We start from the raw sequence: 57,671 nt of genomic DNA, 5'->3' as shown, positions 1-57,671 counted from the left end.
GCGATCCGTACCACGTCCTCAAGCTGCATTTCCCGGCCTTCGATGGCGGCTTTCACCACGGCGCGGGTTGACGAGGCGCCCAGCACACCGGCGAGCAGGCGTTCGGTGTGGGCGATCCATTCGCCGTCGGCGTTCTGGTTGGGATTGAAGCCTTTACCCTGGCGATAAGCGAAGCGGATAAAGCTCTGGCGTGCCCGTTCTTCACCGACAAACCGTGCCGCCAATTGCAGCAAGTCGTCGATTTGCACCGCCAGCATTGAGCGGGCGCTCGGTCGGGCGCTGATTTCCTGGCCAATGAATCGCCCGGCCTGCCAGTGCTCCGAGACCCGCGTACGCGACAGCACCGAGACCCAGGCGAACAGCGTGAAGTTGCCGGCCAGCGACAGCACTACGCCTTGGGTCAGCGGGGTGATCGGCAGGTTCAGCGGGTTGCTGTGCAACCATGCCAGCCCCGGAAAACTGCTGAGGGGCCAGCCGAGGCTATGGGCGGCAATCGGCAGAATCAAGGTGTAAAACCACAGGAAGGTCCCGGCGGCGAGGCCGGCAAACACGCCACGGCGGTTGGCCTGTTTCCAGTACAGCGCGCCGAGCATGGCGGGTGCCAGTTGGGTCACGGCGGCGAAGGCGATCTGGCCGATGGTCGCCAGGCTGGCGGTTGAGCCGAGCAGGCGATAGGCGACATAGGCCAGCAGCAGAATCACCACGATGCTCACGCGGCGCACCGAAAGCATCCAGTAGCGGAACACTTCGAACGGCCGCTCGGCGTTTTTGCGCCGCAGCAGCCAGGGCAGCAGCATGTCGTTGGAGACCATGGTCGACAACGCCACGCTGGCCACGATCACCATGCCGGTGGCGGCCGACGCGCCGCCGATGAACGCCAGCAGCGCCAGTGCCGGGTGGGCCTGTGCCAGCGGCAGGCTGATCACGAACGAGTCTGGCAGCACGGAGCTGGGCAGCAGCATTTGCCCGGCGAGGGCAATCGGCACCACGAACAGCGCAGCCAGGGCCAGATAGGCCGGAAACACCCATTTGGCCAGGCGCAGGTCCTGGGGTTCGATGTTCTCCACCACGGTCACATGGAACTGCCGGGGCAGGCAGATGATCGCCATCATCGCCACGCCGGTCTGCACCACCATCGATGGCCAGTTGATGGTTTCTTTCCAGTATTGCTCCAGGCGCGGCGCGAGCATGGCCTGATCGAACAAGTCGTCGAACCCGTCGTACAGGCCATAAGTGACGAACGCACCGACCGCGAGGAACGCGAACAGCTTGACCAGCGACTCGAATGCAATCGCCAGCACCATGCCCCGGTGGTGTTCGGTGGCGTCGAGGTTGCGGGTACCGAAGACAATGGTGAACAACGCCAGAATCAGCGACACGATCAGCGCCGTGTCCTGGGCGCGGGTGCCCATGGCGTCGGCGCCCGCGCCGATCAGCAGGTTGACGCCGAGCACGATGCCCTTGAGCTGCAAGGCGATGTAAGGCAGCACGCCGACCAGGCAGATCAGCGCCACCACCACGGCCAGGGATTGGGATTTGCCGTAGCGGGCGGCGATGAAGTCGGCAATCGAGGTGATGTTCTCCTGCTTGCTGATCATCACCATTTTTTGCAGGACCCACGGTGCGCACACCAGCAACAGGATCGGCCCCAGGTAAATCGGCAGGAACGACCAAAGCTGTTCGGCGGCCTGGCCCACGGCGCCAAAAAAGGTCCAACTGGTGCAATAGACGGCCAGCGACAGGCTATAGACCCACGCACGCATGCGCGGCGGCAACGGGGTGCTGCGACGGTCGCCGTAGAAGGCGATGGCGAACATGATGGCCATATAGGCCAGGGCGACGGCGGCGATCAGCCCGCTGGAAAGCGACATGGAAACTCCAGACAAAAGACACCCGGACCTGCGACCGGCCTGACAGTCTCGCACGATGCCCGGGGTTCGTCAGTGTCGACCAAGGTCGTGGGGTGGCGGGGTGTCGCAGGCTATGGGAATTGCTCATTGATGGCATAGAGTCTGTTACTTACCATGACGGCGCCAGCGGTGCCCGGTAGGCCCCGACCTGAATAATTAAAGGAACTCGGAATGAACCCGCTCGGACGCTCGATAAGTGATTTTGGAGAGTTGAGTATTGCGGAGAAGTGTTTGCTGACGGGGTGCAGGAGTGGAGGGGCCGCCAACGTCAGTGAGGAGCTGCCAGCGTCGGCAACTGACGCAGACACCGTTAGAGCAGAGTTCATCCGGTTTTTGCTGTTGGAAGACTCTTCAAGAGTCCTTGGCTATGGACGGGGGCTCCACCTGCGAGGAGCATTTATCCAAGGCACTCTCGATTTATCACAGGCAATTATCAAGTCTGCATTGCTGTTCGAAAGTTGTCGGTTTGAGAGCCCACTCAAGTTTTGGGAGTCACGATTTGAGCATTCTGTTGCTTTTAAAGACTGTGCACTGACCTCGTTTTTTGGCCAGTCAATGGTCGTTGACGGAAACCTGGCATTTATTCGTGTGCGTACTCAAGGAGTCATCAATATTGGGGCTGCACGTATTTCGGACCAACTGAATTGTGAGGGTACGAAGCTCGAAGGCGAAGGTAAGGCAGCCCTTTTGGCAGAGGCTGTCGAAGTAAGAGCCGGTATTTTTTTGACTCGCGGGTTTTCGGCAATTGGGCTGGTGAGCTTCGCGTCTGCAACGGTTGGGGGAAACTTTAATTGTGCAAACAGCCGTTTTACGGTTGAAGAGGGTGTTGCTCTGACCCTTGATAGCGCTGTCATTAATGGCTCGGTGTTTCTTCGAATGGGGTTTTGCGCTGTTGGCACCGTAAATTTGTTAGGTGTGAAAATTCTCAATCAGTTGAGTTGCTTGGGAGCTCAGTTCAGCCATGTTGGAAAAGACCCTGCATTAACGCTTGAACGAGGATTTGTCCGTAACAATGTGCTTTTGAATAAGGGGTTCAAAGTCATTGGACGCCTGAACTTGTTGGGGCTGGAAGTCGACGGCAATGTTGAGCTCGACGGCGCTAGCGTCGAGGAAATCATGGCCGCTGAAATGCATGTCAAGGGCACGCTGTATTTGCGAAACTTTGAGGTGCCCCCCAAGGCTATTTCACTTGTCGGAGCCAAGGTGTCAATCCTCAATGATGACGCCAAGTCCTGGGGAGAGCATCCAGTCCTCAATGGTTTTGTTTACGACTTCATTGATGTTTACAAGTCCATGGCCGTTGGGGAACGGATGGACTGGTTGAAAAAACAAAAGGCTAGCTTCAAGCGAGACGAGGCAGAGCCCGAATCCTCGGCGCAATCCTTTCGGCCACAACCCTGGCGGCATCTGCAGCGGGTATTGGAGAACATGGGCCGTACTGAGGAAGCGCGTGAAATCGGTATTGAGTACGAAAACTGTCTGCGCGAGTACGGCTTGATTGGCCAGACACCAGAAAATTGGAAGCCTTGGCGCCGCTTTTTTTACTCCAAGGGCTCGAGGTTTCTGCACGCCGCGTATGGCCACCTGACCGGGTTCGGCTACCGACCGATGTTATTACTGCAATGGTTCCTGCTGGTTTGGGTTTTTTGCACTGCTATCTACTGGACGGCGGCCAGTTTCGGCGGCGTCTTTGCGCCGAGCAATCCATTGGTGTTTCAGAATGAAGCCTATGAAACCTGCCGTCCCGACCGGGAGCAAGTGTGGCTGGCCAAGCGTCATGATCGACGGCCAGCGGAGCTGCCTGTCGAGTACCGGGAGGAGGGTAATTGGTATCTATGCGAGGCCTTGCGTGAGGAATACACCGGCTTCAGTCCTATCGCGTTTTCTCTGGATTTACTGTTACCGCTGGTCGACTTGCACCAAGAGAACGATTGGGCGCCGCTGATCGAGACCCCGAAAGCCAACCTTTTGGATAAGTTAAAGGCCGTCGTCAGCGTCAAGCGAATCGTACGGTTTGTCATGTGGTGCGAAATTCTTGCAGGATGGGGGTTCAGTCTATTGTTTGTGGCCATTGTTTCCGGTCTGGCGCGTCGCAAGGAGTAGTATCCGGCAGATGTTTTGATCCACGGCCCATGGCAGAAATCATGGGCCAATCCATGGGGTTTTTCATGCGCATCATCCGCAGTAAAAGCTTCACCGGCGAGCGCGCCTGGGCAGCGCTGGATATCGCCAACATGAACGGCATCACCACCCGGTTGCACTGGACCGATCAGCCCTACAAATGGCACACCAACGATGGCCAGGAAGTGTTCGTGGTGCTCGATGGCCAAGTGCAGATGCGCTACCGGGAAAACGGTGTCGAGCACGCGGCTATGCTTGAGGTGGGCGACATCTTTTACGCGCAGGTCGGCACTGAGCATGTGGCTCATCCTCAAGGCGCGGCGCGGGTGCTGGTGATCGAAAGCGAAGGCAGCGTTTGATCGGTATATCTATAAAGTAGATAACAGATAGAGATATTACCCGTTATATAGATATTCGATTCAGTTCTACCATAGGCGCTACCTCACCAGAGGAGAGGAGTTCGCCATGTCATGCCCCAACAGCGTCAAACCCGGCCTTCGGCCATTGAGCCATTTGCAGCACCCCCGTGAAGTCGTCCGCCAGTTCACCCCCAACTGGTTTGCCGCCACCATGGGCACCGGGGTGCTGGCCCTGGCGCTCGCCCAACTGCCGGTGTCGATTCCCGGCCTGCATGCCTTCGCCGAAGGTTTGTGGATGTTCAATATCTTCCTGTTTCTGCTGTTCAGCTCGCTGTATGCGGCGCGCTGGGCGTTTTTCTTTGATGAGGCGCGGCGGATTTTCGGTCACTCCACGGTGTCGATGTTCTTCGGCACGATTCCCATGGGGCTGGCGACCATCATCAATGGCTTTTTGCTGTTTGGCCTGCCGCGCTGGGGTGAGGGCGTGGTGCACGTGGCCGAGGTGCTCTGGTGGCTGGATGTCGCCCTGTCGCTGGCCTGCGGCGTGTTGATTCCCTACCTGATGTTCACCCGCCAGGAACACAGCATCGACCAGATGACCGCCGTTTGGCTGTTGCCGGTGGTGGCGGCGGAAGTTGCCGCGGCCAGTGGTGGTTTGCTGGCGCCGCACCTGACCGACGCGCATGCCCAACTGGTGGTGCTGACAACCAGTTACGTACTCTGGGCGTTCTCGCTACCGGTGGCCTTCAGCATCCTGACCATCCTCCTGTTGCGCATGGCCCTGCATAAACTGCCTCACGAAAACATGGCCGCGTCGAGTTGGTTGGCGTTGGGGCCGATTGGCACCGGGGCGTTGGGCATGTTGCTGCTGGGCAGTGACGCGCCGGCGATCTTCGCAGCCAATGGCTTGCCGGGTGTTGGCGAAATCGCCGCTGGCCTGGGGTTGGTGGCCGGGATCACCCTGTGGGGTTTTGGCTTGTGGTGGATGTTGATGGCCGTGCTGATCACCTTGCGTTATCTGCGCGCCGGGATCCCGTTCAACCTCGGCTGGTGGGGCTTTACCTTCCCGCTGGGTGTGTATTCCCTGGCGACGCTGAAGCTCGCCAGTACCTTGAACCTGACGTTTTTCAGTATTTTTGGCAGCGTGTTGGTGGTGGCGCTGGCGCTGATGTGGCTGCTTGTGTCCGTGCGTACGGTGCAGGGCGCCTGGCGCGGTGAGTTGTTTGTTTCGCCGTGCATCGCAGGATTAAAGAAATAATCGGCAAAGATTAGGTAAGCTTTTGTCCCTGGATGGTCTTTCGACATTTCAATAACAACCTCCAGGCCACTCAGGGACATGGACGATGAGTCACCCTTCGCAATTCACCTTGCTTCGCACACGGCGTTTCCTGCCGTTTTTTGTCACGCAGTCCCTCGGGGCGTTCAACGACAACCTCTTCAAGCAGTCGCTGATCCTCGCCATCCTCTACAAGCTGGCCATCGAGGGCGACCGTTCGATTTGGGTCAATCTGTGCTCGATGTTGTTCATCCTGCCGTTCTTTCTGTTCTCGGCGCTGGCCGGGCAGTTTGGCGAGAAGTTCGCCAAGGATTCGTTGATCCGCCTGATCAAGCTGTGTGAAATCGCCATTATGGCGGTGGGCGCTGTCGGGTTTGTCTTCGATCACCTGTCGCTGATGCTGGTGACGCTGTTCGCCATGGGCACCCACTCGGCGCTGTTCGGCCCGGTCAAGTATTCGATCCTGCCCCAGACCTTGCACGAAGACGAGTTGGTCGGCGGCAACGGTCTGGTGGAGATGGGCACGTTCCTGGCGATTCTCGCGGGGACCATTGGCGCCGGGGTCATGATGTCCTCGACGCATTACGCGCCCATTGTCTCGGTGGCGATCGTGGCGGTGGCCGTGCTCGGTTACCTGGCCAGTCGCAGCATTCCCCGCGCTGCCGCCTCGACTCCTGAACTGCGGTTGAACTGGAACATCTTCACCCAGTCCTGGGCCACCTTGCAGTTGGGGCTCAAGCAAACGCCTGCGGTGTCGCGCTCGATTGTCGGTAACTCGTGGTTCTGGTTCATGGGCGGCATCTACCTGACGCAGATTCCGGCCTACGCCAAAGACTGGATGCACGGTGACGAAACCGTGGTGACGCTGATCCTCACGGTGTTTTCGGTGGGCATCGCCCTGGGTTCGATGCTGTGCGAAAAGCTCTCCGGGCGTAAGGTCGAGATCGGTCTGGTGCCGTTCGGCTCTTTCGGCCTGACGGTGTTCGGGCTGCTGCTGTGGTGGCATTCGGGGGCGGTGCCGCAAAACGTCCTGGCGAACGACTGGCTGGTGGTGCTCGGTTACCACGAAGCCTGGTGGGTGCTGATCGATATTCTCGGGCTGGGGATCTTCGGTGGTTTCTACATCGTGCCGTTGTATGCGCTGATCCAGTCGCGCACGCCCGTGCATGAGCGCGCCCGGGTGATTGCGGCGAACAACATTCTCAATGCGTTGTTCATGGTGATCTCGGCAGTGTTCTCCATTGTGCTGCTGAGCGTTGCCAAGCTGTCGATCCCGCAGCTGTTCCTGGTGATCTCGCTGCTGAACATTGGCGTCAACGCCTACATCTTCAAAATCGTTCCTGAATTCAGCATGCGTTTCATGATCTGGCTGCTCAGCCATTCCATGTACCGCGTGCAGCACCGCAACCTGGAGGCGATCCCGGACGAAGGTGCCGCGTTGCTGGTCTGCAACCATGTGTCGTTTGTGGATGCGCTGTTGATTGGCGGTGCGGTGCGTCGGCCGATTCGCTTTGTGATGTATTACAAAATCTACAACCTGCCGGTGCTCAACTTCATCTTCCGCACGGCCGGGACGATTCCGATTGCCGGGCGCCAGGAGGACATTCAGATTTATGAAAAAGCCTTCAAGCGTATCGCCCAGTACCTGAAGGACGGTGAGCTGGTGTGCATTTTCCCTGAGGGCAAGTTGACCGCCGACGGTGAGATCAATGAATTCAAGGGCGGGCTGACGCGGATTCTCGAAGAAACCCCGGTGCCGGTGATTCCGTTGGCGTTGCAGGGGTTGTGGGGGAGCTTCTTCAGTCGCGACCCGAACAAGGGCCTGTTCCATCGGCTGTGGTCGCGGGTGACCTTGGTCGCTGGCGCGGCGGTGCCGGTCGAGGCGGCTCAGCCGGCGCAGTTGCAAGCGTTGGTAGGCGAGTTGCGCGGGACCGTCAGATAGTCGGTGAGTATGCGGGCCTCTTCGCCGGATCAAGCCCGCCCCCACAGGGAACCACGGTCACATGTGGGAGCGAGCTTGCTCGCGAAGACGGTATAGGCCTAAGTGCTGACCTTAAGCCCGATCAACCCGGCAATGATCAGCGCAACGCTGGCCAGCCGGAACAGCGCCATGGACTCGCCAAACAGGATGATCCCGGCGATGACCGTGCCGACCGCGCCGACACCGGTCCAGATCGCGTAGGCTGTGCCCAGCGGCAGTTCCTTCATCGCCAGGCCCAGCAAGCCGAGGCTGATGGCCATGGCAATGATGGTCAGGGCGGTGGGGAGAGGGCGGCTGAAACCGTCGGTGTATTTCAGGCCGACAGCCCAGCCCACTTCAAACAGGCCGGCGAAAAACAGAATGATCCAGGACATGAAAAACCTCCATCGATTGACGGGGCCGTCCCCTGATTGATAACTCGATCGAGCCGCGAGGTCGTCCCCGCGTTGGCTCGTAGAGTGCCCATTATCAATTCGCGGATCAAGTTTTCGCTCATGCAGTAAAAGAACGTCGAGAGCGACGCCCCCGAAATAGTGTGCCAAACGCTGAACAGCGCGCTCGGTGCAGCCACAAAACAACTGTGGGAGCAAGCCTGCTCCCACAGTAGATGTCACCTTTAGATACCTTGCGGTATCTCTTCCCCGCCCAGTGCTTCAACCAGCGCCGGGAGGAACTCGCCGAAGGTCAGCATCATCAGGGTGAAGCTGGCGTCGAGTTGGCCCAAGGCTTCGTCGCCACCGTCCTGTTCCGCCTGATCCTGCAACAGGTCTTCGAACTTCAGGCGTTTGACGGTCATCTTGTCGTCGAGCATGAACGACAACTTGTCCTGCCAGGCCAGCGACAACTGAGTGACGACTTTGCCGGTGCTCAGGTGCAACTGGATTTCTTCGCTGGTCAGGTCCTGGCGCTTGCAGCGCACGATGCCGCCGTCTTCGTGGGTGTCGCGCAGCTCGCACTCGTCCAGTACAAAGAAGTCGTCCGCAGCTTTCTGGGTGGTGACCCATTCAGTCATGGTCGCGGTCGGGGCCATTTTTACGGTCAGTGGGCGTACCGGCAACGAACCGACCACTTCACGCAGGGTGGAGAGCAGGTCTTCGGCGCGTTTCGGGCTGGCCGAGTTCACCAGAATCAGGCCCTGTTTTGGCGCGATGGCGGCGAAGGTGGCCGAGCGGCGGATAAAGGCACGCGGCAGGAACGCCTGGATGATTTCATCCTTGAGCTGATCACGCTCCTTCTTGTAGACCTTGCGCATTTGCTCGGCTTCGATCTCTTCGACCTTTTCCTTGAGCGCGTCACGCACAACGCTGCCCGGCAGAATGCGTTCTTCTTTACGGGCAGCGATCAGCAGGAAGTCCTGGCTGATGTGCACCAGCGGAGCGTCTTCGCCTTTGCCGAACGGCGCGACGAAACCGTAGGTGGTCAACTCCTGGCTTGCACAGGCACGCGCCGGTTTGGTCGCCAGTGCGGTTTCCAACGCCTCAGCATCAAAAGGCAGATCTTGGGTCAGGCGATAGATAAGCAGGTTTTTGAACCACATGGGGTGAGTCTCTCCTTTATACAAAGGAGCGCATTATTCTCCGCGAAGCGTCATAGGCCAACCCTCAGCTAAGCCTTTGGAAGGCTTGTAAAAATTATTTAAAAAAGTGCTTGCCAGAGGTGGGGTCGCTCCGTAGAATGCGCGCCACACCGAAGCGAAGGGTGATTAGCTCAGCTGGGAGAGCGTCTGCCTTACAAGCAGAATGTCGGCGGTTCGATCCCGTCATCACCCACCATTCGTTTCAAGTGTTACGCGCAGCGGTAGTTCAGTCGGTTAGAATACCGGCCTGTCACGCCGGGGGTCGCGGGTTCGAGTCCCGTCCGCTGCGCCATATTCGGTAACCTGGAACGCTGAACGCCAGGTCACCACGGAAAGCCCGCTAACGCGGGCTTTTTGCTGTAAAGAGTTCCATGCGAAGTGCACGGTTTCATCGAAATTCAGTTTTTTTAATTATTTTTCAATTAAATCAACACCTTACGAATTTCTGTGGCATAATGCGCCCCGCAACGAAGGTAAAGGGTGATTAGCTCAGCTGGGAGAGCGTCTGCCTTACAAGCAGAATGTCGGCGGTTCGATCCCGTCATCACCCACCATTTACGTTCAACGCTACGCGCAGCGGTAGTTCAGTCGGTTAGAATACCGGCCTGTCACGCCGGGGGTCGCGGGTTCGAGTCCCGTCCGCTGCGCCATATTCGGTAACCTGGAACGCTGAACGCCAGGTCACCACAGAAAGCCCGCTTAATGCGGGCTTTTTGCTGTCCGGGATTTGATAAACCCCCGGTAGCTTTCCCTTCTGTCCGGTTGTCGATAGCCGCCTCTGTATCTCCCGAATCCCTCCCTCCGAGCGCCTCGTCTGCGCAACTGAACCTCTCCTGATTCACGTCAACGACCGCCCAAGCCAATTCCTTTACAACGAAGGTGGGACCTGAGTGGCCCAATTTTCTGCCTGATGAACCTATAAAAACGAAAAGGGACCTGGCCAACGGGACCACCCGGCGCCAGTCCCGAAAAGGGATATTTCAATGGATTTGACTCTGCCGCGGCTGGCCATTCTGGCCTCGTCGTTGTTGTTCGTGCATCAACTCCACGCCAGTGAGCCGACCCCGGCAACGGCTTCTGTCACCCCTGGCAGTTCACTCATCGAGCAGGGCAAGTACGTTGCCCAGCTCGGTGATTGCATCGCGTGCCACACCGCCAAGGGCGGCGCGGTCATGGCCGGGGGGCTGGAGCTGAAAACGCCGATGGGCACCCTGTACTCCAGCAACATCACGCCGGACCCCGACACTGGAATTGGCCGCTACACCTTCGAGCAATTTGATCGTGCGATGCGCGAAGGCGTGAACCCGGCGGGCGACAACCTGTACCCGGCGATGCCTTATCCGTCTTACGCGAACATGAGCGAGACGGACATGCGTGCCCTCTATGCCTATTTGCTGCAAGGGGTGACGCCAGTCAGCCAGGTCAACCTGGAAGCGGACATGAGCTGGCCGTTCAATCAGCGCTGGGGGTTGTGGTTCTGGAACCAGATGTTTGTCGACAGCCAGCCTTTTGTACCGGACCCCGGCAAGGATGACGCGGTGAACCGTGGCGCGTACCTGGTCCAGGGGCTGGGGCATTGCGGCGCCTGCCACACACCGCGTGGCATTGCCTTCCAGGAGAAGGCCATGAGCGACGCCGGTTCCAGCGGCAAGCACTTCCTGGCAGGCGAAACGGTGGAAGAATGGCGCGCCCTCAGCCTGCGTAACCTGTGGACGGTCGAGGACACCGTTCAGTTGCTCAAGACCGGGCAGAATCGTTTTGCCACGGTGTCCGGCAACATGGCGGACGTGATCCATCACAGCACCCAGCATTTCACCGACGGCGATTTGACCGCCATCGCGACTTACCTCAAATCCCTGCCGGCCGGCAAAGACGATCTGCCGATGCCGGTTGAACCGCGAACCCCGACCGAACCTCCGGCAGCGTTGTTCACCAGCCGTGGTGGATTGGGCTACACGCAATTTTGCGCCGACTGCCACCGCCCGGATGGCGGCGGGGTGAACGCAATGTTCCCGCCGCTGGCAGGCAACCCGAGCGTGGCCTCGGCCAACCCGGCCTCGCTGCTGCACATCACCCTCACAGGCTGGAAAACCGCAGAAACAGCAACGCATCCACGGGTCTACACGATGCCGGGTTTTGCCCGGCTCTCGGATCAGGAAATCGCCGAGATCCTGAGTTTCGTGCGCTCCAACTGGGGCAACAGCGGCTCGGCGATCAGCGCTGTCCAGGTCAAACAGATGCGCGCGCAGCTCAACCCGACCACCGATTCCTCAACCTTCGAGACGCCGCGCCTGGCTGACATGCTGGCGGCGCCCAATGCAGACCAGGTGGTTCGCGGCATGCGCCTGCATCTGCAAACCAAAGCGCTGCTGCCGGACAACGTGGGCAACTCGCTGAACTGCACCAGTTGCCACCTCAACGCCGGCACGGTGGCCGATGGTTCGCCGTTTGTCGGGGTGTCTGCGTTCTTCCCCGGTTACGCACCGCGTGCGGGCAAGCAGATCACCTTGCAGGAACGTATCAATGGCTGTTTCAGGCGTTCAATGAATGGCCAGCCGCTGCCCGTGCAATCGACTGACATGCAGGCGATGGTGGCCTATTTCGACTGGATGAAGCTCAACACCAAACCCGAGGACAAAGTTGCCGGGCGGGGTGTCGGCAAAGTCGACACGGCGCTCAAGCCGGACATGGAAAACGGTCAGCGGGTCTACGCCAAGCAGTGCGCGGTATGCCACGGCGCCGAGGGTGAAGGCTTGAAGCGTGCCGACGGGGCGCTGGTGTTCCCGCCGCTCTGGGGGGATGAGTCGTTCAACATTGGCGCGGGCATGGCGCGGGTCTACACCGCTGCGGCCTTCGTCAAACGCAACATGCCGATCGGCTTTCACGAGAAATTCCCGCTGGGGCAGGGTGGGTTGTCCGATCAGGAGGCGGTGGATGTCGCGGACTACTTCTCGCAGCAACCGCGACCGGACTTCCCGGACAAGGTGAAGGATTGGCCAAACGGCGGTAAACCGGTGGATGCGCGTTACTGACGCGATGCGCAAAACCTGGCCCCCGGCGCGTTTACCGCGTCAGGGGCCGGTCTGGCGTTACTGCTCGGCGTTGCGGGTGTGACGGTAATCACTGACGGCGTCGTACACCGCTTTGCGTAACCGGTTGATACCGCCAATCGGTCGATGGTCTTCCAGGCCAAACCACGGATTGAACGACTGGTTATCGCAGTGCAGGTTCTGCGCGGGCGTGTCGAAGTCCTGGGCCGGAACCTTGATGCGTGCCACGGTCTCGAACGGTGCGTCGCTTTCGCGCCACTCGATACTGGTGTCTTCGATGGGCATGTACTGGCTCGGGTCCTGGCGCTGGATCTGCAAGACAAAGCAGGCCGGTACCCGGTCGGTGGACAGTTGCTGATTCAGCGCCGCACGCAGGAAGTTCGGCAGTGCCTGATTTTGCGTTGGCAGCGCGTACGCCGGGCAGCTCTGTGGGTCAGGTGCCACGCGGAACTTGACGTTGGCCTTGCCGAATTTGTAAGGCGAGACGGAAAAGTACGTGGTCTGCGTTGGGCTGGCCGGGGCGGGTGCCAGTGTCGACAGGGCAATGAACAGATGACGAACCTGCCAACTGCGCGGGTCAGCGCTGGGGAAAAACGCCATCACCTTCTTGCCATCGGCTTGCGCGGCCACATTCTGACGGTATTCGGCAACATCGCTGACGAAGAAGTTCGGATGATTGAACATCACGAAATCTTGCTCGCCACGGCCCTGCTGCTCCTTGAGTAACTGGCTGCCTGGTACATCGAGCAACTTGATCGCCATGCCCCGAGCGTCGCGGATGCTGTCGAACTGTGGATAGGCATTGCCGTTGGACAGGCGCAGGATCGCCTGCCAGGTTTTTCCGCTGTCGGCGAACACGCCTTGGCGCAGTTCGGGCGGCAGGTCCGGTAACACCTGAATCTCGGCCTTCACACAGCCATGGGCCTTGGCGTGAGCGTCGCGCAGGTAGCGAGTGTTGTCCCGGTGCTGGTCGACGATGCGCACGGCCGTCTGAATGATGTCCTGAGTCATCGCGGCCTCGCCGTCGGGGATGTGCTCTTCCACCGACACCGGGCCCTGGTGTTGCCAGGCAAACACGGCCGTCGCCACTGCCCAGCCCAACATGCCAACGCCCGCCAGTAACAGCGAGGCCTTAGCGATGAAGGCGCCGATGCGCAGCCAAAGGGTGGTCAACATGCGTGTGTCCTTTTGGTCATGGGGAGGGTCATGGCAGTTGCGCTTCCAGAGGGCCGCCCAACACTTTCAGGTACTCCAGCAGCGCCCAGCGCTCCGTGGGTTTGAGCCATCGGCCGATCACGCCGTTACCCCGTTCGCCCGCGCGGAACTCATGCCCACTGTTGTGGTTGCCGGTGATCCGGGTGTCGAACATAAAACCGTTGGTGAAGGCTTCGGTGCGATAGCCCAGGTGCAGGGGATCGTATTCAAACGTGCCTTTATAGAAGGTGCTGTCGCGTTCATCCTGTGGTGAGAGCAGTTGATAGAGGTTGGGCACCGAGCCGTTGTGCAGAAACGGCGGTGTGGCCCACACGCCCGCCAGCGGCCGGGCCTTATAGGCGCGTAGCTCGCGCACGCCGATGGGCAGGCCGAAACCGTTCAATTCGTCGCGTTCTGCGGTGCTGACATTGGCCTCGCGGTAGGCGCGCTCCTCCACGAACGCCGTGACGTACGCCAGGCCTTTGGCCACCGACATGCTGCTCAGGTCCAGCGGTTCGCGGGGCGTGGGGTGCAGTTTGACGTCCAGTTGCGCAAGCTCGGCCGGGTCCCATTGCAGGGCCGTCAGGTCGAAGCGGTGATCGGCAATGTTGCTGGCGGCGCCCGGGTCGGTGCCGATGACTTCCACCGGCAGCATTTTCAGCGTCTGGAGCGCACGACCGTTTTCCTCGGTCACCTTCGGCACGTGGCAGCCTGCGCAGTTCTCGGCAAACAGGGCCCGGCCCTTGGCGGCGAGTGATTTGTCGACCGTGCCCAGCAGGGTTTCCGGCCAGGTCGGTGGCTTGAGCTGTTTCAGCGTCTGCTCGATCCGGTGCAGGTCGCGTACCCGCACGCTCGACGGGTAGCGTGCCTCGCCCTTGAGTGGCTGCCCGGCGGCGTCAAAGAAGCTCAGCGTGGCACCGACGCCCAGCGCCTCACCGATGTTGCGGGCCATGGGTTGCTGCGCGGAGCCGTTCCACTGCACCCAATCGAAGGTCCACATGTCCCACAGTTGCGGGTAGTCCACCGGGGCGTTGGCCACTCGGTAATTGTCCGGGGAAATGGCATCGCCGAAGCTCGCGTTGGCAATACGGCCGAAGGCGTCGGTGCGGCCGGGGCCTTCTTCGGTGGGGTAGAGACCGCGATGGGTGTCATTCCAGGCCACGCCGAGGAAAGTCTCCAGTGAGGTTTTGAAGTCTTTGCGTAACTGCTCGTGACGGGTTTCGTCGTCCTGGCCCAGCACATTCCGGGCGAAACGTTCGAACTTCCACGGGTTGTAATAGGTGGCGACAAGGCTGGCAACCAGCGCCTGCCCGAAGCTGCCGCCGCGCAAGGTCGGCACGCTGGACGGCAGCACGTGTTGCGCCGAACCCCCGTCGATACGAATCGCCTGGCCGTTGAAGCGCAGCTCGCCGGTGTGGCAGGCGGCGCAGGTAATATCCAGAAACTCTTCTTGGCTGCCGGTATTTTGATGGCGCGCGAACCCCACTGGAAGATTGCCAGGGTTGTTCAGCGAAGGTTTCTGGGCTGGGTCCACCAGGAACCCAAAGCGCGCCAGGTACTCGGGGTTGGCAAAGCGTTGCTGCGAGAAGGGCAGCTCAAGGGCGGTGAACCAGTTGTAACGCAGGCCTTTGACCTGTGTGCCCTGGGGCGTGAAGTAATAGAGCTGACGCTCGGCGGCCGACCATTGATCAAGGTAATGCACCTGCTCGGCCGGGGTATAAACCGGCAGTTTCGGGTTGGCGACGTAGTAAATCACCAAGGCCAACACGGCGAACAACAGCAAAAAAACCAGCAGCAACACACGGTGAAAAAGACGCAAGAGACTATCCTTATAGTTTTTTGTCGTCTTATGCCTGAGCTTGAAAGGTGCGGCAAGTGGCCATTACGCCGGCAGTCGTCAGATGGGGCTGGTTACGCTGTGAGCGGGGGATGACGGACAGCTCCTACCGATTATGAAAATGCGTTTAAATGCCTGAACTTATCAGACGTTTCCTGCTCTCATGCCGGTAGCCATTGGTCGTGGCGGCCTGATAAGCTCGCGGCTTTACTCGATTGCCCTTTAGGCGCATGAACAAGGAAATAGCATGAAACAGCATCGGTTGGCGGCGGCGGTAGCCCTGGTTAGCCTGGTACTCGCGGGTTGTGATTCGCAGACCAGCGTAGAGCTGAAAACTCCGGCGCAAAAAGCTTCCTACGGCATCGGCCTGAACATGGGCAAGAGCCTGGCTCAAGAAGGCATGGATGACCTGGATTCCAAAGCCGTAGCCCAAGGCATCGAAGATGCCATCGGCAAGAAAGAGCAGAAACTCAAGGATGACGAACTCGTCGATGCGTTCGCCGCGCTGCAAAAGCGTGCTGAAGAGCGTATGGCCAAGATGAGCGAAGAGTCGGCAGCCGCTGGCAAGAAGTTCCTTGAAGAAAACGCCAAGAAAGCCGGTGTGACTACCACAGCTTCGGGCCTGCAGTACGAAGTCGTGAAGAAAGCCGATGGCGCTCAGCCAAAGCCGACTGACGTTGTGACTGTTCACTACACCGGCACCCTGACCAACGGCACTGTCTTCGACAGTTCGGTTGAGCGCGGCAGCCCGATTGATCTGCCGGTCAGCGGCGTGATCCCGGGTTGGGTCGAAGGCCTGCAACTGATGCACGTAGGCGAGAAGTACAAGCTGTACATTCCTAGCGAACTGGCCTACGGCGCACAAAGCCCTAGCCCGGCAATCCCGGCCAACTCGGTGCTGGTGTTCGACCTGGAACTGCTGGCCATCAAGGACCCGGCAAAACAAGACGCCGCCAAGTAATCCGCGTCTGTTATAAAACAACGCCCCGTTTGTACGGGGCGTTGTTGTATCTGGCGTTCGGTGATGGATAAATGGCACGAACGGACCGGGTCGCCGGGAGTCATAGCATTGAGGGTGCCGGTGCTAGACGCACAAGGGTGCCAAGTCAATGAATTATTGGGTTTTTTTATGTGAGTAAAAAACGCCCGATCTGAGTCAGGCCCTTATGAAACGGGGCTTTCAGGCGTGAAAAGCAGCTCTGTTCACAAGGTTATCCACAATTTGTGTGGATAACATTTCAGCGGGAGGGAAGATGAAAACACCCTGGAGTTTCGCTCGGTTTCTACCCTTGGCGGGTCGGTTGATCAGCCGTGGGCGTTTACCCACCCTGTTGTTCGCCGTGGCCAGCAAGGGCGCCAGCCAGGGCAATCGCCTGGGCAAGCTTAAAGATGACCTGGAATTATTACAGGCATTGTGTCTGGCCTACTGGCGGGGCGAGTACCGGGCCATCAGCGGCAAGGCGATTGTGTCGGTGGTGGCGGGGCTGATGTATTTCCTCAGCCCGGTGGACGCCATTCCGGATTTCATCCCGGTGTTCGGCATGCTCGATGACATTGCGGTACTGGCCTGGCTGATGAAAACCCTCGGTGACGAACTCAACGCCTTTCGCGCCTGGCGTAACCGTCAGGTGCCGGAAAAGCTGGCCGTGGTCGAGCGTTTGCCCGATACGCTGGAACAACTCCAATTGCAGGGACCGAAAAAAACCTGAGCTGTTTCAGGATCATCCACAGATTGTTACCCCCTCGCGACCTTGGCGGCTGTTAGGATTACACTTCTAGGGAAAGTGCCGACTCGCTAAGTGTTGTTGTCCTACGGGGTAGTCATGGATATTCAGATAATTGCACGCGATGGCGAACCCGAATATGCGGTTCTGCCGTGGGCTCAGTATCAGGCTCTATTGAAAGCAGCAGGTGTCAACGAAACACCGCCGCGCGAAACATCGGTCCGTCATGCGGCCGCACCTGGCCAGGTTCTTCCGGGCTTGGATCAACTCAAAAGTCTGCGTGAAGGGAAGGGCATCGCCATCGAGGCGCTGGCCCGCACAGTTGGAATCAGCCCGTCTTATCTAGCCCTGATTGAAAGCGGCGAGCGTCTGCCTGACGCTGCGATTCGCCGCAGTCTGGCCTGGGAGTTGACGGTGCCGGGTTGGAGGGACGAATCGTGAGCGTACGCATCAGCCGTCAACACTGGGACGGGTTGCTCGGCGAGCTGGATCAGGCCCGTCGCCAGCGTCATCTACTGACCTACCGGGCGCTGCTCGAGCGTTTGCAGTTACCCAGCCCCGCCATGCAAACCCTCACCGCCGCCCTTGAGCATCTAGCGGCCATGGACGCCCGAGCCGAACAGCCACTGCGCAGTTCGCTGGTGATCAGCCAGGGTGCCAGCCGTTTGCCGCGCACCGGTTTTTTTGAGTGCGTGGAACGCCTGGGACGTTTTTCCGGACCTTCCGATGGGGTTGCCGCAGCGTCCTGGCATGCCTCGGAAGTGGTGCGGGTGTTTGAATACGAATACCCTGAATCAGCGGAGGCCTGAATGCTCTGGCGACTGAAAGCGCGTGCCAGTTACTGGCTGGCACGCCGACTGTTTCACTGGACCTGGCTGGTGCGCCAACCGCGAGGCTGGAGCTGGCTTGAAGGGCAGTTTGCGCGGATGGCCAACCTGGGCGATGTCGGGGCGCAGAGTTTCTACGGTCACATCCTGGCGTTCCGTGGCCAAGGCCTTGGAGCACGCGAGGAGGGCGTGCGATTGCTGCGTCTGGCGGGGTTGGCGGGAGATGGCAAGGCGGCCTATCAGGTCGGCGTGATCAGCCTTGCCGGAGCGCCGAGCAAGGCCCCGGATGCTGCCGAGGCGGCGCGCTGGTGGGCAATGGCGGCCAAGGCCGGGCACCCGCTGGCAGAACTCAAATTGAGTGAGCTGGCGGCGCGTGCCGGCGCCGAGACTCAGGCACCGTCGGCCACATGACCTGAGTGGTCGGCAACACGGCCCGTGAAGTGCAAGGCTTCCGGGCCTGGGTTTACCCAATCAATCCGGGACGATTCAGTCAGTCGCCTCGGATTTTTCAGTTTTAACGAATCACCCTACAGCCACCGCCTACTTCGCTGACTTCTTTCCCCACCCATTCGCTGCACAGTCTCGCGCCCCACTTCATGCGCGCGAGACCTTGCAATGTTCGACCCCACCGGGGCTTCGGTCCTGAGTAACACCATTGGCCATCTCGTCATTGCGGCCATGAATCCTGAAAGCCCCGACGTAGAAAAGCTCTTCAGCGATTTTCGTCGCAGCCTCAATGACTATGAGGCCTGGGCCGAGAGCTTCTGGACCGGTTGGGCGCTGGATGTCGAGCAGGTGTTCAATGTCGGCGATGACGTCAGCCTGACGGCGCCGAAGGGGTCGACCGAACCTGTCAGTTCAAGCGTCGTGATGTGCCCGGCCGATGGCCCGTTGACCCTGGTGCACATGTTCCAGAGTACGCGCTTCGTGCCCATCGGCAACACGCCGGTGATGCTGGAACCCGTGCTCAAGGGGCGCAATGGCGACGTCGTCATCGGTGAGGCCATTCACAAAACCATCGGCCCCAGCGGCATCCTGGAAATCCCCGAATGCTGGCGCGGTCAACGCTATCGCATCACCTTCTATCCCGATGTGTCACAGGACCAGGTCAAGGCTCTTTACGCCTCCTATCTGGAGGTGGTCGATAAACTCGAAGGCTGGCTGCGCAGCGAGTGGGCGAACGAGTTTCAACCCCAATGGGCGAGCTTTTCCGAGGCGGGCGTTCGCGGTCGTTTCAACCTGCTGCAAGAGGCGGACTGGCGCGGCGTTGAAAGTGCGTTTCTGAACCTGTGGGATGAGGTCCAGCAGCTCTATCAACTGCTGGCCGACCTGCGCGGCAACAGTGAAAAACTCCTCGAATACCTGACCCAGGCTGAACTGGACACCCTGCTGAAAGTGCCCGCGCAGGCGATCGCCGATGCGCTGCTGATTCTCAGTGATGAACCGCTGATGTTCATCTATCTGGCGGCCATTACCAGTTGGCTGCGCATGCTGCCGCCGCAGTACGAGGCCGAAGTCATGGCCCAGGTTCGTACCGAGGTGCTGATCGGCGTGTTGCTGGCGTGTGTCACCGGGGGGCTGGGCCTGGGGCTGACCATGAGCGCCAAGTCGCTGGGCAAGATCAAGTCCGAGCGTGCCCGCCACTGGTTGGCGGCCCTGACCCTCAAGCTGGCGGAGCTCTCCAGCGATCAGCGCCTGACAGCGCACGCCGCGGTGCTCAAGCCGTTGATGGTCAATGCCCGGAACGCGCCGCTGGCACCGACCCCGAGCGTGCCGCTGAAAATCACCCCGGGCGAAGCGCCGACGCTCTACGTGAAAAATCCGGCGGCGCTCGCCCGGAACAAAACCGAACCCAGGTCGCGTCTGAGTCAGCAGGAACACCACGACGACGCCCCGAACCAGGCGAAAAACCCCAACGGCGACAGCGCTGACTGCGTGGCCCTGACCTGCACCAACAACTGCCCGGTGTCGATGGTCACCGGTGAGGAATTACTGACCCTCACCGACGGCGAACTCGATGGCGTGCTGCCGTTCGCCTTCACCCGCCTGTACCGCACCAGCGCCGCGGAGATCAATTGTGGCCTGGGTTTTGGTTGGAGCCACTCGCTGACGCAGCGCCTGCACCTTGCTGAGCACGAGGTGATCTGGACCGACCACGAGAACCGTCGCACGTCCTTTGTCCGGCCCACGGCGCAACGCCCGAGCATCCACAACAGCCTGTCCCGGGCAGCGATTTACCTGGGTGAAGACGCCAATGAACTGATCGTCGGGCAGGCCGGCGAGGGCGCACGGTTCTATCACTTTCGCGACGGCCACCTGAGCGCAATCAGCGACGCCTACGGCAACCGCTTGCGCATCACGCGCGACCGGCAGGACCGAATCAAACGGCTGGACAACGGCGCCGGCCGCGCCTTGTTGTTGCGGTACGAGCGGGCGCACCTGATTGCCGTCGACTACCAATGCTTTCACCCGGCCGCGAGCCTGGAGGAAGCCTGGCGCACCGAGCAAACGCTGGTCAGCTATCGCTATGACGAATGCGATCACTTGGTTGAGTCCTGCAACGCGGCGGGCGAAAGCGAGCGTTACGACTACGACGACCGGCACGTCATCCTGCAGCGGCAACTGGCCGGTGGCGCGAGTTTTTTCTGGGAGTGGGAGCGCGCGGGCAAAGCGTCGCGCTGCGTTCGGCATTGGGCGAGTTTCGAGCAGATCGACGCGCACTACGTCTGGGGTGACGACGGCTGCGTGACGGTGCAGAACGCCGACGGCAGCGAGGAGGTTTACGTCCATGACGACCGGGCGCGGCTGCTGCGCACGGTCGACCCGGCTGGCGCCGAGCAGCTCAATGCTTATGACGATCAGGGCCGGTTAATCGCCGAACAGGACGCCCTCGGCGCCGTCACCGAGTACCGCTATGACGAGGTCGGCCGGCTCATCGCGCTGTTGCCGCCCGAAGACGAGCCCACGACCTACGAGTACCGCCACGGTTTCCTGTACCGGCGTCGCCGGGGTCAAGCCGTGTGGACAACCCGGCGCAACGCTCAGGGCGATATCACTGAAGCGACCGACCCTGACGGTCACGTCACCCGCTACTACTACGATGACAAGGGTCAGCTGTTGTCGGTGCGTTACCCGGACCACAGCGGCCACCAAAGGACCTGGAACGCCCTCGGCCAGCTCACCGAAGAACAACTGCCCGATGGCAGCACGCGGCGTTATGGCTACGACCCATTGGGCCGGATGGTTGAGCGCGAGGATGAACACGGCGCCGTCACGCGGTATCAGTGGGACCTGGTCAGGCGACTGGTACAGACCACGCTGCCCGGTGGCGCTCACCGCGCGTTCAGCTACAACGCCTACGGCAAGATCACCGCCGAGCGCGATGAACTCGGCCGCGTCACGCGGTATGAGTACGACGACGATCTGCACCTGATCAGCCATCGAATCAACCCCGACGGCTCGCACCTGCGCTATCGCTATGACAACGCGCGGTTGCGGCTCACCGAGATCGAAAACGAAGCGGGCGAGCAGTATCGGCTCGACTACACGTCCAGTGGCCTGATCTGTCAGGAAACCGGATTCGATGGCCGACGCACCGCTTACGCCTACGACCTCAACGGCCACTTGCTGGAAAAAACCGAGCATGGCGACGACGGCTCGCAGCTGATCACAACGTACCAGCGCGATGCCCACGGTCGGTTACTGCTCAAAACCCTGCCCGACGGCAGCCCGGTCGAGTACCGCTACGACAACCTCGGCCGACTGGTGGGCGTCGACGACGGCCACGACTGGCCGCTGGAGTTTCACTACGACCGTCAGGATCGGCTGATCACCGAGCATCAGGGCTGGGGCACCCTGCATTACCGCTATGACGCCTGCGGCCAGCTCAACCAGTTGCGCCTGCCGGACAGCAGCACGCTCGCCTACCACCACGCGAAGGGCGGCGCACTCGCGGCCATCGACCTCAACGGCGCCCGACTGACCACTCACCACGTCGAATCCGGGCGCGAGCGTCAGCGTCAGCAAGGGCTGTTGCTCAGCGACTATCAGTACGACGAACAAGGGCCGGTTGCAGGCGCACGCACTGTCGCAACAGGCCCAACCGCGCTATCGCCGAGACTACGCCTACAGCGCCAACGGCAACCTTGCCTTCATCGCCGACAGCCGCAACGGCCAGCGCAATTATCAGCACGACGCGCGTGACCGGTTGATCCACGTCCATCACGTTCGCGACCCGCAACCGGAACGCTACAGTCACGACCCGGCCGGCAACCTGCTAATGCAGGACCGTCCTGATCACGCAATGCTCAAGGGCAATCGCCTGCTGATGCAGGGCGACCGGCACTACGACTACGACGCCTTCGGCAACCTGATTCGCGAGCGTCGTGGCCGAGGGCAAACCCTCGTCACCGAATACCGCTACGACTGCCAGCACCGGTTGATCGGCGTCACGCTGCCCGATGGCCGCCAGGCGAGTTATTGCTACGACGCCTTTGGCCGGCGCACCGCCAAAACCGTCAACGGCCTCACCACCGAATTCTTCTGGCAAGGCGAGCACCTGATCGCCGAACACAGCCGCGAGCACCACCGCAGCTACGTCTACGAGCCCGGCAGCTTCCGCCCGTTGGCCCTGCTCGACGGCGAAGGCCCGACCAAGGCCTGCCCGTTCTACTACCAACTCGACCACCTTGGCACCCCGCAGGAACTGACCGACTACAGCGGTGAAATCGTCTGGTCCGCGACCTACCAGGCCTACGGCAAACTCACCAGCGTCGAGCATTTTGGCGAAGACCTCCTCGACCAGCCGCTGCGTTTCCAGGGCCAATACTTCGACCCCGAAACCGGCCTGCACTACAACCGCCACCGCTACTACCACCCCGACATCGGCCGCTACCTCACCCCCGACCCCAGCAAACTCGCGGGTGGGCTCAACGCCTATCAATACACCCCGAACCCGACGGGATGGGTAGACCCGCTGGGACTCAACACCTGCCCGGGCGCCAGCAACTGCAAGAAACCAGGAGAGGTGGAAGACCCGACGGGGAAGGCGAAGGTTGATGAGGGGGAGCCTGGGTTGCCGCAAATGACCAGCGCGCAGCGGCAGGCGAGGATTGATGAGTTGGCGGAGGCAAATGCCAAGAAACAAGTATGGAAAATCCAAACTGAAAATAATATGCACACCATTGATAAGCATGGCCCAGAAATTACTGATGCGGCATTGAAACAGCGAGCGATTGATGGAACTGATCCAGATACAGGAAGAAAACCACATCGACCCCGAGGGAATCTTAGTTCTCAATTCAGCAATTGGAGGGTACATTTCAATGCATTGAACAAAGCCATGACGAGGGAGAGGTTAGGTTTAGATCCATTTACAGGTAAGGATCAAAATAAAAATTCTATCGTTAAATTGGAGCTTCCCGGCGCCGGTCGTGGTTATAGACCGAATAAGAAAGATAACCAGAACCCTACGTTGAACGAGGATATGGGTTGGTTTGAAGTTAAGTTTGATAAGAAAGATGAGACGAAACCATTTACGGGGTTTCCTGCGGAGGGAAGGTAATGCTTAAGGATCCTTTTTTGAATGAGAGTTTTCAGCCTGATCTAATGTGGTTTGTCGGTGTCTTTGATGTTTATGATCGTGAGGAAACACTGGGGGCGGAGCTTGAGGTGTATGATCCAAATGATCCTGGCGATAGAGTGGAGTTGATAAAAAAATATAGCTTGGATTTGAGTTACTTGTCCTATCGGCATAAGTATCTATTGGTGGAGTGCCTGGCGAATAAGTTGAATGATCAGAGTTATGAATTCGAAAATTTATTCGACATTGATGAGGAGTTTACTGCTAGTTGGCCTCGTGGCGAGTGGTACGAATTGGATAGCCCTCGGGGTTTTTTTCAGGACATCTACACATTGGCACAGGTGGAGTGGAAAGACGACCTTCACAAAGCCAGCCTTGAAGATCAATCCACTTGGTAGCAGAGTGCTGGATGTTGCGAGCGCTGCGCGCTCCTACGGGATGAGGGGGATCTGTAGGAGCGAGGCTTGCCCGCGATGGCGGTGGTGCAGGCAACGAAATTTCTGGGCAAGGTTGTCGGAGATTTCTCTCGCATTGCGGCGGCGTGCGTGAACTGGTGCGAGATGGGCTTCGTCGATAGTCTTTGGTGGTCACTGCAAATTCAGTGACAGGGTGTGGAAGCCCTTCTATTGTTAGGCGCACAAAACAGCACCAGTTCGGCGTTTTTTGTCTGTGTTTTATGGTGGCTGTGCGCGGGGCACTTTCGAGTGCGCCGGGTGCCTAACGTCCCGGTCTTCCACATCCGCGTACAGCCGCCACCTATCGCGTGGAAGCGATTTCTGACGGCTTCAATCCATACGTTAGGAAGCCAGATCATGAAACCACTCACCCCAGATCCACCGTACGTTCCCCCGACTTCCCATCCTTCCAACCGTTACATGGCCCTCACCAGCAACTGTTCCGACATGCCGACCTTGTTCGTCGATACCCACGCACCGCTCGATGTGCTGCATGATGCGGCCGGCTATCGTATTCGCGCGGTCACGCAGGTGCTGGAAAACCTGGCCATGCGCGGGGAGATCAGCTCTGATTCGGTCATCCTGAATGATTTCGCCTTGCTGTGTGCCATCCCGCTGCGCGATGGTTGTGACCTGCTGGATGTGATCGGGCGACGATTGCAGGCGCAGGCATCTGCATAACCGGATCGTTCCCGCGCCAACGGTCCGTGTAGGAATGTCGTTGGCAGACGCTCTGCGTTATCCCCGAGTGAGGGGACGCGGCGCGTCACTTGAGGCATTCCGCCCCGGGAGCGCGGGAACGATCGGATGGAAGGTGTTTTGAGGGAAATGGACGTAATGAATGAATCGTTGGACCCGTTGATCTCAGACTTCCTGGCAAAGGTGGAAGAGGCTGTGTCCCTGCTGGAGCAAGCGTTCGGTGAGCGCTGCATTCTGGGTTTATGGCGCGGCGGGGCGATAGAGCGCTGTGGAACCGTGGTGGGTGACATCACGTATGAGCTTCATGGCGTGGGCTGTGCAGTTTATCTGCCGGATGTGTGCATCGATTTTGATTACGGCCCGGATGGCCGAACAGACGGTTTTGATGCATGGAGGTTGTACCTCTATGCCTGTGAACGTCCGCTCGACTATCCACAATATGTTGATCAGAACGTGCTGGACGTCGAGCTTGCCCAGTACCTGGCATCCGGGAAGGTGGAAAGGTTGTCGGATCCCTATTGCAGTTTGTATTTTTTGAAGGCTCGGTAATTGTCTTGGAAGTGGGTTAAACAGGGATGAGTCAGCGATATGTTCATTGAAGTGATTGATGTATTCGTCTCAGGCAAAGCCACCAACGTGAGTTTTTCCTCGCCATTCGGTAGCGCCGCAGCCTTCTGGGACGGGAGCGCTCCTGACCGGGGCCGGAACTATGAGGTTGAACTCACCTTGGACGAACCATTCGTCTGGGGGCACAACATCGAGCCCGCCCGCAGTAACGTCCCCTGTATCGATGTGCTTGAAGGGGCGGTTTGCATCACCGCTCGCCTGGTTTGCATTGAAGCAGACGGCATTGCCGCCCTGGATCTGGGCGGTTCGCTGGTGTTTGCCGAGGTGGCAGGTGAAGTGGCAGCGATGCCGGTGTTTGTTTCGTTAAGAACGCAGGCGCTCTCCGTTTGCCCGATGGGCGTGTGACGCAGAGCGCAAATACCTTGCTGGCCAGAGACGTTCATTTTTATGTGTGCCGATAAAGCCCCTACCCTGCCGCCCTACGAACCTGATGAACGCTACGAAAAACTGAACACCTGGATTGGCGATTCGGAGGAAACCCACTGGAGCGCCTATACCACCGAGTTGGTGGCAATCACCGTGCTTTGCGACTTTACGCCGGTTCAATGGTCGCGCCTGGAAGCAACGGTCCTGACAAAACCCGAGTACTGGCAGCAGCGCTGCGCCGTCTCTTTGGGAGAGGACCGGTCAGCAGCGGCCCTCGACATTCTCAAGTTGATGTTGTTGAAGTCCGTGTACACCGATGTCCGGATCATGTGCATTTACGAACTGGACTGGGCCGAGATTCCGATAGAGCGCCTGTATGTTTCCAGCATCAAGGATGTCATCAACAGTCTGCCCGTTGAACGCGTAGAGCCCGAGCTGAAAAGCCTGCTGGCGAAGGCAGAGTCGGCGGCGCAGTAATCTTCAGCGGTGCCCGTTCAGCAGGGCTTCGGGTGCCACCGGCAATGCCCGGCTATCAATCACATGAACGCTGTACCCCGGCACATTCTTGGCGTGGTGTTTGGCCTGTGACGCCAGTTCCGCCAGTTGGCTGGAGTCGAGTTGACCGCAGGCCTGCGGGTGCAGGTGAACGACGCCAATCGACAGCGACAACAGCGGGAATTCCTGACGCACGCCCTGACGGTTGGGCGCGATGAAGCAACCGGCTTCCAGGTGTTCGCTGCGGTAGAAGCGTCGGCATTGGCTGTGGAAGTCGTCAAGCAACTGGTTGAGGCGCTTGCGCCAGTCGTCCGGGCCGAGCACCAGCAGAAAGTCGTCGCCGCCGATATGTCCGACAAAGTCGCGGCTGGGGTCGACGCGGTCATTCAGGCATTGCGCCAGACACAGCAGGACTTCGTCTCCACGGCCGTAGCCGTAGATGTCGTTGAAGGGTTTGAAACTGTCGATGTCGACGTAGCAAATCACCGACTCGCGGCCCTGTTGCAGCAGTCGCGTCAGGCATTGCTGGATCGGCACGTTACCGGGCAGCAAGGTCAGCGGGTTGGCGTAGCGGGCCTGCTGGATTTTCAGCTCGGTAATCAGCTTGAGCACATCGATCACCCGACCCAGCCCCAGGTAGCCGCCGTTGAGGGTGATGATGAAGTCTTCCTCGATACGCTGACGGGCGCGGCTGGTGATGAGACGGCTGACCTGTTGCAGCGATTGGCTGAGTTCGACGGCGAGGAAGTCGTCGTTCATCAAACGGCTGATCGGTTTGCGGGCAAACAGGTCGGTCGCGAACGGCTTGAGCAACGCATCCGACAATGAATGCCGGTGGACGATACCGCACGGCTGACCTTGCCCATCCAGCACTGCCAGCGAGTTCAGGTTGGCCTGCGAGCGGAACGCTTCCAGCACTGTGGCCGTGGGGGTGTCGCGATTGACTGCCGGTTGCTCGTTGAGCAGGGCGCTGAGGTCGCTGCTTTCATCGTTCAGGGTCACGGCGCTGTTGTCATGCTTGGGCATCATGGCGCGGGCATCGCGAGGCGGGTGTTCCTGGGGGCGGCAGAGCAGGTAACCCTGAATCAGATCGACGCCCATCTCGGTGAGCACTGCCAGTTCCTCCGGCTGTTCAATGCCTTCGGCGATTACCTGGGCCCGCGAGGCTTTGGCGATTTGCAGGATCGAGCCGACGAACTCACGCTTGAGGGCGTCCTGGTGGATGCCGTCGATGAAGTGCCGGTCGATCTTCACATAGTCGGGCCGCAACTCGGACCACAGCCGCAAGCTGGAATATCCGGCGCCCAAGTCATCCAGCGCAATGGAAAAGCCCATGGCGCGATAGTGATGCAGGGCGTTTTGCAGCAACTGAAAGTCGTCGGTCGGCGTTTGTTCGGTGAGTTCGATCACCACCTGGCTCGGCGGGATGCCAAAGTCCTGGAGCATTTGCAGGGTCCGGCCCGGTTGGTGGCTGGCTTCGAGCAGGGATTCGGGGGAGACGTTGAGAAACAGTTTGCCCGGTAGCTGTTGTTCGCTGAAACGCCGGCAGGCGCTGTGGCGACAGGCCATTTCCAGTTCGCTGAGACGGCCCGCCTGACGGGCGACGGCGAACAGTGCGATGGGCGAGTGCAACGGGCTGTTGGAGGGGCCGCGGCTGAGGGCTTCGTAGCCAAGGATGCGGCGTTCGGACAGTGAGACGATCGGCTGGAACAGGCTGTGCAAACCGCTTTGAGCCAGTATTGAACTCAAGGCACTCAGCTGTTCGGTCATGGTCATGGCGATCTCTGTCGATAAAAAAAGGACCGGGCACCTGAGGTGTCCGGTCCTGTATTTCACGACAGAATGATGACTGTTTGATGACGCTCCGGGGAGCGTCAGCATTAAATTGCCATCACTTCTTGTTGCTGGCGACCGCGCTGTTCAATTTCAAGTAGTCCAGCAGAATCCGCCCGGTCTCGCTCAGGTAGGCATCGTCTTCTGGCTTGGTTTTGTCCGGCTCGGCGGCGATAGCGTCTTCGTCTTCTTTCTTCAGTTCCTTGAGCGGTTCTTCGCCCTTGGCCTTGCGGCGGATGTTTTCCATCGCCAGTTGCTTGGCTTCGATGTCGGCGTGTTGCGCACGGCGCTCGGCTTCGTTGAGGCTGACGGTTTTTTCCGCCATCAGCTTCTGGGCCAGTGCCAGTTTGTCGCGGATGAACACAAACTCTGCATCCTTGGCGCTGCGAGCGTCATGTTCGGCTTTGAGCTGTGCAATGTATGGCTTGAACGGGTCGATGGCCGGCTTGATCGCAGGACGGATGGTGTCCCACGGCATGGCTTCAGGCAGGGCGCTTTCGCCGATTTCCTTGGTGTCGATGATCGACGGGTAGTCGATGTCTGGCAGCACGCCCTGATGCTGGGTGCTCTGCCCGGAAACCCGGTAGAACTTGGCCAGGGTCAGTTTCAGCTCGCCATGGTTCAACGGCTGGATGGTCTGCACGGTGCCTTTGCCGAAGGTTTGGCCACCGATGATCAAGGCGCGGTGGTAGTCCTGCATGGCGCCGGCAAAGATCTCCGAAGCCGAGGCGGACAAGCGGTTGACCAGCAGCACCATCGGGCCCTTGTAGAACGCGCCCGGGCTTTCGTCTTCGAGCACATCGACCCGGCCGTCGGCATTGCGCACCAGCACGGTCGGACCTTTGTCGATGAACAGGCTGGTCAGTTCGGTGGCTTCCTGCAAGGAGCCGCCGCCGTTGTTGCGCAGGTCGATGACCACGCCGTCGACTTTGTCTTTTTGCAGTTCGGTCAGCAGTTTCTTGACGTCGCGGGTGGTGCTCTTGTAATCCGGATCACCTGCACGGAACGCCTTGAAGTCGAGGTAGAAGGCCGGGATCTCGATCACCCCGAGCTTGTAGTCCTTGCCTTCCTGTTTCAGGTTGAGGATCGACTTCTTCACCGCCTGATCTTCAAGCTTCACGGCTTCGCGGGTGATGGAGACGATTTTGCTGGTCTGGTCGTTCGGTGCATTGCTGGCCGGGATGACTTCCAGGCGCACCACGGTGCCTTTCGGCCCACGGATCAGCTTGACCACTTCGTCCAGGCGCCAGCCGACCACGTCGACCATTTCCTTGTCGGCCTGGGCCACGCCGATAATCTTGTCGGCCGGAGCCACTTGCTTGGTCTTGTCCGCCGGGCCTGCCGGCACCAGGCGCACGACTTTCACCTGGTCGTTATCGCTCTGCAACACGGCGCCGATGCCTTCCAGCGACAGGCTCATGTTGATGTCGAAGTTTTCCGCGTTATCTGGCGACAGATAATTGGTGTGCGGATCGTAGGACATGGCGAAGGTGTTGATGTACGCCTGGAAGATGTCTTCGGCACGGGTCTGATCCAGGCGCGCGAGCTGATTCTTGTAGCGCTTGGTCAGCGTTTCCTGAATCTGTTTGGGCTCTTTGCCGGCGATCTTCATGCGCAGGACTTCGTCCTTGACGCGTTTGCGCCACAGGTCGTCCAGCTCTGCGTTGGTTTTGAGCCACGGAGCGTCCTTGCGATCGATCAGCAAGGTTTCCTTGGTGTTGAAGTCGATTTTGTCGACGCCCTTGTTCAGTTCGACCAGGGCGAACTCCAGACGCGCCTTGACGCGGTCCAGGTAGCGTTTGTAGATGATGAAGCCTGCGTTCAGGTCGCCGCTCTTGAGGAAGTCGTCAAATTGGGTTTTCCATTTGTCGAATTCGGCAATGTCGCTGGCCATGAAGTAGCTGCGCGAAGGGTCCAGCAGTTTCAGGTAGCTGTCGTAGATGATCACCGAGCGGGCATCATCCAGCGGTGGTTTGCTGTAGTGGTGGCGCTTGAGCAATTCGACGACGTTAAGGCTGGCAATCACCTCGTCACGATCAGGCTGAAGCTTGTCCCAGCTATTGGCTGCGAACGAATGACTCGGCAGCGACAAGGTGCCGAGGCCAATAAATAGAGCGAGTGCGGTGCTGGGGAACAAATGCTTCATGCTGATTCGACGCGGGGGCAATTGATAACGCATATTAGGCCGTCTTTGAAGTTGCCGGTTCCACGAGGGCCGGTCGCATAATGCAAAAAGCCCGGCGCTACAGCAACGGGCTCAGTCCAGACTCACTATGGAGGCACTGTGAAGGCATTGCAAGGCGTTGAAGGTCATGTGGAGTGGGTTGAAGAGCCGAGTCCTGCGTGCGATGCAGGGCAAGTTCGCATTCGAGTGGCGGCGGCTGGCCTCAATCGTGCCGACTTACTACAGCGGGCAGGGCTTTACCCTGCACCTCCCGGCGCCAGTCAGGTGTTGGGGCTTGAATGTTCCGGGGTGATCAGCGAGGTCGGGCCGGGTTCGTCGTGGCAGGTCGGTGATCGCGTCTGCGCCTTGCTGGCGGGCGGCGGCATGGCCGAAGAAGTGGTGGTCGACGGGCGGCACGTGTTGCCGGTGCCGGAAGGTTTGTCACTGGTCGAAGCGGCAGCCTTGCCCGAGGTGTACAGCACGGCGTGGCTGAACCTGTTTCAGCTGGCGGCGCTCAAGCCCGGTGAAAAAGTGTTACTGCATGCTGGCGCCAGCGGCGTGGGTTCTGCAGCGATCCAGTTGTGCAAGGCGTTCGGTAACCCGTGCTGGGTGAGCGTCGGCTCGGCGGATCGGCTGGCCTACTGCGAAGCGCTCGGCGCCCAGGGGGGCGTGGTGCGTACCGATGGCCTGGAAAGCCTGACGGATCTGGGGCCTTTCGATGTGATTCTCGACCCGGTTGGCGGCAACTACTCGACCCTGAACCTCAAGCTGCTGGCGCGCGATGGGCGTTGGGTATTGATCGGTCTGATGGGCGGACGCGAAGCGAAACTGGACTTGGCGCAGGTGCTGGCCAAGCGCATTCAGTTGCTGGGCTCGACGTTGCGCAGCCGTGACGATCAGTTCAAGGCCGATGTGTTCAGCGATCTGAATCAGCACGTCTGGCCGCTGTTTGCCGAAGGACGCCTGAGCCCGCAGTTGGCCAGGACATTCCCGATCAAGGATGCCGAGGCTGCGTTTGCCGAGCTGGCGACCAATCAGGTGTCGGGCAAACTGGTGTTGGTGATTGACGAGACGCTGGCCTAGAGATTGCGCTTTCATGTGGCGAGGGAGCTTGCTCCCGCTGGGTCGCGTAGCGGCCGGTTTTGGGAGCGCTTTGCGCTCCAGCGGGAGCAAGCTCCCTCGTCACAGGTTCGCCTATTTCCAGTGATGGATTGGCCAGCCTGCTTTTTCAGCATGTTCGAGCAGGACCGGATCGGGATTCACCACGTGCGGGAAATCAACCTTCAGCAGTAACGGCAAGTCATTGCGTGAGTCCGAATAGAAACTCGCGCCTTCCAGGTTCTCCTCTTCGGCGTCCAGCCACTCCAGTAGCCGGGTGATCTTGCCTTCGCGGTAGGTCAGGGTGCCGACGGTGTTGCCGCTGTACACCCCGTGAGCCACTTCCAGTTCGATGCCGAGCATTTCGTCGATGCCCAGGCGTTCGGCAATCGGGCCGACCAGGTGGGTGCCCGAGGCCGAGATCACCAGAATCCGGTCGCCGGCCTTGCGGTGGGCCGCGATGGTTCTGGTGGCGTCGCTGAAGATGATCGGCTCGATGAAGTCCTCGACCCACGGGCCGACCAGGTGTTCGACCTCTTCCGGTGTACGGCCGATCAAGGGTTCCAGGCTGAAGGCCATAAAGTCTTCCATGGCCAGTTTGCCGTGGCTGTAGGCGTCCATCAGTTCGTTGTTGCGACGCATGAAGGACTCGGGGTCGACCCAGCCCAAGCGGCCCATCTGTTCACTCCAGAGGGTGGCGCAGTCGCCGTGGATCAGGGTTTCGTCCAGATCAAAAATTGCCAGGGCCATTAATGCAGCTCTCTCTTTAACATCGGTGTGCACAGCATAAGCATCAGGCTACCTCACACAGGGCCGTCGGATCGATGGAAAGTGCCAGGCGTTGCCCGTCGGCATGCAAGTCGGCCGCCGAGCGGTTCAATACGTCTACCACCAGTTCCACGCCACGGGCCTCGACCCTGTAACGGATGACGTTGCCCAGCAGGCTATGGCTGCGGATGAGTGCATCGGGTTCACCCAGGACGCTCAATTCGATGGCTTCGGGGCGAATCGCGATGCGGCTGTTGATGGGCCGTTGCAGCAGTTTGCTGGCGCTGGCGGCATCGAGCAGGTTGTAGTTGCCGATGAAACCTGCGGCAAATACATCCACGGGTGCAGTGTAGAGCGTCTCGGCATCGCCACTCTGTACGATCTTTCCCTGGTTCATCAGGAAAATCCGGTCAGACATGGTCAGGGCTTCCTCCTGATCGTGAGTGACGAAAATCGTGGTCAACCCCAGTTCGCGCTGGATCTGTCGGATCTGTTCGCGCAGGTGTTTGCGAATCCGTGCATCCAGTGCCGACAATGGTTCATCGAGCAGCAGCAAGCGTGGCCGGGTGACCAACGAACGGGCGAGAGCCACACGCTGGCATTGGCCACCGGACAATTGATGGGGGTAACGGGAGGCGAAGTCGTTCAGCTCCACCAGTTGCAACACGTCGAGCACGCGTTTGTGGCTGTCGTCGGCGTTGACCTTCTGCATGCGCAGGCCGAAGGCAACGTTCTGTTCCACGGTCATGTTGGGAAACAGCGCATAGCTCTGGAACACCATGCCGATCCCGCGTTTTTGCGGGCTCAACGGCACGAGGTCCTGGCCTTCCAGCAGGATCTTGCCGCCATCTACCGCCGTCAGCCCGGCAATGCAGCGCAACAGGGTCGACTTGCCGCAACCCGACGGGCCGAGCAGGGTGACGAACTCGCCTTTGTGGATTTCGCAGTTGATGTCGCTGAAGACAGGGGTGCCTGCCTGCCCTGCCTGGGAGTAGCTTTTTTGCAGGTGTTGGACGCTGACGTAGCTCATTGGCTTTTGTCCTTGTTCAAGATATTGGCCGCCCAGGTCAGAACCAGCACAAAGAAGAAATAGGAAATCACCAGCGCGCTGGTGAAGTGACCGCTGCTGTTACGCATGTTGTTGAGGTACACCTGCAAGGTTTCGTAGCGCGTGCCGACGAGGATGTTGGCGAACACGAACTCACCGAACAGGAAGGAGAACGACAGCAGCAACGCCACCATCAAGCCCTTGCGCAAGTTCGGCAGCACCACCAGGAACGCCGCCTGCCAGGTGCTGGCACCGAGCAGTTGGGCGGCGTCCATCAGGTCGCGCAGGTTGATCGCTTGCAGGTTGTTGGTGATCGCCCGGTACATGAACGGCAACGCCACGGTGAAGTAGCAACCGACCAGGATCCACGGTGTGCCGACCATCGCGAACGGCCCCGAACCGTAGAGCTGCAACAGCCCCACCGACGACACCACCGGTGGCACGGCGAAGGGCAGCAGAATGAGGATGTTCATCAGCGCATCGAGTTTCGGAAAGTGGTAATGCACCACGAACAGCAACGGCAGAATCAGCACCACCGAGAGGATCAGCGCACCCACGCACACCAGCAACGACTGGCCGAAGGCACTGAGAAAACGCGGGTCACTCCACAACTGGATGTACCACTTGAGGGTAAAACCGCTGGGCAGGATGGTGGCCGACCAATTGCTGGCGATCGAGTAGATCAGCGTGCCGGCCAGCGGCAGTAACAGGATGGCAAACAGCAGGTAGACCACGACGCGGTGGTAAACGGCGACGGAGCCGGGTTCAGCGCGAGACATGGTAGCTCCTCTTCAACAGCAACTGATGGACGACGGTCACCAGGGTCATCAACGCCACCAGTATCACGGCCAGGGCACTGGCCATGTTCGGGTCCAGGGAGATATCGCCCGAAACCATCGCCGCGATGCGGATCGGCAGCACGTTGAAGTTGCCGGTGGTCAGGGCATACACCGTGGCGTAGGCGCCAAGGGCATTGGCCAGGAGGATCACGAACGTGCCAAGCAGTGCCGGGGTCAGCACCGGCAACCCGATGTGTCGCCAGAACTGCCAACCGTTGGCGCCGAGCAGTTCGGCCGATTCGCGCCAGTCTTCACGCAGGGCGTCGAATGCCGGGTACAGCAGCAATACGCCAAGGGGAATCTGGAAGTAGGTGTAGAGGATGATCAGCCCGGTTTTCGAATACAGGTTGAAGTCCTGAATAATCCCGGCCTGTTTGAGCATGATGGTGATGCTGCCGTTGAAGCCCAGCAGGATGATGAACGCGAAGGCCAGGGGCACGCCGGCGAAGTTGCTGGTCATGTTGGCGAACGCGTTGACGAAGTTGCGCAGCTTCGAATCGACCCGGCGCAGCGAGTAGCTGCCGAGGATCGCGATGACGATCCCGAACACGCTGGACCAGAAGCTGATCTCAAGGCTGTACTGGATCGCTTGCAGGTAGAACTTCGAGCTGAAGATCTTGCTGAAGTTGGCCAGGCCCCAACCGAACTCTTCCGATTGCAGGCTGTTGATCAGCACCCAGCACAGCGGGGCGATCTGGAACACGATGAAGAAGAGCGCGAAGGGCACCAGGCACAACGCCGCGAGCCATTTACCACGGGTGATGGCGTTCACTTGAGCAACTCCCGGCACACAGGTTTGTCGTGGGCAACGCCCAGCAACTCGCAGACCGTGCCGCAGAGTTCGGTTTGTCTGGGGGCGGCGTCGGGATTAAAGCTGAAGGCATCGCCGATGACGAATAGCGGCACTTCGCGCTCTTCGGCGAGCAGGCCGTTGTGGGAACGGTCGTTGTTCATGCCGTGGTCGGCGGTCACCAGCACCTGATACCCGGCGTCGAGCCAGCCTTGCAGGTAGTCGGCCAGGATGATATCGGCCGAGCGGGCACTGTTGCGGTATTGCGCGGTGTCGAGGCCGTGCTTGTGCCCGGCGTCGTCGATGTTCATGGGATGCACCAGCAGAAAGTCGGGCGCATGACGCAGACGCAGGTGTTCGGCGTCGGCGAACAGGTGCGAGTCGGGGTAGTGATCCGACCAGTAAAAATGCGCGTGCTGGATCGCCAGTTCGGGGTTGTCGGTATGGCGGTCGCGCGTCGCTACGAACGGCGAGCGGTTGTACAGCTCACTGACCCAGTGATAGGCCGCCGCCGCGGTGGTCAACCCGGCATCGCGGGCGTAATGGAACACGCTGCGTTGGTTGGACAGGCGCGACACGTTGTTGTGCACGATGCCGCTGGCAATCGGCGGGACGCCGGTCAGGATGCATTCATAGAGCGGACGCGACAGGGACGGTAACTCACACTCCAGTTTGTAGAGTGCGGCGCGACCTGCCTGTGCGTAGGCCTGCAAGTGCCCCATGGCATGGCGGGCGACCTCGTAGTTAAGGCCGTCGAGCACCACCAGGATGACGTTGTGCTTCATGGGGGCAAAAACTCCGCAAAACATAAAGACAAGAGCTTGAATTCAACTCGGTCCAATGTGGGAGCGAGCTTGCTCGTGATAACGGTAGTTCGGTCAACATCTCTGTTGAAGGTCAGTCCGTCATCGCGAGCAAGCTCGCTCCCACAGGGATCTCCATCAGATCTCCAGGCGGGGATCTATAGCGTTACTGCATGTTGATGATGACTTCTTCCTGCCATTTCTGCGGCAGCGACTTGGAGGTCTTCTCCCACGCATCCGCGTCCTTGATCGGCGTGACCTTTTTGTACTGCTCGTTCGGCAACAGGTTGGCTTGCACGTCCGCCGGCAGGGTCAGGTGTTCGGCGCGGATCGGGCGAGCGTTACCACGTGCCAGGTTGGTCTGGCCGGCATCGCTGAAGATGTATTCGCGGGCCAGTTTGGCGGCGTTCGGGTGCTTGGCGTATTTGTTGATGATGGTGGTGTAGCCGGAAATCACCGAGCCATCCGAGGGGATCAGCACGATGTAATCGTCCTTGTTGACCATCTTGTTGCGGTAGCTCAGACCGTTGAAGTCCCAGACCACGCCGACTTCGACTTCACCCTTTTCCATGGTGGCTATCGTCGGGTTGGCCAGCGACAGGCGACCTTGCTTGGCGATCTCGGCGAACATCAGCAGCGCCGGTTGAATGTTCTTTTCATCGCCGCCGTTGGCCAGGGCCGCCGCCAGTACGCCGTTGGCAGCCTGGGCAGCGGTGCTGACGTCACCGATGGACACCTTGTACTTGCCGGTTTTCAGGTCAGCCCAGGATTTCGGGGCTTCGGAGCCGTGCAGCAGCTTTTTGTTGACGATGAACGCGATGGTGCCGGTGTAGGCCAGCGCCCAGTTGCCGTCCTTGTCCTTGGCCCAGTCCGGGACCTGTGCCCAGGTGCTTGGCTTGTATGGCTGGACCACGCCTTGCTTGACCGCGATCGGGCCGAATGCGGCACCCACGTCGCCGATGTCGGCACTGGCGTTGTCTTTCTCGGCGGCGAACTTGGCCACTTCCTGGGCCGAGCTCATGTCGGTGTCGATGTGCTTGAGGCCGTAGTTCTTGGCCAGGTCTTCCCAGGTGCCTTTCCAGTTCGCCCAGTCATCGGGCATGCCGACACTATTGACTGCGCCTTCCGCCTTCGCAGCGGCTTCGAGGGTTTTTAAATCGGTGTCAGCCGCCATGGCTGCGGTGCACATGGCAATGGTCGAGCCTAACAGTGATGCCAGGAAAAGCTGTTTCATCCGAAGCTCCTTTGGGCGTATTGAACGCTGCGTGTTGCGATTGTTGGTCTAGGTCAGCAATACCTGAGCCAATGTAGGTGGGCTGGATGACACTTTGATGTCGGTGTCAGCGGCGCACGCAATTTTTTCGCTCGGGAACAGGGGCTGCGAGGTAAGCGTAGACCAAGACCAAACGCCCGTTTTGCGGGGACTTGGCCGCCTATTTGCAGCGTTATGCCTCAGCCCTTCGGTGGTGTTGTCACGGATCAGTCATATGGATTGCCTAGGCTTTCCCTATGTCTCAGGACGCTTTTTTTGGCGCAGTCCTGCCCCGAAACAGTGCTGGTCTAGTCCAGATAGGTAACGTTGATGCGCGATGAGGCAATCAAGGCGGTGACAGCCATCGGCCAGGTCCTGCAAGAGCAGATCGACCATGGCTTGTTGGCACCTGGCAGCAAGCTGCCGGCCGAGCGCAAGCTCAGTGAGCTGTTCGACACCACCCGGATCACGGTGCGCGAGGCGTTGTTGCAGCTCGAGGCCCAGGGGCAGATTTATCGCGAGGAGCGGCGCGGCTGGTTCGTCTCACCGCCACGTTTGGCTTACAACCTGATGCAGCGTAGCCACTTTCACGCGATGGTCAGTGCCCAGGGGCGGGTGCCGTCGACCGAGGTGATTTCGGCGCGGTTGCAACCGGCGTCTGCGGCGGTGTGTGCCTGGTTACAGTTGCCGGCGCTGTCGAGCGTGATCCAGATTTGCCGGGCGCGACGGATTGATGGGCGGTTGGTGCTTTATGTGGAGCACTACCTGAACCCGCAGTATTTTCCGGGGATCCTGGCGTTTGATTTGAATCAGTCGATTACCGAGTTGTATGCGCGGCATTACGACTTGCACTACGGGCGGGTGCGGTTCGAGATTGTGCCGACTTCGTTGCCGGCGGATGCGGCGGCAGCGCTGAAAGTGTCGCTGGGAAGTCCGGGATTACGGATTGCCCGGGTCAATTACGATCAGCACGAGCGGCTGATCGATTGTGACCTGGAGTTTTGGCGACATGATGCGATTCATGTCGGGGTGGAGGTGCTTGATCGCTAGAACGGTGCCTGACGATTACCACCTGCCCCGTATTTTTGAAATGCAAAAAAACATGACCTTTCGTCGGAACTGTCATTTTCGACAGGTGTTTTTTCGCGCCTGTTAGTCGCTAGATTGAGTGGCGCGAAGTGAAGTCGCTTGTTTTTTAGTGCTTTAACTTTCGCGAAAAAAAAATGACACTTGTTTTTCAATAGCGAAGGAATGTTAAACATGGCAGTTAATTCAAGGGGCGGTGTTGTAAATTTTAATAGCTACATTGAAGGCGGTGTCGATCCACGGACGGGGACCTTTTCACAAAATATTTTGTTGGCCAGTTTACATGAGCCGGACTTCGATATCCGCCTGGTTTATTCTCCTTTGAATTTGGACCGTGTCGGTTTCGGTTTGGGTTGGCATATTGCAATAACGATGTTTGATGTGGGTACTAAAACCCTGAAACTCTCGACAGGCCAGGTTTTTAGTATGGTCTTGGTCTCGAATAAATGGAAGATCAACGATCAGCAGTATGATGTCAAGTTTGAAGCGTCAGGAGCCGGGTATAAAATCACTTATCGATCAGGGATGGTTGAGCTGCTGACACCTACCTTGCTGGATTGGAATAGCTACGTGTGCACTCGAGTATTTTCGCCAGCCGGACGAATGCTTAAACTGGAGTGGGGGGGTGACGGGCGGATAGATAAAATTCGTTCGGGAAAGAACGTTGCGTTGTGTTCGTTTGCCTATAGTCTTACCGGTACACGGCTTGAAGTTTGGCCGGGCACTACCAGTTCACGAGTATTTCGTTCGGTCGTAGCCAGTGGTCTTATGCGGGAGTTCAGGAATGAAAGCCTCGCCGAGCATTTGATTTGGAGATTCTTATATGTTACGCCGATGCTATACGGCGCAGGAGCGGTGGTGGACGCAGCTGCACGTGCTTTGGTATATGGTAACAGTGAATATGGTGATGATCTTGATGCGATTGTTACTGAAGCCTATTTGAGAAAGATGACCTTGCCTACGGGAAAAGTCGAAGCGGTGGAATATAGTCCTGAGGTTACGATGCTCATGAAGTATGAGCTGTACCGTGTTATCGATCATACGGTGACGGCTGGTTCGTCCGGCTCAGTGGTGAAAACCAAGTATCATTATTTAAACTCCTATATGGAAGCGCAGTTGGGGGCATGCCAGGAATATGCGGTTTGTGTCGAACGTGTGGATGAAGGATTCAGCTCTTCAAAGGTTGGGCGTTATAATAAGTTTGGACTTTTGCTGGAGGAGGTTGAATATGATGCTTCTTTTAAAGGGTTTGGAGTTGCAGATGGTATAGTGGGGTCGCTGGAGGGGGTAATTAAGTTTAGTAGAGAGTTCGGTAATGTTGGTGTCTATAAAAAGCAGGAGTTTCCGGTGAATGTGTCTTTGCCGGCTACCTCACAGCCTGAAGTTTTCAGGTCGCCATATCAGGTATATATAATCACGACGGTACAAGGTCAAACCTTCGATCAAGAGTTGACGCACAGGTATGACGTTGGCGGACGGCTGATCCAGCAGATCAACACGGATGGCAGCAGGGATAACTATGAGTATGCATCGGACGAGACATCTTTTCAAACTCTCCTCTTGGTCAGAAGTCATGAACCAGCGAAAACAGCCTATGAGTCGCCAACAAGAAAGACAAGTTACTCCTATTTGTCTCTGCCGGTAGCCGACGAGGGTAAGGCTGCGGTTAATGAACTGTATGTCAAGTGTTTTGAACGGACGGCTGATGTGACCAGGGTGGACGGTGGAGAGGTCGAAAAGGTGATTACCTTTGACGCTTTCAAATATGTGGACGCGCCCTTGACGCAAAGCCACGGCCGACTGTTGCTGGAGAATAACGCAGTTATTCCTGAGGGTTATACATTTTCTTATTTGCCCGGGCCAATTGTATATATGCCGAGGTGGGAAATTGTCTGCAAGAGCGTAGCCGACTATAACGTAAATACGGCAGAGTATAGTTATTCATATGCGGATGATTCGTGGACGCTGTCGAAGCAGGTGACGTCCTATGACGGATTGCTAGCGAGTTATAGTATGCGTCGGCGTTCGACGGATTTCACACCCGTTACGGAAATTAATAATGGGGCTCAGATTGGTTATGGTTGGGACAAGCTAGGTCGCCTTGTTGAACTGGTTAGTCATCAAGCGTCACCTTACGCCCAGTCTGTTCGTAGTGTTTATGGTGTTGTCAAGGCGTCTAATTACTCGGCAATACTTGGTAATACTGGTAACGGCCCGAAAGGTGTGTTTGATACTTATCAAATTTCAACTGACCCTCAAGGTGTAAAAGAACTCAAAGGTTACGATTTGGTTGGGCGACACGTGCAAACCTGGACGTCGACACCGGATTTGTTTACAGGTCAATGGTTTGTAAAGCAGGAGGTAGCATATGATACTTTTGGCCGTATTTTAATGGATAAGTTGTTTGATTATGACCCCGCGTTGTCTGCTGCTGATAGGGTGTTGGCTAATTACTCATTTAATAGTGTTTCCAATCTTTATGTTGGCTTGTTGGAGCGGATTACAACAACGAAAGGACAGGCTGTCGAGAGGATCGCTTATGATCCGGTGGTGCGCAAGCGCAGGACCCTGACGACTGAAAGTGAACTCTATTTGTCTTCGTTTACTTATGAGGGTAATAGTTTTGTTCGGGCAACGAAATTTACCGGTTGTCCGGTTCTCGGCGGTGTTTACAAGGATGAGTGGTTTGATCTCAGGGGGGATCTGATAAAAGAAGAGGTTCGTCAGTTGACGTGGGTTGACGGTAATGCTGTATTGAATGAATCGTTGTTCACAAAGGTGTACGAATACGATGGTCTCAAACGGTTGCGTGATTCTGTAAATGAAAAAGGGGGTAAAACCAGTTTTTATTATGACAGGAGTTCAAGGCTTGTAAAAACGGTGAAAGCCGATGGAAGTGCGGAGACTAGAGGGTATCCGAAAAATACGACCAAATCCTTGCTCTCTACTATGTCGGTTATAGATGTGGGTGGGAAAACGACTAGCGTCTGCGCGCAGGAATATGACGGTCTGGGGCGTATGACAAAACGTAATAACTACGGTCGCGAGTATGTGTATGGCTATGATTCCAGCCTTGAAGTGGAGCCGACTTCGTTGCGGATGCCTGATGGTAATAGTCTTGATTTTGAAAATATTTCAGAGTTGAATGGTGCTCCTGGAAAGTTGACCGCCCCTGGCGTGGAAAATAATTTCACCTACGTGCCGAGCACTGGACACCTGTCTGGTTTCTCCGGCTCGAATGGTTATTCAACTAAAAGGACGTTCAATCGCCAAGGCGGGGTGATCAAGGAGCAGTATTCTTCTCCTGTAGGCTCGGCAGAGGCCTCTCGTCAATATAGCCTGCAAGGCGTTCCTCTCAGTTATAAAGGCGTTGATGGGGTATCGCAGTCTAGAAGTTACGACTCTTTTGGGCGCCTGATCGTTGTTCAGGATGCTGACGTGAAAATGACTCAGGCGTACGATAACTTTGGGCGAGTTATCAAGAAAAGCATGTCGAAGAAAAACGCCGCCATTACATTGGTCAGCAGCAATACATATGATTTTACTGGCCAGTTGATCAACGTGGATACTGTTCTCGAACAGAACAACATATCGCGACAACTTTCCGTGCTTGAGTTGACCTACGAAAACAATGGACGCCTGGCGACGCGTAAGACAACACATGAGCTGGGCCAGATCAGCCTTGAGTCCTTTACCTACGACGTGATAGGGCGCCCTGTCACCTATGCCTGTTCAGGCGGTATGTTGCCACCGGATGGTTGGGGTAAAACCATACAAAAGCAGGACTTTAATTATGATGTTTTTAATAACATTATCGAGTGCAGGACTTACTTTGATGGAGGAATGAATACGGCGAAATTTGTTTATGGCAACACCGACGACCCGACTCAACTGACACGCATCACCCATAGCCATGCAGATTATCCGTCGTCGGTGGACTTTACTTATGATGCCAATGGCTGCATGGTCCGCGATCAGGCTGGCCGTGAGTTTGCATATGATGTAATGGGCCGCTTGAAAGCAGTCACCGCTGACGGCAAAACGATCAACTATGCCTATGATGCGATGGGGAAACTGGTCGCCAAGGTCGAGCCGCTCACGCCTCCACAAGCCACTGAGTGGTTTTACAACGAAGAAGGAAAACTCCCTCTTCTTGTCAATCAATCGGGTAGTGAGCAAATTCGTATTGTAAAAACCAATCGGCAGACGGCTGGACTTGTTACCGCTAAAAATGGCAGCCAGAAGGTTCAAATGACCAGTGCGGATGGCCTTGGCTCTCTGCGGTTATCGGTTGACGGTGACGCTAGCGCCCAGGCATTGATGTACTCAGCCTTCGGCTGTAATACCCAGGTGCCTGTCGTGGGTTATACCGACCAGCATTTTGACCCCTTCAGTGGCTGCTATCAGTTGGGCGCTCGGCAATATAACCCGGTCCTGGGGCGGTTTTTATCGATGGACAGCATGAGCCCGAGCGGACCCGGTGGTGTTAATGGTTATGCCTATGTTGATCCGATTAACTTTGCCGACCCTGCAGGACATTTGAGTCTGTGGTCCTGGATCGCTATCGGCATAGGTGTGGCGATCACGGTGGCAAGTCTGGGGACACTGGCCTCTATCGGCATCGGTCTCGTTGCCGGTTCCACTGCCTTCTCGCTTGGGGTCGGTCTGGCGATTGGTAGTGCTGCTGCGGGTGTGGCCAGTGGTGGTTTCGCGATAGCAGCGGGTGCGATACAGGAATCCAATCCAGCACTCGCCGAGAAGTTGAGCTACGTCAGTCTAGGGTTCGGCTTCCTCAGTTTCGGACTTGGGATTGGGGCGGCCAAAGCAGTCGGTTGGCTTGCGTCCCGTTCGAGTTCCATGGCGACAATTCGTTACACGCCAACGTCTGTTGGCTTACTCGGTGACAGCCTTCAAGGAGGGGCCGTTGCGGTACGGGGTGCTCCGCTGATGCTTGGGGAGACATCGCTGGGGAATGCAGTGTCTTTTACCTCAGGTATACAAAGCACTTTAAGTGCGGCATTTACAGACTTGACTATTGCAGTAGCAAGGACCTCGGCAGCGCAACTTGCGTTAATGCCAATTGTTGGAGTGGGGGGGCTTGCCGTTGGTAATGCCGGGTATTGGAACGGCTATTGGCATACTCATGGGCAATAATATCTGAGCGTCACACGTGCCTCCATTGACCTCTCGTGAATCGAGGGTCAATGGAGGCCATCAGGTTTCTCTATTCCTGAGGGGCCGTCACCACCTGAATGCTCATCCGTGGCGTCGCCAGATCCAGCCCGGCTTCATCCAGATGCCGTTTGAGCGACAGGTTGAACGCCCTTGAAACTTCCCACTGTTTGATCGGCGCGGTCTTGAACCGTGCGCGAAGAATCGCGCTGCCGGACTCGAAACTTTCTACACCTTGAATCTCCAGCGGCGACCAGATGTTGCGGCGCTGTATCGGGTCTGTGCGCATTTTCTGGCCGACGTCGCGCATCAGTTTGATCGCGTCGTCGATTTCCATGTTGTACGGCACGGCCACCCGGAAGATCGCGTAGCCGAACTCCCGTGAGTAGTTCTTGATGCTTTTGATTTCACTGAACGGGATGGTATGGACGATGCCATCAATGTCGCGCAGCCGCACGGTGCGGATGGTCAGGCCTTCGACGGTGCCCAGGTGGCCGCCGACGTCGACGTAGTCATCGATGGCCAGGGAGTCTTCGATGATGATGAACAGCCCGGTGATCAGGTCGGCGACCAGCGATTGTGCGCCGAAGCCGATGGCCAGACCGATCACGCCGGCACCGGCCAGCAGTGGCGTGACGTTCATGCCCATGTTGGCCAGCGCGACGATCAGCGCAACGATGAAAATCGCCACGAACAGCACGTTGCGGATCAGCGGCATCATGGTTTGTGCCCGCGCATTGGCCAGGCCTTTGCGCGAGCGGGTGAGGGCGTGATGCACGGCGGTGTCGCTGAGAATCCAGATCAGCCAGGCAAAGATCAGTGTGCCGACGAGGCTGAACAATTTGACGCTGACTTCGTGGCCTTCACCTTCGGTAAAGCGGATCAGCGACATGCCCCAGACCCGTAAACCGAGTTCGATAAACGCCAGCCACACCATCAGGTGCGCCAGGGTGTAGAAAAAGCTTTTCAGGCGCTCCGAATACAGCGCATGACGCTTGGGCCCGCGCTGGGGTTTGAGTGAGTGACGCCGGACGAGCCCGTTGATGACCATGCACAGCACCAGCAGCACGGTGCAGATCAGCGACTGGCGCAACGCGGTGCTGGTATCACCTGCGGAGACGAAGGTGGCGAACAGCGAGATCGCCACCAGTACCAGCGCCGGCAAGTACCAGAAGGTCCCGAGAATATCGATGGTGTCGCTCAGGGCGCGGCGGGTCAGGCGTCGTGACAGCGGTTGATTGCGGATCAGGTGGGCGATGGGTCGACGGAAGCGCAGGATGAACAGCCCGGTGGACAGTGCGGCCAGCACATTGGCGAATGTCGCGGCGGTGTGGGCCAGATGGCTGCCGAGGCTGGCGATCAGGCGTGGGTCGTTCAGGGCTTCGCCGAATGCGGCAAAGCTGCCGATCAGCCAGAGGGGACGAAAGGCGCGGTGGCGCAGGATGTACAGGGCGCGATGGCGATGCGGGCCGTCGAGCAGGGAGAACGCGATCACGCAGATCGCCGAGAAACAGGTGCCCACCACCAAGGCATAGGCCAGCACCATCGCCAGTTCCTTGCCCAGGGAAGAAGGCAGGGCGTAGCTCATGTAGACGGTGATCAGCAGCGCGATCAGCCACGGGCCGAGTTTGCGCAGGGCAAAGCGCAGCATGTCCAGGGCCTTGGGGTGTTGTGGCAGTTCTTCGGTGAGGCCGAAGCGCATCCGCACGCGGTGGCCGATCCAGATCAGCGCGGCGGCCAGCAGGCTCCAGAGCATCAGGATCAGGGAGAAGGCAAAGATGATCGGCAGCCATTCGCTGGCCGGCAACATCAGCGCGCTCAGTTCGTCCTGAGCCAGGTCGAACTCTTCGGCCCAACGGGTAATCGGGCTGTCGGCACCGGAAAACTGCTTCTCGAAACTGGCGAGGGTTCCGCCGATCAGTCCCAGCACGCCTTCTTCGGCGGGTGCCTGGGCTTTTTGGGTGACGTCGCGCAGTTTCTTCAGGTCGGCCAACAGTTTGGCCCGTTGCTGGTCGTTCTCCAGTGACTTGATCACTTCATCCAGCGATTGCCCCAAGGGTTCCTGAGCTTGCGGCTGGGGTTTGCCCTGGCCAAGCAGGCTCGGCAGGCCGACCGCTTCGGCGGGTGCCATGGGCAGTAAAACCAGCAGGCAGACAAGCAGGGTCAATGGCAACGCGAAGAGACGAGTGAGCACTGGGTGATCAACCTCCAAAGGGGCGGGTGGACCGAGTGTACGAGCCGACCAGAACCAATGCGAGGGTGGCGGGTGCTTTATTCGTTGAGTTTGGCGAGGATTTTGTAAACCACGGTAGCCAGGATCAGCAGCATGCCGATCCACATCGAGAACACGCCAGCGTTCTTGTCGCGAAAATTGAAGCCGATGGCCAGCAGGATCATCCCGGTGAGAATCGGAATGAGCATGGAGTGAAACGCGGACATCGAGATCATGGCGACAACCTTGTTTGAAGGGATACGTCCAGTCTAGGTGGCTTTTGTGAGCCTGGAGGTGATGTGTATCAGAAACGAGTCAGAAGCACAGCAAGACCGTGTGGCGAGGGAGCTTGCTCCCTCGCCACAGAGGTCCATCACTCACCCGGTGTTACGGCAGCTCGCGGCAGGCGTAGAACGCGCTCAGCACCTTGACCAGGTGCGCCAGGTCATGGCTGCCGCACAGCTCGCGGATCGAGTGCATGGCGAACGTCGGCAGGCCGATGTCCACCGTGCGCACGCCCAGGTGGCTGGCGGTAATCGGGCCGATGGTCGAGCCGCAGCCCATGTCGCTGCGGACCACGAAGCTCTGAACCGGGACTTCTTCGGCCATGCACAAGTGGCGGAAGAACCCGGCGGTTTCGCTGTTGGTGGCGTAGCGCTGGTTGCTGTTGACCTTGATCACCGGGCCGGCGTTGAGTTTCGGGCCGTGATTGACGTCGTGCTTGTCGGCGTAGTTGGGGTGCACGCCATGGGCGTTGTCGGCCGAGACCAGCAGCGATTTCTGAATGGTGCGAACGAACTCGTCACCTTCAGGCAGCAGGCGGCGCAGGGTTTGCTCCAGCATCGGGCCATCGGCACCGCACGCCGAGCAGGAACCGACTTCTTCGTGGTCGTTGGCCACGAACACGCAGGTTTCGTCGGTGTCGCTGGTGAGCAACGCTTGCAGGCCGGCGTAGCACGACAGCAGGTTGTCCAGGCGCGCGCCGGCAATGAAGTCGTTGTTCAGGCCAATGACCGCCGCGCTTTGGGTGTCGTAGAAGCTCAGCTCGTAATCGAGCACCACGTCGGCGTTAAGGCCGTGTTCACGGGCGAGTTGGTCGGTGAGTACGGCGCGGAAGTCCACGCGCTCGTCACCGGCAAATTGCGCGAGGATCGGCGGCAGTTCGGTCTGTGCATTGATCGCCCAGCCCAGATTGGCTTCACGGTTGAGGTGAATGGCCAGGTTGGGAATGATTGCGATCGGCGCCTTGAAGTCGATCAGTTGGCTTTCGACCTTGCCGTCGCGGCGGAAGGTGACACGGCCGGCCAGCGACAGGTCACGGTCGAACCAGGGGGCGAGCAATACGCCGCCGTAGACTTCGACGCCCAGTTGCCAGAAGCCCTGGCGTTGCAGCTCAGGCTGAGGCTTGACCCGCAGGCACGGGCTGTCGGTGTGCGCGCCGACCAGGCGGATACCGCCGTGGAGCGGTGAGTGACGGCCCATTTTGATCGCGACAATCGAGGAATCGTTACGGGTGACGTAATAGCGACCATTGGCTTCGGTGGTCCAGGGCTCGCGCTCGTCAAGGCGCTGATAACCCGCCGCTTCCAGGCGCTGAACAAGGCTGGCAGTGGCATGGAACGGGGTAGGGGAGGCCTTGAGGAAGTCGATCAGGCCTTGGTTCAACTCTTCGCGCATAAGTAGCTCCAGACAGCAGTGCCGGGAGTTTAACGTATTGATCGAATAAAGTGCGTCAGGTGCGGAACCTGTGGCGAGGGAGCTTGCTCCCGCTGGGCAGCGAAGCGGCCCTGAATCCTGTTAACGCGGTGCTTCAGGTACACCGCATGCAGAGGTTTACGACTGCTGTGCAGTCGAGCGGGAGCAAGCTCCCTCGCCACAGGGCTGTAGCAACCGCTAAAACGGTGCCGGGCACTCGAAACGCAGGCGCTCGCCCGATTGCGGGTGGGTAAAGCTGAGCATGCTCGCGTGCAGGCACAGGCGCGGCCAGGCAGCGAGTGCTTGTGGATGGGCGTAGAGCCCGTCGCCCAGCAGCGGATGACCGATGGACAACATATGCACGCGCAACTGGTGCGAGCGGCCGGTGATCGGCGTCAGTTCCACCCGGCACCAGTCGCCACAGCGTTCCAGCACGCGCCAGAACGTCAGCGCGTTCTTGCCGAACTCATGGTCCACCACATGACGCGGTTTGGTCGGCGGGTCGTAGCGCAACGGCAGATCGATGCTGCCACTGTCCAGCTCCGGCTGGCCCCAGCACAGGGCGGTGTAGGCTTTTTCGGTTTCGCGATCGTGAAACTGCCGGGATAGCTCGCGATGAGTATCCGGGTCGCGGGCCAACAAGATGATGCCGGAGGTTTCCCAGTCCAGCCGATGGACGATGCGCGCTTCCGGGTAGCCGTTCTCTTGCAGGCGAGTGATCAGGCAATCCTTGTTGTCGTCGGCGCGGCCAGGCACCGAGAGCAGCAGGGTAGGCTTGTTTACCACCAGTACGGCGGCGTCCTGATGGATGATGTGGACATTTGACAACGGCATTAAAACAGCCTCGTAACAAACGTGTGGGAGCGGGCTTGCTCGCGAAGAGGCCGGAACATCCAACATCACTGTTGACTGTACCGAGGCCTTCGCGAGCAAGCCCGCTCCCACATTGGAACGGCAGGTGTTCTGACTGCCGTGGTTCCCAGCCGGATCGACTCAGCGATCTGGCAGGGTGATATTGAGTTCCAGAATCGAGCAGCTGCCCTGGTTTTCCAGTGCGACATGCACGTCATCGGACCCGATATTGACGTACTTGCGGATCACCTCCACCAGTTCCTTCTGCAAGGCTGGCAGGTAATCAGGGGTGCTGCGCTGGCCGCGTTCGTGCGCCACGATGATCTGTAGACGCTCTTTCGCTACCGACGCGGTGCTTACTTTCTTGTTGGCACGAAAGAAGTCAAAAAGATTCATTATCTACCTCCAAACAGGCGCTCGAAGAATCCCTTCTTCTCTACATCGAGGAATCGATGCTCCACGGTCTTGCCCAGCAGACGGTCGACGGCATCGCTGTACGCCTGGCCGGCGTCGCTCTGGTCGTCGAGAATAACGGGCACGCCCTGGTTGGAAGCCTTGAGGACCGCTTGCGATTCCGGGATGACGCCCAGCAGGGTCACCGCGAGAATCTCTTTGACGTCTTCGACGCCCAGCATTTCGCCGTTGCTCACGCGCTCAGGGTTGTAGCGGGTCAGCAGCAGGTGTTCCTTGATCGGGTCTTCGCCGTTTTCGGCGCGGCGCGACTTGCTGGCCAGCAGGCCCAGCATGCGGTCGGAGTCACGGACCGAAGACACTTCCGGGTTGGTCACGACAATCGCTTCGTCGGCGAAGTACATGGCCAGGTGGGCGCCTTTCTCGATGCCCGCCGGGGAGTCGCAGACCACGAACTCAAAGTCTTCCTTGAGTTGCATCAGGACTTTTTCCACGCCTTCCTGGGTCAGCGCGTCTTTGTCGCGAGTCTGACTGGCGGCCAGTACGTAGAGGTTTTCCAGACGCTTGTCTTTGATCAGGGCTTGTTGCAGGTTGGCTTCGCCGTTGACCACATTGACGAAGTCATACACCACGCGACGCTCGCAACCCATGATCAGGTCGAGGTTACGCAAACCGACGTCGAAGTCGACGATGACTGTTTTGTGGCCGCGCAGAGCGAGGCCGGTACCGATAGCGGCGCTGGTGGTGGTCTTACCCACACCACCCTTGCCGGATGTAACCACGAGAATCTTGGCCAAGGTGTTTCACCCCTAAGGAAAAAGGACATTTAGCCCCTGAAAAACATCTCTTGAAAAACTACTGCAGTCGGACAGCCTTGGCTGGAATTTGGACAACAACAGGGTTTACCGCTGGCAAACGCTGTTTTGCGCCTTTTTCCTACTTCGTTTGAGCCGTTTTCGCTACGTTTTAGAGATGCTTGGAAAATGCGGCAGTATCCGTTAAAGCCGAATGATGTTCAACACGTCACCCGACAGGCTGACTTGTACGCCGCAGCCCCACAGCGGATCGCGCCGCAGGTCTTCGGAAACCTTGTAATGGCCCGCGATGGAGAGTAGTTCAGCGCTCAATTGCTGACAGAAAATCCGTGCCTTGGTGTCACCCTTCACGCCGGCCAGCGCACGACCGCGCATCGGGCCGTATACATGGATGTTGCCATCGGCGAGAAGTTCCGCCCCCGGGCTGACCGACGAAATCACTACCAGATCGCCACCCTGAGCGTAAATCTGCTGCCCGCCACGCACCGGCGAGGTGATGATCCGGGTCGGTTTGACCGTCGGCTCCGGTGGTTTTTCCGGTTTTTTCGCAACGACGCCCTCGTGAGGGTCGAGCAGGCGTTCGCGGGCGCCGGACGGCGGCAGCACGGGCAAATCCACGGCGATGGCCGCCGCGATGTCTTCGATGCGGCTGGCGCGAATCGCCAGGGTGCGCAGGCCATGCTGGCGGCACACGCGCATCAGCCCTGGCAGGTCGACCGCGCCTTCGCCAGGCGGCAGTTTGTCCAGAGCCAGGACCAGCGGCGCATTGCTGAAGAAGTTCGGCGCCTGGGCAACCTTGGCGGCCAGTTGGCGGTCGAGGTTGTCGAGGTCATTGCGGGCCAGTTCCAGCACCGTGATGGCGAGCATGCTGCCCTTCAACTGGAACACGGGATCTTGGTCTAGCAGTTCGGTTTGGCTCATGGTCGGCATACAACGGCTTGTCACTAAAAGTGCCGAGACTTATAACGAGAACGCCCGCGAGCCGCAAGCCGGGCGAACCGTTGTAGAATGCGCGGCCCTTGTCTTTCCGGAATCGTTAATGGATCGCCCGCACTTTCGAGCTGCATTTTTTCTTCCACGCTTTTGGCCTCTGTGGCTGGGCTTGGGCCTTTTGTGGCTGATTGTCCAACTGCCTTATCCGGTTTTGCTGCGCATTGGCCGAGGCCTGGGCGCGGTGATGTACCGGGTGGCCGGCGACCGACGGCGCATCGCCCAGCGCAATTTGCAGCTGTGTTTCCCGGAAAAAACCGCCGCCGAACGCAAACGCCTGCTCAAGGACAACTTCGCGTCCACCGGCATCGCCTTCTTCGAGATGGCCATGAGCTGGTGGTGGGCCAAGCCGCGCCTGGCGCGCCTGGCCCATGTCGAAGGGATGGAGCATTTGAAACAGGCCCAGCGGGACGGCAAGGGCGTGATTCTGATGGCGCTGCATTTCACCACGCTGGAAATCGGCGCGGCGTTGCTCGGCCAGCAGCACACCATCGATGGCATGTACCGCGAACACAAGAACCCGTTGTTCGACTTTATCCAGCGTCGGGGCCGTGAGCGGCACAACCTGGATTCGCTGGCGGTCGAGCGCGACGACGTGCGCGGCATGCTCAAGTTGCTGCGCGCCGGGCGGGCGATCTGGTACGCGCCGGATCAGGACTACGGCGCCAAGCAAAGTATCTTCGTGCCGTTGTTCGGGATTCAGGCCGCCACCGTCACCGCGACCAGCAAGTTCGCCCGCTTGGGCAAGGCACTGGTGGTGCCGTTTACCCAGGAGCGTCTGGCGGACGGCAGCGGTTATCGGTTGGTGATTCACGCGCCGTTGAGCGGGCTTCCCGGCGAAACTGAAGAAGCCGATTGCATCCGCATCAACCAATGGGTCGAAAGCGCCGTGCGCGAGTGCCCCGAGCAATACCTCTGGGCCCATCGCCGCTTCAAGAGCCGGCCACCGGGCGAACCGAAACTGTACGACAAGCGCGGCTGACGCGATCCCGTCAACCAGATCCCTTGCAATGGAGTGTTGCGATGAGCCCAGCAGAACCGGTTACAGGGTTGATTCTTTCCGGCGGCGGGGCTCGGGCGGCGTATCAGGTGGGGGTGCTGGCGGCGATTGCCGAGCTGTTGCCGGCCGGTGCGGCGAACCCGTTTCCAGTGATCGTCGGCACCTCGGCCGGGGCGATCAACGCGGTCAGCCTGGCCAGTGGGGCCATGGACTTCACGGCAGCGATCCAGCGCCTGACTGCATTCTGGCAAGGCTTTCGCAGTCATCGGGTGCTTCGCAGCGACTGGCCCGGCGTGATCCATCAGGCTACCCGGTTTGTCAGCCACAGCCTGCTGGGCATCGGCGCTCAGGTGCCGGTGGCGCTGCTCAACAGTTCACCGCTGCGGGACCTGTTGAACGACAAACTGCACCTCTCGGGTATCAGCGAAGCCATCGCACAAAAGCAACTGCATGCGGTGGCGGTCACGGCGTTCGGCTACGAGTCGGGGCAAGCCGTGACGTTCTATCAGGGCGGCCGGACCATCGACGCCTGGTTGCGTCACCGGCGCATCGGTGTTCCCACGCAGTTGACTGTCGAGCATTTGCTGGCGAGTTCAGCCATCCCGTTGTTGTTTGCGCCGGTGAAGATCGACAACGAGTATTTCGGCGACGGCGCGGTGCGTCAGTCGGCGCCGATCAGCCCGGCCTTGCATCTGGGGGCGAGCCGCGTGCTGGTAGTGGGGGTGAGCGGCAACCCGCGCGGCGTCGATCCCGACAATCCCTTGCAGCGTACTTACACCGGTCAGCAGCCGTCGCTGGCGCAGATCGGTGGACACATGCTCAACAGTACGTTCATTGATAGCCTGGAAAGTGATATCGAGTTGTTGCAGCGCTTGAATCAGTTCAGCCATTTGATGCCGGCCGGTACGCCGACCCGCAGCCTGGGCGTGGCGCCGGTGGAGGTGCTGGTGATTGCGCCGAGCCAGCCGATCGATGAGATCGCCGCCCGCCATCGCCAGGAGTTGCCGGCGGCGTTGCGCCTGTTTCTGCGCGGGCCGGGTGCGACCAAGACCAGCGGCGCCGGGGTGCTGAGTTATCTGCTGTTCGAGGCGGGGTATTGCAGCGAGCTGATCGAGTTGGGGCGGCGCGATGCCTTGGCCAAGCGCGGGGAATTGTGCCGGTTTTTGGGCTTGGCGGAGCCTGTGGTTTCGGCGTGAGATCCATAGCGGCTGGTTTTTGCTCCCGAGAATCGGCGGGGCATGGTCGCGGCCACCGGGATCAAGATCCTCCAGGAAGCCGACATCGCCGACCGTCGCAATCAGTTACTGGTGGCGGTGAGTATCGGCATGGGCCTGATCCCGGTGGTTCGCCCGGAATTCTTCGCCCACCTGCCGTTGTGGATGAGCCCGATCACCCACAGCGGCATTGCCATGGCGACCCTCAGAGCCCTCTCGTTGAACCTGCTGTTCAACATTCTCGGCGGCGCAGAACGGGCTGCCAACAACGAGTGCCACGCTCATCAGCACTGACGGATAACGGGGGCGACCTGCTCGCCCTTTCATCTTTATCCGGTTTGACCTGTGACACGAAATACCCGCATGACAGACCGGCCGGCGATACGCCCGGTCGCCGTCAGCGGCTGTCTGCGCCTTAACAATAAAAACAATCGAGGAGCAACACGATGACAGATTTGATAGCGGTGCTCCGTTGCGGGGCACTTGAGCCATGGCGCGGGAGCCAGTATTCTCCGCGGCCGCCTGAATCGGGTCTAAAAAAAGCCCGGATTTAATTCCTGACCAGAAAGCCAACTTATCCCGGCTCTGGACGGTCACAAGGCACACCCCAATAAAAACCGAACGGACGCTTGATCGACTGTTTTCCAACAGCCGAATGGGCGTTCTTTTGCTTTTTAAAAGCCTGGCCCAGCGCTTGCCGGGCTCTGAAACTGACCGCTTGGATGATTTTTTTAGCAGCGAAAAAAGGCGCCACACCAGAGCGCCGATTCAAAAAAACGTGGAACCACTTACTTTGGGAGCAACCGAATGAAACATACGTGCACTAGCCTGATGCTCGCGGGATCCTTGCTGGCGGGGGGGCCAGGCAATGGCCGGCGATCTGCTGCAGTGGCAGAACAACAGCCTGACCTATCTCTACGGCAAAGACTTCAAAATCAACCCGAGTATTCAGCAAACCGTGACCTTCGAGCACGCCGATGCCTGGAAATATGGGGACAACTTCCTGTTCATCGACAAGATTTTCTACAACGGCAAACCTGACGCCTACGTCGGCAATAACACGTACTACGGTGAGTTCAGCCCGCGCCTGTCGTTCGGCAAGATCTTCGACCAGAAACTCGAATTCGGCCCGATCAAGGACGTCCTGCTGGCCATGACCTACGAGACCGGTGAAGGCGATGTCAACTCCTACCTGATCGGTCCGGGCTTCGACCTGGCGATTCCTGGTTTCGATTACTTCCAGTTGAACTTCTACAATCGCCATACCGACGACAAACGCCCGGGTAACAACATCTGGCAGATCACCCCAGTCTGGTCCTACACCATCCCGGTGGGCAGCTCCAGTGTGCTGATCGACGGTTATATGGACTGGGTGGTCGACAACGACAAAAACAGCCAAGGCACCTACCACGCCAACCTGCACTTCAACCCACAGATCAAGTACGACTTGGGCAAAGCCTTGCACTGGGGCGAGAAGCAGCTGTACGTCGGTGTCGAGTACGACTACTGGAAGAACAAGTACGCCATCGAAGACACGAAAGACTTCACCACCAATCAGAGCGCCACGAGCTTGCTGGTGAAGTACCACGTCTGATCAAAATAGGCTGCCCTGTTGAGTTTCTAACGGCTCACGGGGTGGCTCTATTATTTTTTCCGTGCCATGAAGAACTCTCCTTGCGCCCTTAAATAAGGTCTTCTCTCGCTGACGATAGCCGGTGGATCGACCATATGCAGTCCCTCATGCGCCATATCTACAGGCTGAGTAGCGATCAGACGCTTAAACTCTTTATTAGTTGAGACATTATCAACACTCAAATACTGACTAACTGAAACACTCGATCTGGCACCTTCAAGTCCTACCTTAATTTCCAGAAGGCGTTCCTTATGGGTTTTTTCACGAAAAACAATTGATGGCACATCATGAATTTCGAAAGACATTACCCCGCCTTTGCTTGAGAGATAGGAGCGCACAGCTTTAGATTTTTTATTATTATCCGAAACTCCCCCCCCCAAATCATCGACAGTAACTTTGTTGCCCCTCACATCATGAAGACTTACCGCACCTCGATAAATCCCAGGTGTATTTGATGCAGAGTTGTAGGCTTCTATATACATTTTCGGCCACACCTCCATCGTTCTACTTGAGGGATTATGCTCAAACATATCAGCCTCGAAACTCCAGGTTTCATTTTTTCCAAAATCGTTGGTCGTGATTTTTTCATGCCATATCAGATTTGGCACCTCTTGAAAGCTTCCTAGCAAACGATCTCTCCAATCAGGCTTGTATAAAAGATTGACATTTACAACAACGTTGTTCCCAACGGAGCTTTCAGAAATCAGCTCAGAGTGAGATAGCTGCAACTTTTCCAAACGCCATTTTCCGAGCTTTTCGGGTAAAATCGAGATGTCCCCCGTTTTTACCAATCCATTTTCATCTCGAAAAGAAACAGGGCAGTTACCTACAATAAGAAACAAATTAAGCCCATCAATAACTCCCGCCGGATCAGGACTCACCCACCGCTGCAACCACGGCGCGTAATACCGATACCCATAGTAATAAAGCCCCGTCGCATCCCTTTCCTTACCCGAATAACGAATCGTCTTGTACTTGACCTCAATAGCACTCGGACCCACCCACCATGCCGTACCTCCAAAGGCGTAATAACCTTCCTGACTCAGTAATTTGCCTTCGCCATCCAGCTCCACGGTACTGGAGCCCAGATGATCGCCAAGGCTGAAGCGAAGTTGATCATTACGAACGGCTTTGGGTGGTTTCGTGACCCAGTGCAACGCCCGCACCTGACTGCGTCCAGCCTCGAGACTGATGACATGCCGCTCTTCACCGGTGGCTGTATCACGATGCACTTCCAGCCCCGGCAAGTAACGGACTTCGGCACGTAGTGTGCGACTGGCAGCCTGAGTGAGGCGGACTTTTTGCAACCGATGGCCGGGTCGGTCATAGAAGTAGCGCTCTGTATCGTCAGCACCGTCCTCTCGATTGACCAGAGTGACCTCACGTAACTGATTTCGGACATCCCAACTCATCCGTTGCCCGCGCTGCAGTTCCTGCTGATTGCCATTGGCATCAAAACCATTGGCAAGTCCTTCCTTACGGGCGACGCTGCGGTTGCTACTGTCCGAGGCAAACATCTCAAAAGTCTCGGCACCACTGTGCTGGCGACCCCGCAGGTTTCCCGCTGCGTCATAGTCGAAGGTCTGGGTGTAATTGCGTAACTGGTTGGGGTCCAGCGGTGTTTGCTGCCAAACCGGTAGCGCCGGGCCGTGACTGAACTGGCTGACCTCTCGCCCGGAGGCCTCCACCAATTGATACAGGCTGTCGTAACGGTAACGGTTGATGGGATCAATCCGTTGCTGGTTGAAATGGTGTGTCAGTTGGGCTTTGTCTTCGAGACTGCTGATATTGCCCATTGGGTCATAGCCATAGTTCAGGTCTTGAAGGGGTTTGCCATCGGGATCGCGGGACAACAACCTCGTCAGACGTTGATTTTCAGCATCGTATTCGGCAGTGGTGACGACGCCATTTTCCGCACGCTCGTATACGATCTGGCCGAAAGCGTTGTGGTGAATGTCGCTGATCATCAGGTCTGGCGCTTGCGTGGAGGCCGCCAGTTTCAGTCGCGCTGCTTTCAACTCGCCTGCTCTCATGTACGCGAAGAGCCTGAGGTTACGCATGGCATCGGTCTGGCTAAGCATTTCACCGGAGGGGGCGTGCAGCTGGGACGTCTCAAGACCTTCGTCTTCCAGACAAGCATCACGCGCCGGTATGTCCAGTGGCCAATCCGGTGGATCCAGACTCGAGAGAAAGTACGCTTGCTCAGAAAGCACCAGGGCCACTCAGCCCGTACTCGGAGATTCGTCGACTGCCTGCCGGATGGTCATGCCGCACCATCTGACCGCATTGGTTGTGGATAGCAAAGCCTTCGCCTGCATCACCATAAGTAAACCGTTCGCAGACCCGTGGCGACTCTTCAGCCATCTGCTCCAAGACGGAACACGGACGCTGAAGGAGATCGTATTCAGTGTGACGCTGGCTGCCGCGACCATCCCAACTTGACAGCGGGTTTCCGGTCTCCCCCAGCAAACTCGCCTGCCAACCGGCATCGACGCTATCAATCAACAAGGGCTGACCCTGTAAGTCATAGGTGGTAGCAAGGTTAGGTATGGGGGCAGTTCCCCACAATCGTGGATCCCACTCAGCGATAAGTCGTCCGGCGGCGTCGAAGGTTTGTCGGGTAATGCGCGGTTCGATGGCTTGCTCAATGTGTTGACGACAATAAGCGATGGTTCGCACAGCCAAGCCACGAGGATCCAATGCCGATAGGGCAGGAGTGTTGGTATCCGTCCATTGCGAAGCCTCCATTACTCCAACCTCCAGTGATGAGGAGTCAATGTGACTGAAAACGATCGCTATCGGCTACTGTCAGAACTGACAGTTGGAGCTGCAAATCAATCGATTTTTATGATAATTAATAGCAATAAACAGCAACCATTGATCAATGTTCATGGCATAGCATGGTGCCATTCCACTCTGATCAAGGAGTTGCACCGATGACTCAATTTCGCAAAGTGCTGAGCCTGCATACCGGCCAACCCGCGTCCGATGGCGCCGGGGTCAAGCTGACCCGCGTATTCGGCGGTGCGGGTGTCGAACGCTTCGACCCGTTCCTGATGCTCGACGAGTTCGGCTCGGAAAATCCCGACGACTACATCGCAGGCTTCCCGCCCCACCCGCACCGTGGTTTCGAGACCGTGACCTACATGCTTGAAGGTCGCATGCGTCATGAAGACCATCTGGGTAACGTCGGATTGCTCGAGGGCGGTGGTGTGCAATGGATGACCGCCGCCAAAGGCATCATCCATAGCGAGATGCCGGAGCAGGAAGAAGGTGTCATGCGCGGCTTCCAGCTGTGGCTGAACCTGCCGGGCAAGCACAAACTCGATCCAGCCAGTTATCGGGACATTCAACCGGCAGACATTCCACGCCTCACAACCGCACAAGGCGTCGAGGTGGTAGTGATTGCCGGTCTATTCGATGATGGCGCGATTCAACAGGTGGGCGCGGTGCAACGGCCGGATACCGAACCGCATTACTTCGATTTCCACCTGCCGGCCGGCACCCGCATCACGCCGAAACTGCCGGATGGGCATCGGGCGCTGCTCTATGTGTATGACGGCAGCGTGGAGTTGCCGGGGCAAACCCAGAGCGTCGGCACCCGCAAACTGGTCCGTTTGTCGGATGAAGGTGAGCTGCAACTGAGCAGCGAGTCTGGCGCGAGGGTGCTGTTGATTGCCGGCAAACCACTGGGTGAGCCGATCGTGCAATACGGGCCGTTCGTGATGAACACCCGGGACGAGATAGAACAGGCGCTGCGTGATTTTCGCGATGATCGGTTGACTGCCTAGTTATTTGTCGCCAGAAAGTACGCCATCGCGAGCAAGCTCGCTCCCACAGTTTAACGTGATGTGCAGGCCCTACTGTCAGATCTGACAGTAGGCAGTGGCGACCGCGCTCGTTCATATTGACCCCTTG

44 protein-coding genes, 4 tRNA genes and 3 pseudogenes (1 of these 51 cut by a window edge) are annotated in these 57,671 nt (G+C 58.4%); 29 read left to right on the top strand and 22 right to left on the bottom strand.

Translation table 11 applies throughout. The features are described from left to right. Positions 1 to 1,871, bottom strand: the 5' portion of a protein-coding gene (locus tag AABM54_RS18560; protein WP_347901463.1) for a NahK/ErcS family hybrid sensor histidine kinase/response regulator. 1,600 nt of this gene lie to the left of the window's left edge; 1,871 of the gene's 3,471 nt are visible here — the first part of the coding sequence; its start codon is at positions 1,869 to 1,871; its stop codon lies beyond the left edge, outside the window. A 210-nt stretch (positions 1,872 to 2,081) separates the two neighbouring features. Here AABM54_RS18560 and AABM54_RS18555 point away from each other — a divergent pair, with 210 nt between their 5' ends. The 4 genes from AABM54_RS18555 (at position 2,082) to AABM54_RS18540 (ending at position 7,608) form a co-directional block, all read left to right on the top strand. Beyond that, positions 2,082 to 4,013, top strand: coding sequence for a membrane-associated oxidoreductase (locus AABM54_RS18555; protein ID WP_347901462.1), 1,932 nt, complete (start codon positions 2,082 to 2,084; stop codon positions 4,011 to 4,013). A 65-nt stretch (positions 4,014 to 4,078) separates the two neighbouring features. Next, positions 4,079 to 4,390, top strand: a complete 312-nt coding sequence (locus AABM54_RS18550) for a cupin (RefSeq protein ID WP_347906250.1) — start codon at positions 4,079 to 4,081, stop codon at positions 4,388 to 4,390. 106 nt (positions 4,391 to 4,496) lie between these two features. Then, positions 4,497 to 5,648, top strand: coding sequence for a TDT family transporter (locus AABM54_RS18545; RefSeq protein ID WP_347901461.1), 1,152 nt, complete (start codon positions 4,497 to 4,499; stop codon positions 5,646 to 5,648). Between the two features lie 85 nt (positions 5,649 to 5,733). Next, positions 5,734 to 7,608, top strand: coding sequence for an MFS transporter (locus AABM54_RS18540; protein ID WP_347901460.1), 1,875 nt, complete (start codon positions 5,734 to 5,736; stop codon positions 7,606 to 7,608). Positions 7,609 to 7,706: 98 nt separating this feature from the next. Here the strand turns inward: AABM54_RS18540 and sugE are convergent, their stop codons facing one another. Further along, positions 7,707 to 8,021 (bottom strand): quaternary ammonium compound efflux SMR transporter SugE, encoded by a 315-nt coding sequence (gene sugE, locus AABM54_RS18535; protein ID WP_347901459.1) that lies wholly within the window; start codon positions 8,019 to 8,021, stop codon positions 7,707 to 7,709. Between the two features lie 242 nt (positions 8,022 to 8,263). Continuing rightward, complete coding sequence (gene rdgC / locus AABM54_RS18530; protein ID WP_347901458.1) at positions 8,264 to 9,184, bottom strand: recombination-associated protein RdgC; 921 nt, start codon at positions 9,182 to 9,184, stop codon at positions 8,264 to 8,266. Positions 9,185 to 9,343: 159 nt separating this feature from the next. On the opposite strand from rdgC, the gene AABM54_RS18525 reads away from it, so the two are divergent. The 5 genes from AABM54_RS18525 (at position 9,344) to AABM54_RS18505 (ending at position 12,255) form a co-directional block, all read left to right on the top strand. Further along, positions 9,344 to 9,419: transfer RNA gene (locus AABM54_RS18525), tRNA-Val, on the top strand. Between the two features lie 19 nt (positions 9,420 to 9,438). Then, positions 9,439 to 9,515, top strand: a tRNA-Asp gene (locus AABM54_RS18520). A gap of 186 nt (positions 9,516 to 9,701) precedes the next feature. Beyond that, positions 9,702 to 9,777 (top strand) — tRNA-Val (locus tag AABM54_RS18515). 19 nt (positions 9,778 to 9,796) lie between these two features. Beyond that, positions 9,797 to 9,873 (top strand) — tRNA-Asp (locus AABM54_RS18510). A 333-nt stretch (positions 9,874 to 10,206) separates the two neighbouring features. Continuing rightward, positions 10,207 to 12,255, top strand: a complete 2,049-nt coding sequence (locus tag AABM54_RS18505; RefSeq protein WP_347901457.1) for a c-type cytochrome — start codon at positions 10,207 to 10,209, stop codon at positions 12,253 to 12,255. Between the two features lie 57 nt (positions 12,256 to 12,312). Here the strand turns inward: AABM54_RS18505 and AABM54_RS18500 are convergent, their stop codons facing one another. Further along, on the bottom strand, positions 12,313 to 13,449 hold the full coding sequence (locus tag AABM54_RS18500) for a catalase family protein (protein ID WP_347901456.1): 1,137 nt from the start codon (positions 13,447 to 13,449) through the stop codon (positions 12,313 to 12,315). Positions 13,450 to 13,477: 28 nt separating this feature from the next. After that, positions 13,478 to 15,286, bottom strand: a complete 1,809-nt coding sequence (locus AABM54_RS18495; protein ID WP_347901455.1) for a di-heme-cytochrome C peroxidase — start codon at positions 15,284 to 15,286, stop codon at positions 13,478 to 13,480. A 265-nt stretch (positions 15,287 to 15,551) separates the two neighbouring features. On the opposite strand from AABM54_RS18495, the gene AABM54_RS18490 reads away from it, so the two are divergent. The 12 genes and pseudogenes from AABM54_RS18490 (at position 15,552) to AABM54_RS18435 (ending at position 26,060) form a co-directional block, all read left to right on the top strand. After that, entirely contained in the window at positions 15,552 to 16,265 is a 714-nt protein-coding gene (locus tag AABM54_RS18490; RefSeq protein WP_347901454.1) for an FKBP-type peptidyl-prolyl cis-trans isomerase, read from the top strand. A gap of 292 nt (positions 16,266 to 16,557) precedes the next feature. After that, positions 16,558 to 17,013, top strand: a complete 456-nt coding sequence (locus tag AABM54_RS18485) for a YkvA family protein (RefSeq protein WP_347901453.1) — start codon at positions 16,558 to 16,560, stop codon at positions 17,011 to 17,013. Positions 17,014 to 17,127: 114 nt separating this feature from the next. Further along, positions 17,128 to 17,469 carry a helix-turn-helix transcriptional regulator gene (locus AABM54_RS18480; RefSeq protein ID WP_347901452.1) on the top strand — a complete coding sequence of 114 codons (342 nt, stop codon included), beginning with the start codon at positions 17,128 to 17,130 and terminating at the stop codon, positions 17,467 to 17,469. After that, a complete protein-coding gene (locus tag AABM54_RS18475) occupies positions 17,466 to 17,837 on the top strand; it encodes a hypothetical protein (protein ID WP_043228691.1) in 372 nt (123 codons plus the stop codon). The genes AABM54_RS18480 and AABM54_RS18475 overlap by 4 nt, the downstream gene beginning before the upstream one ends. Continuing rightward, positions 17,838 to 18,266: a sel1 repeat family protein gene (locus AABM54_RS18470; protein ID WP_347901451.1), complete on the top strand. Its 429-nt coding sequence runs from the start codon at positions 17,838 to 17,840 to the stop codon at positions 18,264 to 18,266. 204 nt (positions 18,267 to 18,470) lie between these two features. Beyond that, positions 18,471 to 23,418, top strand: a pseudogene (locus AABM54_RS18465) (RHS repeat-associated core domain-containing protein). Beyond that, positions 23,418 to 23,834, top strand: a complete 417-nt coding sequence (locus tag AABM54_RS18460; protein WP_347901450.1) for a hypothetical protein — start codon at positions 23,418 to 23,420, stop codon at positions 23,832 to 23,834. Before AABM54_RS18465 ends, AABM54_RS18460 begins: the two are co-directional and overlap by 1 nt. A gap of 66 nt (positions 23,835 to 23,900) precedes the next feature. Beyond that, on the top strand, positions 23,901 to 24,041 hold the full coding sequence (locus AABM54_RS18455) for a hypothetical protein (RefSeq protein WP_347901449.1): 141 nt from the start codon (positions 23,901 to 23,903) through the stop codon (positions 24,039 to 24,041). 207 nt (positions 24,042 to 24,248) lie between these two features. Next, positions 24,249 to 24,572 (top strand): hypothetical protein, encoded by a 324-nt coding sequence (locus AABM54_RS18450; RefSeq protein WP_347901448.1) that lies wholly within the window; start codon positions 24,249 to 24,251, stop codon positions 24,570 to 24,572. Between the two features lie 156 nt (positions 24,573 to 24,728). Then, on the top strand, positions 24,729 to 25,139 hold the full coding sequence (locus AABM54_RS18445; RefSeq protein ID WP_347901447.1) for a hypothetical protein: 411 nt from the start codon (positions 24,729 to 24,731) through the stop codon (positions 25,137 to 25,139). Positions 25,140 to 25,178: 39 nt separating this feature from the next. Next, positions 25,179 to 25,562, top strand: coding sequence for a hypothetical protein (locus AABM54_RS18440; protein WP_347901446.1), 384 nt, complete (start codon positions 25,179 to 25,181; stop codon positions 25,560 to 25,562). Positions 25,563 to 25,604: 42 nt separating this feature from the next. Further along, positions 25,605 to 26,060 (top strand): HEAT repeat domain-containing protein, encoded by a 456-nt coding sequence (locus tag AABM54_RS18435; protein WP_347901445.1) that lies wholly within the window; start codon positions 25,605 to 25,607, stop codon positions 26,058 to 26,060. Between the two features lie 3 nt (positions 26,061 to 26,063). On the opposite strand, the gene AABM54_RS18430 is transcribed toward AABM54_RS18435, so the two are convergent. Both AABM54_RS18430 and AABM54_RS18425 read right to left on the bottom strand, forming a co-directional pair. Then, complete coding sequence (locus AABM54_RS18430) at positions 26,064 to 27,854, bottom strand: bifunctional diguanylate cyclase/phosphodiesterase (protein ID WP_347901444.1); 1,791 nt, start codon at positions 27,852 to 27,854, stop codon at positions 26,064 to 26,066. Between the two features lie 115 nt (positions 27,855 to 27,969). Further along, positions 27,970 to 30,057: a carboxy terminal-processing peptidase gene (locus tag AABM54_RS18425; RefSeq protein WP_347901443.1), complete on the bottom strand. Its 2,088-nt coding sequence runs from the start codon at positions 30,055 to 30,057 to the stop codon at positions 27,970 to 27,972. Between the two features lie 138 nt (positions 30,058 to 30,195). Here AABM54_RS18425 and AABM54_RS18420 point away from each other — a divergent pair, with 138 nt between their 5' ends. Continuing rightward, positions 30,196 to 31,158 (top strand): zinc-binding dehydrogenase, encoded by a 963-nt coding sequence (locus tag AABM54_RS18420; RefSeq protein WP_347901442.1) that lies wholly within the window; start codon positions 30,196 to 30,198, stop codon positions 31,156 to 31,158. Between the two features lie 111 nt (positions 31,159 to 31,269). Here AABM54_RS18420 and AABM54_RS18415 read toward each other — a convergent pair whose 3' ends face one another. The 6 genes from AABM54_RS18415 to AABM54_RS18390 form a co-directional block, all read right to left on the bottom strand. After that, positions 31,270 to 31,923, bottom strand: a complete 654-nt coding sequence (locus AABM54_RS18415; RefSeq protein ID WP_347901441.1) for an HAD family hydrolase — start codon at positions 31,921 to 31,923, stop codon at positions 31,270 to 31,272. Positions 31,924 to 31,966: 43 nt separating this feature from the next. Then, a complete protein-coding gene (locus AABM54_RS18410; protein ID WP_347901440.1) occupies positions 31,967 to 32,971 on the bottom strand; it encodes an ABC transporter ATP-binding protein in 1,005 nt (334 codons plus the stop codon). Next, complete coding sequence (locus AABM54_RS18405) at positions 32,968 to 33,768, bottom strand: ABC transporter permease (protein ID WP_347901439.1); 801 nt, start codon at positions 33,766 to 33,768, stop codon at positions 32,968 to 32,970. Before AABM54_RS18405 ends, AABM54_RS18410 begins: the two co-directional genes overlap by 4 nt. Next, on the bottom strand, positions 33,755 to 34,600 hold the full coding sequence (locus AABM54_RS18400) for an ABC transporter permease subunit (protein WP_347901438.1): 846 nt from the start codon (positions 34,598 to 34,600) through the stop codon (positions 33,755 to 33,757). The genes AABM54_RS18405 and AABM54_RS18400 overlap by 14 nt, the downstream gene beginning before the upstream one ends. Next, a complete protein-coding gene (locus tag AABM54_RS18395) occupies positions 34,597 to 35,403 on the bottom strand; it encodes an alkaline phosphatase family protein (protein WP_347901437.1) in 807 nt (268 codons plus the stop codon). Before AABM54_RS18395 ends, AABM54_RS18400 begins: the two co-directional genes overlap by 4 nt. Before the next feature lie 184 nt (positions 35,404 to 35,587). Further along, the gene (locus tag AABM54_RS18390) at positions 35,588 to 36,655 is read right to left on the bottom strand and encodes an ABC transporter substrate-binding protein (RefSeq protein WP_347901436.1); all 1,068 of its coding nucleotides are present in this window, start codon (positions 36,653 to 36,655) and stop codon (positions 35,588 to 35,590) included. A 348-nt stretch (positions 36,656 to 37,003) separates the two neighbouring features. On the opposite strand from AABM54_RS18390, the gene phnR reads away from it, so the two are divergent. Both phnR and AABM54_RS18380 read left to right on the top strand, forming a co-directional pair. Continuing rightward, complete coding sequence (gene phnR, locus AABM54_RS18385; RefSeq protein ID WP_347901435.1) at positions 37,004 to 37,723, top strand: phosphonate utilization transcriptional regulator PhnR; 720 nt, start codon at positions 37,004 to 37,006, stop codon at positions 37,721 to 37,723. Positions 37,724 to 37,933: 210 nt separating this feature from the next. After that, positions 37,934 to 42,913, top strand: coding sequence for an RHS repeat-associated core domain-containing protein (locus AABM54_RS18380; RefSeq protein WP_347901434.1), 4,980 nt, complete (start codon positions 37,934 to 37,936; stop codon positions 42,911 to 42,913). A 70-nt stretch (positions 42,914 to 42,983) separates the two neighbouring features. Here the strand turns inward: AABM54_RS18380 and AABM54_RS18375 are convergent, their stop codons facing one another. The 7 genes from AABM54_RS18375 to minC all read right to left on the bottom strand — a co-directional run bounded on the left by AABM54_RS18375 (position 42,984) and on the right by minC (position 49,837). Further along, positions 42,984 to 45,125 (bottom strand): mechanosensitive ion channel family protein, encoded by a 2,142-nt coding sequence (locus tag AABM54_RS18375; RefSeq protein WP_347901433.1) that lies wholly within the window; start codon positions 45,123 to 45,125, stop codon positions 42,984 to 42,986. Positions 45,126 to 45,202: 77 nt separating this feature from the next. Next, on the bottom strand, positions 45,203 to 45,379 hold the full coding sequence (locus tag AABM54_RS18370; protein ID WP_347901432.1) for a hypothetical protein: 177 nt from the start codon (positions 45,377 to 45,379) through the stop codon (positions 45,203 to 45,205). Positions 45,380 to 45,530: 151 nt separating this feature from the next. Further along, entirely contained in the window at positions 45,531 to 46,820 is a 1,290-nt protein-coding gene (locus AABM54_RS18365; protein WP_347901431.1) for a M18 family aminopeptidase, read from the bottom strand. 216 nt (positions 46,821 to 47,036) lie between these two features. Beyond that, positions 47,037 to 47,672 carry an RluA family pseudouridine synthase gene (locus AABM54_RS18360; protein WP_347901430.1) on the bottom strand — a complete coding sequence of 212 codons (636 nt, stop codon included), beginning with the start codon at positions 47,670 to 47,672 and terminating at the stop codon, positions 47,037 to 47,039. 159 nt (positions 47,673 to 47,831) lie between these two features. Continuing rightward, complete coding sequence (gene minE, locus AABM54_RS18355; RefSeq protein ID WP_019693048.1) at positions 47,832 to 48,086, bottom strand: cell division topological specificity factor MinE; 255 nt, start codon at positions 48,084 to 48,086, stop codon at positions 47,832 to 47,834. Next, entirely contained in the window at positions 48,086 to 48,898 is an 813-nt protein-coding gene (gene minD / locus AABM54_RS18350) for a septum site-determining protein MinD (RefSeq protein ID WP_347901429.1), read from the bottom strand. Before minD ends, minE begins: the two co-directional genes overlap by 1 nt. Positions 48,899 to 49,099: 201 nt before the next feature. Continuing rightward, positions 49,100 to 49,837: a septum site-determining protein MinC gene (gene minC, locus AABM54_RS18345; protein ID WP_347901428.1), complete on the bottom strand. Its 738-nt coding sequence runs from the start codon at positions 49,835 to 49,837 to the stop codon at positions 49,100 to 49,102. Between the two features lie 118 nt (positions 49,838 to 49,955). Here minC and AABM54_RS18340 point away from each other — a divergent pair, with 118 nt between their 5' ends. The 4 genes and pseudogenes from AABM54_RS18340 (at position 49,956) to AABM54_RS18325 (ending at position 53,714) form a co-directional block, all read left to right on the top strand. After that, positions 49,956 to 50,888 (top strand): lipid A biosynthesis lauroyl acyltransferase, encoded by a 933-nt coding sequence (locus AABM54_RS18340; RefSeq protein WP_347901427.1) that lies wholly within the window; start codon positions 49,956 to 49,958, stop codon positions 50,886 to 50,888. Positions 50,889 to 50,929: 41 nt separating this feature from the next. Then, positions 50,930 to 52,102: a patatin-like phospholipase family protein gene (locus AABM54_RS18335; protein ID WP_347901426.1), complete on the top strand. Its 1,173-nt coding sequence runs from the start codon at positions 50,930 to 50,932 to the stop codon at positions 52,100 to 52,102. Between the two features lie 39 nt (positions 52,103 to 52,141). Next, a pseudogene (locus tag AABM54_RS18330) lies at positions 52,142 to 52,414 on the top strand (purine permease); the annotation flags it as partial. Between the two features lie 513 nt (positions 52,415 to 52,927). Then, positions 52,928 to 53,714: pseudogene (locus tag AABM54_RS18325) on the top strand (outer membrane protein OmpK). Between the two features lie 50 nt (positions 53,715 to 53,764). Here AABM54_RS18325 and AABM54_RS18320 read toward each other — a convergent pair. Together AABM54_RS18320 and AABM54_RS18315 are read right to left on the bottom strand one after the other, a co-directional pair. Next, positions 53,765 to 55,975 (bottom strand): RHS repeat-associated core domain-containing protein, encoded by a 2,211-nt coding sequence (locus AABM54_RS18320; RefSeq protein WP_347901425.1) that lies wholly within the window; start codon positions 55,973 to 55,975, stop codon positions 53,765 to 53,767. Next, complete coding sequence (locus AABM54_RS18315) at positions 55,956 to 56,501, bottom strand: hypothetical protein (RefSeq protein WP_347901424.1); 546 nt, start codon at positions 56,499 to 56,501, stop codon at positions 55,956 to 55,958. Before AABM54_RS18315 ends, AABM54_RS18320 begins: the two co-directional genes overlap by 20 nt. Before the next feature lie 188 nt (positions 56,502 to 56,689). Here AABM54_RS18315 and AABM54_RS18310 point away from each other — a divergent pair, with 188 nt between their 5' ends. Further along, positions 56,690 to 57,544, top strand: coding sequence for a pirin family protein (locus tag AABM54_RS18310; RefSeq protein ID WP_347901423.1), 855 nt, complete (start codon positions 56,690 to 56,692; stop codon positions 57,542 to 57,544). The last annotated feature ends 127 nt before the right edge of the window (positions 57,545 to 57,671 follow it).

Origin of the sequence: Pseudomonas purpurea (assembly GCF_039908635.1) — a bacterium.
In the GTDB taxonomy this organism is placed as follows: Bacteria; Pseudomonadota; Gammaproteobacteria; order Pseudomonadales; family Pseudomonadaceae; genus Aquipseudomonas; species Aquipseudomonas purpurea.
Note: the sequence above shows the minus strand (reverse complement) of the source record. Positions and strands in the feature narration are given on the sequence as shown.

Excerpts from the sequence above, each read along its gene's own strand:
- sugE (WP_347901459.1), bottom strand. The coding sequence starts at position 8,021 with ATGTCCTGGATCATTCTGTTTTTCGCCGGCCTGTTTGAAGTGGGCTGG.
- phnR (WP_347901435.1), top strand. The coding sequence starts at position 37,004 with ATGCGCGATGAGGCAATCAAGGCGGTGACAGCCATCGGCCAGGTCCTG.
- AABM54_RS18425 (WP_347901443.1), bottom strand. The coding sequence starts at position 30,057 with ATGAAGCATTTGTTCCCCAGCACCGCACTCGCTCTATTTATTGGCCTC.
- AABM54_RS18490 (WP_347901454.1), top strand. The coding sequence starts at position 15,552 with ATGAAACAGCATCGGTTGGCGGCGGCGGTAGCCCTGGTTAGCCTGGTA.
- AABM54_RS18550 (WP_347906250.1), top strand. The coding sequence starts at position 4,079 with ATGCGCATCATCCGCAGTAAAAGCTTCACCGGCGAGCGCGCCTGGGCA.
- AABM54_RS18540 (WP_347901460.1), top strand. The coding sequence starts at position 5,734 with ATGAGTCACCCTTCGCAATTCACCTTGCTTCGCACACGGCGTTTCCTG.
- AABM54_RS18545 (WP_347901461.1), top strand. The coding sequence starts at position 4,497 with ATGTCATGCCCCAACAGCGTCAAACCCGGCCTTCGGCCATTGAGCCAT.
- AABM54_RS18405 (WP_347901439.1), bottom strand. The coding sequence starts at position 33,768 with ATGTCTCGCGCTGAACCCGGCTCCGTCGCCGTTTACCACCGCGTCGTG.
- minC (WP_347901428.1), bottom strand. The coding sequence starts at position 49,837 with ATGAGCCAAACCGAACTGCTAGACCAAGATCCCGTGTTCCAGTTGAAG.
- AABM54_RS18380 (WP_347901434.1), top strand. The coding sequence starts at position 37,934 with ATGGCAGTTAATTCAAGGGGCGGTGTTGTAAATTTTAATAGCTACATT.
- AABM54_RS18365 (WP_347901431.1), bottom strand. The coding sequence starts at position 46,820 with ATGCGCGAAGAGTTGAACCAAGGCCTGATCGACTTCCTCAAGGCCTCC.
- AABM54_RS18410 (WP_347901440.1), bottom strand. The coding sequence starts at position 32,971 with ATGAGCTACGTCAGCGTCCAACACCTGCAAAAAAGCTACTCCCAGGCA.
- AABM54_RS18485 (WP_347901453.1), top strand. The coding sequence starts at position 16,558 with ATGAAAACACCCTGGAGTTTCGCTCGGTTTCTACCCTTGGCGGGTCGG.
- AABM54_RS18395 (WP_347901437.1), bottom strand. The coding sequence starts at position 35,403 with ATGAAGCACAACGTCATCCTGGTGGTGCTCGACGGCCTTAACTACGAG.
- AABM54_RS18480 (WP_347901452.1), top strand. The coding sequence starts at position 17,128 with ATGGATATTCAGATAATTGCACGCGATGGCGAACCCGAATATGCGGTT.
- AABM54_RS18315 (WP_347901424.1), bottom strand. The coding sequence starts at position 56,501 with ATGGAGGCTTCGCAATGGACGGATACCAACACTCCTGCCCTATCGGCA.
- AABM54_RS18450 (WP_347901448.1), top strand. The coding sequence starts at position 24,249 with ATGAAACCACTCACCCCAGATCCACCGTACGTTCCCCCGACTTCCCAT.
- AABM54_RS18460 (WP_347901450.1), top strand. The coding sequence starts at position 23,418 with ATGCTTAAGGATCCTTTTTTGAATGAGAGTTTTCAGCCTGATCTAATG.
- AABM54_RS18415 (WP_347901441.1), bottom strand. The coding sequence starts at position 31,923 with ATGGCCCTGGCAATTTTTGATCTGGACGAAACCCTGATCCACGGCGAC.
- AABM54_RS18360 (WP_347901430.1), bottom strand. The coding sequence starts at position 47,672 with ATGCCGTTGTCAAATGTCCACATCATCCATCAGGACGCCGCCGTACTG.
- AABM54_RS18335 (WP_347901426.1), top strand. The coding sequence starts at position 50,930 with ATGAGCCCAGCAGAACCGGTTACAGGGTTGATTCTTTCCGGCGGCGGG.
- AABM54_RS18440 (WP_347901446.1), top strand. The coding sequence starts at position 25,179 with ATGTTCATTGAAGTGATTGATGTATTCGTCTCAGGCAAAGCCACCAAC.
- rdgC (WP_347901458.1), bottom strand. The coding sequence starts at position 9,184 with ATGTGGTTCAAAAACCTGCTTATCTATCGCCTGACCCAAGATCTGCCT.
- AABM54_RS18555 (WP_347901462.1), top strand. The coding sequence starts at position 2,082 with ATGAACCCGCTCGGACGCTCGATAAGTGATTTTGGAGAGTTGAGTATT.
- AABM54_RS18370 (WP_347901432.1), bottom strand. The coding sequence starts at position 45,379 with ATGATCTCGATGTCCGCGTTTCACTCCATGCTCATTCCGATTCTCACC.
- AABM54_RS18310 (WP_347901423.1), top strand. The coding sequence starts at position 56,690 with ATGACTCAATTTCGCAAAGTGCTGAGCCTGCATACCGGCCAACCCGCG.
- AABM54_RS18500 (WP_347901456.1), bottom strand. The coding sequence starts at position 13,449 with ATGTTGACCACCCTTTGGCTGCGCATCGGCGCCTTCATCGCTAAGGCC.
- AABM54_RS18435 (WP_347901445.1), top strand. The coding sequence starts at position 25,605 with ATGTGTGCCGATAAAGCCCCTACCCTGCCGCCCTACGAACCTGATGAA.
- AABM54_RS18505 (WP_347901457.1), top strand. The coding sequence starts at position 10,207 with ATGGATTTGACTCTGCCGCGGCTGGCCATTCTGGCCTCGTCGTTGTTG.
- minE (WP_019693048.1), bottom strand. The coding sequence starts at position 48,086 with ATGAATCTTTTTGACTTCTTTCGTGCCAACAAGAAAGTAAGCACCGCG.
- AABM54_RS18445 (WP_347901447.1), top strand. The coding sequence starts at position 24,729 with ATGAATGAATCGTTGGACCCGTTGATCTCAGACTTCCTGGCAAAGGTG.
- AABM54_RS18470 (WP_347901451.1), top strand. The coding sequence starts at position 17,838 with ATGCTCTGGCGACTGAAAGCGCGTGCCAGTTACTGGCTGGCACGCCGA.
- AABM54_RS18340 (WP_347901427.1), top strand. The coding sequence starts at position 49,956 with ATGGATCGCCCGCACTTTCGAGCTGCATTTTTTCTTCCACGCTTTTGG.
- AABM54_RS18390 (WP_347901436.1), bottom strand. The coding sequence starts at position 36,655 with ATGAAACAGCTTTTCCTGGCATCACTGTTAGGCTCGACCATTGCCATG.
- AABM54_RS18430 (WP_347901444.1), bottom strand. The coding sequence starts at position 27,854 with ATGACCATGACCGAACAGCTGAGTGCCTTGAGTTCAATACTGGCTCAA.